Here is a 55,136-nt window from a genome sequence, read left to right as displayed (position 1 = left end):
CGGGCAGGGATTCCGGGCTTTCGTATACAACGGCGCCCGGATCGTATACGGAATCGACCGGAATTCCGTCGGTGGTGTGCAAGAACGTCCGGAAAGCTTCCTGTCTGCGTGTCTCGGGATTCGGACGAACGGTGGAATGCGCCACTTGACCTGCCGAACGGTTCCTCATGTGGGCTATTCTGCTGGGCAGAGGACTCGGGCAGCGAAGCCCCCGGGTCCTTTTGTGCTTTCGGAAGCGTTGTATACGAAACGGGAAACCCCAGGTGGCCCGTGGCCGTGTACGGGGCCTTCGGGATCGCAGAGCAGTGCCCGTCCGCACAGTCCTCGCGGGGACCCGAGGAGGAACCAGACGTATGAGTTCTCTGCTGCTCCTGACCAACGCCCTCCAGCCCTCGACGGAGGTGCTGCCCGCACTCGGCCTGCTGCTGCACAACGTGCGCGTGGCCCCGGCGGAGGGGCCCGCCCTGGTCGACACCCCGGGTGCCGACGTCATCCTCGTCGACGGCCGCCGCGACCTGCCGCAGGTGCGCAGCCTGTGCCAGCTGCTGCGGTCCACCGGCCCCGGCTGTCCGCTGATCCTCGTCGTCACCGAGGGCGGGCTCGCCGCCGTCACCGCCGACTGGGGCATCGACGACGTCCTCCTCGACACCGCCGGTCCCGCGGAGGTGGAGGCGCGGCTGCGGCTCGCGACGGGACGCCAGCAGATCGTGGGCGACGACTCCCCGATGGAGATCCGCAACGGCGATCTCTCGGTGGACGAGGCCACGTACTCCGCCAAGCTCAAGGGGCGGGTGCTCGACCTCACCTTCAAGGAGTTCGAGCTGCTGAAATACCTCGCCCAGCACCCGGGCCGCGTCTTCACCCGCGCCCAGCTCCTCCAGGAGGTCTGGGGCTACGACTACTTCGGCGGCACCCGCACGGTCGACGTGCACGTACGGCGGCTGCGGGCCAAGCTCGGCCCGGAGCACGAGTCGCTGATCGGCACCGTACGGAACGTCGGCTACCGGTTCGTCACCCCGGAGAAGGTCGAGCGCGCCGCCGAGAAGGCGGCCGAGGAGGCCAAGGCCAAGGCCGGACAGGCAAAGGCGGAGGATCCGGACAAGACGGCCGAGACGGCCGTCCGGGACGGCGCCGACGTCCACGCCGACGCGTAGTCCCCGCACAGTCCCCGCACCTCGGGGCACCATCCGAGCACTGATACGCCCTGCCCAGAGTGGGTCCATCCGCGTAGACTCCGCGCGTGGCCAAGGTGACTCGGGATGATGTGGCGCGGCTGGCGGGGACTTCCACCGCCGTGGTCAGCTATGTCATCAACAACGGACCCCGGCCGGTCGCCCCGGCCACGCGCGAGCGTGTCCTCGCGGCGATCAAGGAGCTGGGGTACCGGCCCGACCGGGTCGCCCAGGCCATGGCATCGCGCCGCACCGATCTCATAGGCCTGATCATCCCGGACGCCCGCCAGCCGTTCTTCGGCGAGATGGCGCACGCGGTCGAGCAGGCCGCCTCCGAGCGCGGAAAAATGGTCCTCGTCGGCAACACCGACTACATCGGCGAGCGCGAGGTCCACTATCTGCGCGCCTTCCTGGGCATGCGCGTGTCCGGCCTGATCCTGGTGAGCCACGCCCTGAACGACCTGGCCGCCGCCGAGATCGACGCCTGGGACGCCCGGGTGGTGCTGCTGCACGAGCGGCCCGAGGCCATCGACGACGTCGCCGTGGTCACCGACGACCTGGGCGGCGCCCAGCTCGCCGTACGCCATCTGCTGGAGCACGGGCACGACTACGTCGCCTGTCTGGGCGGGACGGCGGAGACGCCGGCCGTCGGCGACCCGGTCTCCGACCACGTCGAGGGGTGGAGGCGGGCCATGGCCGAGGCGGGCCTGAGCACCGAGGGCCGGCTGTTCGAGGCGCCGTACAACCGCTACGACGCCTACCGGGTGGGCCTGGAGGTCCTGTCCGGGCCCCACCGGCCGCCCGCGATCTTCTGCTCCACCGACGACCAGGCGATCGGCCTGCTGCGGGCCGCGCGCGAGCTGCGCATCGACGTGCCCGGCGAGCTGGCGGTGGCCGGGTTCGACGACATCAAGGAGGCCGCGCTCACCGACCCGCCGCTGACCACGGTCGCCTCGGACCGCTCGGCGATGGCCCGGGCGGCGGTCGACCTGGTCCTGGACGACGGGCTCCGGGTGGCGGGCTCGCGCCGGGAGCGGCTGAGGACGTTCCCGTCGCGGCTGGTGGTGCGCACGAGCTGCGGCTGCCAGGAGACGCCGGCCGCTTCCTGAAGCCCGTCTGAGAAGCCCGCGCGAGCTGCGAGAAGCTTCTTTATATCGGGCAAACGCGGTTCTGCCGGGCTTCTCAGCAAGCACTCAGGAAGCTCTCACGTTCGCGGGGGATTCTCTTTGCATGACCGAGAGCCAGGGCAATGAGACGCAGCAGCACCACTACTCCGCTCCTGTGAACCCCGAGTGGCCGCCCCCGCCGCCGTACCAGCCGGTGACGACGGCCGTGGCCGCTCCGGAGCCCGCGCCCCGCAGGCGGGGCCGTGGCCCGGTCGCCCTGCTCGCGGCGGTCGCGATCGTCGCGGCGGCCGTCGGCGGCGGCACCGCCTACGCCTTCCAGGAGCTGACCGGCAAGGACACGGTCTCCTCCAGCGCCACGGCGACCAACGTGGTGCCCTCGAGCAAGCGCGGCGACGTCGCCGCGATCGCCGCCGCGGTCAGCCCCAGCGTGGTCGAGATCAACGCGACCCTCGACAGCGGCTCCTCCACCGGCTCCGGCGTGGTCATCACGTCGAACGGCGAGATAGTCACCAACAACCACGTCATCTCCGGCGCGCAGTCCATCAAGGTGCGCACCAGCGACGGCAGCCGCTACACGGCCCAGGTCGTCGGCACCGACAGCTCCAAGGACCTGGCGCTGCTCAAGCTCCAGGGCGCCTCGGGCCTGAAGACGGCCGCGCTCGGCAACTCCAGCGGCATCCAGGTCGGCGACGCGGTCGTCGCGATCGGCTCCCCCGAGGGCCTGACCGGCACCGTGACCAGCGGCATCGTCTCCGCCCTGAACCGGAACGTCACCGTCTCCACCGAGGAGAACCAGGGCCAGAACCAGGGCGGCGACGGAAACTGGCCGTTCCAGTTCGGCGGCCGTCAGTTCAACGGCGACACCGGCTCGTCCACGACGACGTACAAGGCCATCCAGACCGACGCGTCCCTCAACCCCGGCAACTCCGGCGGTGCGCTGATCGACGCGAGCGGCAACATCATCGGCATCAACTCCGCGATGTACTCGTCGAGCCAGCAGTCCTCGTCGTCCTCCGACGCGGGCAGCATCGGCCTCGGCTTCGCGATCCCGATCAACACCGTCAAGTCCGACCTCGCCAAGCTGCGGTCGGGGTCCAACGGCTAACAGCTCCACCGGCACGTCAGCACGTCAGCACGTCAGCAGGGAGTACGTCATGATCACGCATGTCTCGCACGCGCACCAGATCACCGGCCGTCACGCCGCCGACATCACCCTGGCGCTCTCGATCGCCCGCGATCTGCACCTGCCGATCCCGAAGCCCCGCGCCCCGGAGGTCGTCGTGACACCGGTCCCCGAGCTGATGGGCCTGCGCACCCCCGCCGTCCGCACCCACCGCCGCAAGGTCCCGCTGAACCGCCTGACCGCGGTACGGGCCTGAACGTGGCACGCTGAGAGACAGTCCCCGTCCGAACAGGACCCGTACCCGAGGAATCGCGAGCGATGAGCCCCGCCGAAGGCGACCGTGACCCCCAGCGCATCCTGATCGTCGACGACGAGCCGGCGGTACGCGAGGCGCTGCAGCGCAGCCTCGCGTTCGACGGGTACGACACGGAGGTGGCCGTCGACGGCGCGGACGCGCTGGAGAAGGCCACCGCCTACAAGCCCGACCTGGTCGTCCTCGACATCCAGATGCCGCGCATGGACGGCCTGACCGCGGCCCGCCGCATCCGCGGCGCGGGCGACACCACCCCGATCCTCATGCTCACCGCCCGGGACACGGTCGGCGACCGGGTGACCGGGCTGGACGCCGGCGCCGACGACTACCTCGTCAAGCCCTTCGAGCTGGACGAGCTCTTCGCCCGCATCCGCGCCCTGCTGCGCCGCAGCTCGTACGCGGCCACGGTCTCGCCCGACGTCCAGGAGGACGAGGCGCTCACCTTCGGCGACCTGCGCATGGACCTCGCCACCCGCGAGGTCACCCGGGGCGGCCGGCAGGTGGAGCTGACCCGCACGGAGTTCACCCTGCTGGAGATGTTCATGGCGCACCCGCGCCAGGTCCTCACCCGCGAACAGATCCTGAAGGCGGTCTGGGGCTTCGACTTCGAGCCCTCGTCCAACTCCCTCGACGTCTACGTCATGTACCTGCGCCGCAAGACCGAGGCGGGCGGCGAGCCGCGCCTGGTGCACACGGTGCGGGGCGTGGGGTACGTGCTCCGCCAGGGCGGCGCCGAGTGAGGAGGCTGGTCCGCCGGTACCGGGCCCTGCCCATCCGGGCCCGGCTGGCGATGCTGGTCGCTGCGGCGGTGGCGTTCGCGGTGGCGGCGGTGTCGGTGACGTGCTGGTTCATCGTGCAGCGGAAGCTGTACGACCAGGTCGACGCCGATCTGGAGAAGTCCTTGCGGGGTCCCTCGCAGATCGGTCAGGTCGACGACGCCCTCGCCAACTGCATCGAGACACCCCAGCGCAACCCCCTCTTCCAGGACCGCTACGGCCAGGTGGTCACCGAGGACGGCAAGGTCTGCCTCTTCGCCGGCTCCTCCGGGAAGGTCAAGGTCACCCGGCACGACAAGGACGTGATCAAGGGCGGGAACGTCAACAGCCTCTACTTCCGCAACGGAACCGACGCGGACGGCAACGAGATGCGGGTGCTCACCCACCCCATGGGGGCCACCGCCTCCCGTGTCACCGGCCAGCCCGGGCCCAACGTCGGTCTCGTCACCGCCGTTCCCCTCAAGGGCACCCAGAGCACCCTCAACGACCTGGCCGTCGTCCTGCTCCTCGTCTCCGGCATAGGAGTACTCGGCGCGGGCGCCGCCGGACTGGCCGTCGCCCGGGCGGGCCTGCGCCCGGTCGACAAGCTGACCGAGGCCGTGGAGCACGTGGCCCGGACCGAGGACCTGACGATCCGCATCCCCGTGGAGGACGACAGCGAGGACGAGGTCGCCCGGCTGTCCCGCTCCTTCAACTCGATGACCGCCTCGCTGGCCAGCTCCCGCGACCTCCAGCAGCAGCTGATCGCCGACGCCGGCCACGAACTGCGCACCCCCCTGACCTCGTTGCGCACCAACATCGAACTGCTCACCCGCAGCGAGGAGACCGGCCGCCCGATCCCGCCGGCGGACCGCAGGGCCCTGCTCGCCTCGGTGAAGGCTCAGATGACCGAGCTGGCCGCGCTGATCGGCGACCTGCAGGAGCTGTCCCGCTCGGAGGGCCAGCGCGGCGAACGGCTCCAGGTGGTACCGCTGCTGGACACCGTCGAGGCGGCCCTGCGCCGGGCGCGGCTGCGCGGTCCGGAGCTGACGATCACGGCGGACCTGAAGCCCTGGTACGTCCGCGCCGAACCCTCCGCGCTGGAGCGGGCCGTCGTCAACATCCTGGACAACGCGGTGAAGTTCAGCCCCGAGGGCGGCACGGTCGAGGTGCGGCTGGCCGACGGCGAGCTGACCGTCCGCGACCACGGCCCCGGCATTCCCGAGGACGAACTCCCGCACGTCTTCGACCGCTTCTGGCGCAGCCCGAGCGCGCGTGCCCTCCCGGGCTCGGGCCTCGGCCTCTCCATCGTCGCCCGCACGGTCCGGCAGGCGGGCGGCCAGGTCGTCCTGGCCCGCGCGGAAGGCGGCGGCACGGTGGCGACGATACGCCTGCCGGGCGCACCGACACCGCCGCCGGAGGCCACGGAGATCTGACTGCTGGGCAATTGAGAGCGGGATGCTGGGTGCCGGGCGCGTCCGGAAGGAGGCGCCCGGCGGGGTGGTCAGTCCTCGACAGCTGGTTCGTACTCCAGCCAGAAGAGCTGTTCCACGGTGATCTGGGGGTCTTCGGTGCGGCGTACGAAGGTGTACTTCAGCCAGCCGTAGCCGTCATCGAAGAAGAAGACGTGGGCGCCCTTTGGCTCAGTGGATCGGACGGGCAGCACCCACATTCCATCGGGCAGGTAGTCGTCCGTCATGATGCCTCGAAAGTACGGATCCTTCGCCGTGACCAGTTCGGCACGTGCGGCGTAGACCATGTCCCGCGCATGCGCGGGCAGCGCTTCGAGGGCAGCGCGAGCATCAAGCCGCCAGTCCATCTGCCAAGGCGGCCCCATAAAGCCATCGGTCACTCGCCGGGTTCCAGCTTCTGGACCCGGTGACGAATCTTCGACGCCTCTTCGAGGAGAGCTCTCGCTTCTGCGCCGTCTGTGGATTCTGCAGCCCGAAGTTCAAGATCGTGCACGTGTGCGTCCAGCTCGGGGTCCCGTGCCATGGCGTACTCGCCCCACCAGAAGGCCACAAGCGCGGCGACAGGGCCTACGCCGTACGCATCGCCGACAATCCGCTTCCAGTGCCTGTCGAAGTCCGGCAGGAGTTCGGGCGTGTGCTGGGCGATGGCCCGGCGCAGCGCCTTCGGCGTCCGCTCGGGCATGGGGGGGACGACAGAACCGGGCTCCGCAGCGTGGGCACTCATGCTGGCTGTCCTCCTTCGACGCGCTGTATCCACGACCATAACCGCCTCGTACCTTCCGCATGAGTCGTTCGCACCCCGCCCATCCGTTCGGCCGGGAGATCAACCATGGGGGAGACGCGGCCTCGTCTGTCAGGGCTTCCGGCCCGCATCACCCGAACGTGCGCGCCCCGCCGTGTCCCTCGTCGTCGAGGTCGTCTCCCCCGGCGCCAGGCCATCACCGGGCCCGGGCGGAAGGAGCCGCACAGCGGCTCCGTAGGGTGGGGTCCATGCCGGAAGACTCCCCTCTGATACGCAGCCTGCGGGCGGCCGTCGCCGCCGCTCCGCGTGATGTGCCGCTCCGCCTGCACCTGGCCGAACTGCTCCTGGACGAGGGGCAGTCGGAGGCCGCCGTCGCCGAGGTGGCGGTCGCGCTCCAGAACGCGCCGGGGGACGAACAGGCGCGGCGGCTCATGGCGCGGGCCATGGGGGTTCCCCGGCAACAGCCGCAACAGCAGGCCCCCTCGGTCCGGGCCGGTTTCGACTGGCGGGCCGCCGAGGAGCAGGTCGGGGACGTCGTGCCGCCGCGGTTCGTCGAAGGGAAGCCGGAGCCGGAGGAGCCGTTGCGGGCGGACGGGGGAGGCGACCCGGGGGACGCCGAGGCCTGGGACGTCGAGCGTCCGGGGGGTGTGCGGCTCGCCGACGTCGGGGGGATGCGGGAGGTCAAGGAGCGGTTGGAGGCCGCCTTTCTGGCTCCCCTGCGCAATCCCGAGTTGCGGAAGCTGTACGGGAAGAGCCTGCGCGGCGGGCTGCTGCTGTACGGGCCGCCGGGGTGCGGGAAGACCTTCATCGCGCGGGCCGTCGCCGGGGAGCTGGGGGCGTCCTTCCTGTCGGTGTCGGTCAACGACGTGCTCGACATGTGGACCGGCAACTCCGAGCGAAACATGCACGAGATCTTCCAGACGGCCCGGCGGCAGGCGCCCTGTGTCGTCTTCCTCGACGAGCTGGACGCGCTCGGCGGCAAGCGCAGCCGTACCCTCCACGGCGGCATGCGCAACACCGTCAACCAGTTGCTGACCGAGCTGGACGGGATCGAATCCGCCGCCAACGAGGGCGTGTTCGTGCTCGCCGCCACCAACGTGCCCTGGGACGTCGACAACGCCCTGCGCCGGCCCGGGCGGCTCGACAGGACCCTGCTCGTGCTGCCGCCCGACGGGCCCGCCCGTGAGGCGATCCTCCACTACCACCTGCGGGAACGGCCGGTCGAGAACATCGACCTGGTCAAGCTCGCCAAGGTCACCGACGGGCTCTCCGGCGCCGATCTGGCCCATGTCTGCGAGGCGGCGTCCGAGCGCGCGCTGCTCGACTCCGCCCGGACCGGGACCGTGCGGATGATCGGGATGAAGGACCTGCTGGCTGCCGCGAAGGACGTCGTACCGTCCACCGAGCCGTGGTTCGCCGCCGCCCGGAACGTGGCCATGTTCGCCAACGAGGGCGGGATGTACGACGACCTCGTCACCTATCTGAAGAAGCGGCGGAAGCTGTGAGCGGCACCGGTCCGCATCCGGCCCTGGAGCGGGCCGACGCGCTGTACGAGCTGGGGCGCCACGACGAGGCAAAGGCACTGCTCGGGCGGCGGATCGCAGAGGATCCCGAGGACGCCGAGGCCTGGATCCGGCTCGCCCGCTGCGTGCGCGCGGGGGGCGAGCCGGCCGAGGCGCTGGAGGCGAGCGAGCGGGCGCTGGCCCTCGCCCCGGAGCACCCCGACGCGCTCCTCCAGCACGCGAACGCCCTCCAGACCAACGGCCGCATCGTGGACGCCGAGGCCCCGCTGCGCGAGGTCATCCGGCTGGCTCCCCAGTACTGGTACGGCTACGCGCTGCTCGGGCACTGGCTGTGGCGCATACGCTCCCTGACCCGCACGCCCTCCGGCGGCACGGTCACCCAGGAGGCCCTGACCGGCTACCTGCGCGAGTCGGACGAACTGGCCCTCACCGCCGTACGGTTGGCGCCCGAGGAGGTCTTCCCCTACGAGGTGCGCTGGAGCATCGCGGACATGGCCAAGGACCAGGCTCGCGTCGACGAGATGGTCCAGGAGATCCTGCGCCGCGACCCCCGGCACCCGCAGGCCCTCGCCCACCACACCAGACAGGCCGCCACCGCGCCGGGCGTCAAGGCCGCCGAGGCCGCCGCGCTCTACGCCGACGCGCTCGCCGTCGCCCCGGACTCCTCCGCCCTTCAACAGGGCCTGGACCACGCCACGTACCGGCTGCTGCGCGGGGTGCGCCTGATCGCCGTGCTCAGCCTGGGGTTCGCCGCCACCATGCTCGACCTGTGGACCAAGGAGGGGCAGGCCCCGCGCGAGCTGCCCGTCCCGCTCGGGCAACAGCTGTGGTACTTCGTGCCCGTCGGCGCCCTGTGGGCCGTCGGCGCCCTGCTGCGCTACCGACGGCTGCGCACGGGCGTGCGGTACAACCTCCGGTCCGTGCTCCGGCGCCGCCGCTGGCCCCGCATCGTGCTCGGCCAGGCCGCGTGGGCCATGCTGTGCGCGCTGCTGATCAGCCAGGTGCCGTGGGCCGAGCGGGGCGTGCCGCGGATCGTGTTCTGGGCGGGCCTGCTGCCGACGCTCGCGACCATCCCGTTCGACCGGCGGAAGACCACCTGAACCCCCTCACCGGGACGATCTTGTGGAAGCTCACGACCGCGACCTCTCTCTTCGTTGTCGTCTCGCTGCCGTCAGCGCCTTTCGCCACCCTCGCCCCGTACCCTCGTACCCATGAGCAGCGACGACACCGTACGAGCCTTCCCAGCCCGCTCCATCGAGACCTACTCCGCGCTCACCCCGGACCAGGCCGATGCCGTACTCGACCTGCTGGCCGAGGCCGTCCGGGCCGACGGACAGCAGCCGGTGTCCGAGCAGGGGCGACTGCAACTGCGAAACTTCACAGCGTCGCGTAGCGACTCCGTTGAGGGTGGCGGTGGGCGGCGGGCGGGAGCCCGGGAGGGCGTCTCGCACCTGTTGCTGACCGTCGACGGTGAACTCGTGGGCTACGCCCAGCTGGAGGACACCGACCCGGTGGAGGCGCCGGCCGCCGAACTCGTCGTCCACCCCGTGCACCGCGGGCACGGACACGGCCGGGCGCTCGGCTCCGCCCTGCTCGGCGCGTCCGGCAAGCGGCTGCGGGTGTGGGCGCACGGCGGACACCCCGCCGCCCGGCATCTGGCCCAGGTGCTCGGCCTGACCCTGTTCCGCGAACTGCGCCAGATGCGGCGGCCGTTGACCGGTCTGGAGCTGCCCGACCCGAAGCTGCCGGAGGGCGTGAGCGTGCGCGCCTTCGTGCCCGGCAAGGACGACACCGCGTGGCTCACGGTCAACGCGGCCGCCTTCGCCCACCACCCCGAGCAGGGCTCGCTGACCCAGCGGGACCTCGACGACCGCAAGGCCGAGTCATGGTTCGACCCGGCCGGCTTCTTCCTCGCCGAGCGGAGCGGCGAGTTGGTCGGCTTCCACTGGACCAAGGTGCACGCGGAGGAACAGCTCGGCGAGGTGTACGTCCTCGGCGTGCGCCCCGGCGAACAGGGCGGCGGCCTCGGCAGGTCCCTCACCACGATCGGCCTGCGGCACCTGGCCGCGCAGGGTCTGCCGACGGCGATGCTCTACGTCGACGCCGACAACCAGGCAGCCGTGTCGGTGTACGAACGCCTGGGCTTCACGACGTACGAGACGGACCTGATGTACCGCACGGAGACGTGACGGAGCGACTCTGACCGTGGGGGCCGCGTTCGTGGAGTGATGCCGCGCAGAGTGCCGCCGCGCCCGTCAGGAGCCGTGCCCAGCGTTCGTGGGCCGCGGTCCACCCGGGGTCGTTCGGTGGGACGAACAGCGCCCAGTGGCCGGGCAGCAGCAGGGGGGCGAGGACGGCGGTCCCGAGCAGCGCGGCGGCGACCGACCGGCCGGGCTCGGGGGCGTCGCCGTACCGTACGGCGACGGCGGCCCCGGCGAGGGCGAGGACCAGGGCGGTGCCGGTCTCCAGGGTGAGGTCCCCGGCCGGGGGCCGGACCGTGCCGGGCACGAGCAGCAGGACGGCCGCCCACCACAGTCCCGCGACGGGCGTCACGAGCGCGGCCCGCAGGAGCGTACGCACCGCCCGACGGACCGGTACCGGGGCCGTGGTGTGCCGGGCGGGGTCGTCCAGCAGGAACGCGACCCCGAGGGCGAGGGCGAGCCCGGCGCCCCGCAGACCGTACAGGGTCTCCACCGGCCCGGCCCCCACCGCCCGGCCGGCCCCGACCACCAGCAGCCCCACCGCCGCGGCCGCACCGAGCGTCCGCCACGGCAGGGTGCGCCAGACGGGGGCGACCAGGGCCGCGGCGACCCGCGCACCCGGCAGTGCCCGGCTCGGCCGCACCCCCGGGCGGGAGCCCCGGGCCGGGGTCACCGCGCGCACCTGTCCGCCCCCACCGACGCCCGCACGCCCAGCAGTTCGGCCGCCCGGACCGTCGTGACCCCCGGGGTCGTCAGCTCGGCCCAGTGGGCCTTGACCCTGGCGGCGACGCCGTAGAACGGGCGGTCGAACAGGGCGCGGACGACCTTGGTCTGGCCGGCCGTCATGAGCAGGGGCTCGGTGCGGGAGACCACGATCGCGGAGCCGGTGAGGCTGTCGTCCAGGCGGACGCCGCGCAGGGCGGACTCGGGGTCGGACTGCCAGGCGAGGGACAGCCACATCACCGTGACCATCCGGCCGTCGCACACCACGCTCGCCGCCTTCTCGTCGCCCGCGACCAGCACACCGGCCACGGCGGTGGAGAACTCCGGCACCCGGTTGCCGCCCCAGGACGTGCCGACGGTCACCTGGCCGGGGCGGGTGGAGGGGGCGAGCGCGGCGTCGTCAAGGAGACCGCCGCGGACGTCCACCCGCTGTCGTACGAGCAGGTCGCGCCCCCGGGCGGGGCCGCCCGCGAGGGCCTGCACCCGGTCCGCGACCCGCGCCCAGCCGGCGACGCGGGGCAGCCACTCGGAGAAGGCGCAGTACCGCACCTGCCCGCGCCGCACGCACCGCTGCTCCTTCTCCGGAGCGACCGAGGCTCGGACACGGGCCTCGACCGTCCGCGCCGGCACCCCGCCGGTCTGCACGACCCCGCCCAGCACGGCCAGGGTCAGCGCACCGGCGAAGGCCGCCTGCACGGCCCGGCTCCGGCGGCCGCCCGAGACCAGCACCGCGAGCAGCGCCGCGGTCAGGGCCAGCCCGGCGAGGTAGAGCGCGTGCCAGCCGGCGGGGCGGCCCAGCAGGTCGGAGGGGTACGGGTGGGCGCCGGCCGTGGTGACCACCGGGTCCAGCCACACGGCCCCGGTCTCCTGCCCGGAAGAGGGGAACGCGCCGCCGACGAAGAGCAGCAGGAACACCACGACGAGCAGCGGCGCCGCGACGGCCGAGGTCACCAGCCGGGCGAGCAGCACCCCGACCGCCCCGAACAGCAGCACCGCCAGCGGTCCGGTCAGCAGCTCGGCCACCGAACCCCGGCCGACCGCACCGGACTTGAGCGCCTCCCAGGTGAACTGGGCGGTCACGGCCACGGCGGTGAGCAGCGCGAGCGGGACGACGGACAGCGCGTGCGCGGCCGTACGGCGCCACACACCGAGCGTCAGCACGGCGAAGTGGCGTTCGGTGTCCCGGCGTGTGGAGCGCAGCACGGCCCGGTTGGCGCACAGCAGCACCGCGAGGCCGACCAGCAGCGGGCCGCCCTGGGTGGCGCGGTCGGCGTCCTGGAGGACGGGGTAGTCGTCCCGGGGCTGGAGTGTGCGCCACACGATCCAGGTGACGTGGAGGGCGAAGGCCAGCAGCACGGGCAGCCGCAGGAGCAGGCGCCGGGCCTCGAACGCGGCCAGGGCGAGAACGGCGGCCCAGGAGTTCCGGGGGCCGGAGCGTGCGACGGCGGGGGCCGCCTGCTGTGTGAGGGCGGTCGCGGTCACGCCGTCGCCTCCGCCCGGTCGCCATGGTCGCCGCGGTCGCCGCGGTCGCCGCGGTCGCCGCGGTCGCCGTCGAGGGTGAGCAGATAGCCGTCCTCCAGGGTGGGTTCGAGCAGGTCGGCGCCCTCGGGCGGGTCGCCGACGTTGCGGTAGCCGCCGGTGCCGGTGCGCCAGCCGGCCTTCGCGCCGGGGTCGCGGGCGGTACTGCGCCACACCCGGCCCGCGGCCCGCGCGGCCAGCTCGGCGGGGGTGCCGTCGAAGCGGACACGGCCGCCGGCCATGACCAGCACCCGGTGGCAGAGCATCGCCACGTCCTCGGTCTGGTGGGTGGACAGCAGCACGGTGCGGCCCTCTCCGGCCTGCGCGATCAACTCCCGGAAACGCATGCGCTGTTCGGGGTCGAGACCGACCGTCGGCTCGTCCAGCACCAGGAACCCGGGGTCGCCGACGAGCGCGGCCGCCAGCGCGACCCGCTGCCGCATCCCGCCCGACAGCTTCTTGATCCGCTTGCCGCGCACCTCGGCCAGGCCGACCTCGTCCAGCACCCGGCGCACCTCCCGGTGCCGGGCGGCGCGGTCGGTCAGCTCCTTGAGGATCGCGACGTAGTCCACGAACTCGAAGGGCGTGAAGTCGGGATGGAAGCCGGGCGTCTGCGGCAGATAGCCCAGCGCGCGCCGCACCTCCTGGCGGCCGTGCGCGCTGGCCGGGTCGTGCCCGAGCACCGTGAACGCGCCCGAAGCGGCCGGCACGGAGGTGGCGAGCACCCGCAACAGGGTCGTCTTTCCGGCCCCGTTGGGCCCGAGCAGCCCGGTCACACCGCGACCGAGCCGCAGCGACACGTCGTCGAGGGCACGGGTGGCGCCGTAGCGCAGGGTCAGCCCGGAGGCGGAGACGGTGACAGCGGCGGAGACGGTCGTCATGCGGCACTCCGGAAGGACTGGTGGGTCTGGCGGGTCTGGTGGGACTGGTCGAAGCGGTCGCGGGCGGCGAAGAGGAGGGCGGCGGCGAGGGCGGCGACCGCGGCCGCCACCGCCTGGCCGGCCGCGGTGAAGGGGACGAGCGCCCCGGCGCCGCCCCCCTGGTGCACACGGGCGGCCAGCAGCAGGACGACCCAGCCCCCGCCAACGGCGGACGGTGCCACGACCGGCCCGAGCCGGGGGGTGAGCGCGAGCCCGGCCGCGGTGAGCGCGAGCGCGGGCAGCAGCCAGCCGAGCGCACCGAGCCCGTACCCGGGCAGCGCGAGGGTGGCCAGGCCCGACAGGCCGAGCACGGCGGCGAGCACGGCGACCGTACGGATCATCAGCAGCCGGAAGCCGTGCACGGGGGCGACGACCGTCATCTCGTACGTCGGATCGAGCGCGGGCCCGTACGACAGCGCGACCCCGGCGAGCGGCAGCAGCGGGGCCACGGCCAGGAAGAACGTGTCCGAGTGGACGCCGTGGGCCGTCAGCACCGACAGCACCAGCAGCAGCGCCACCGCCGTCAGCCAGGAGCGGCGCAGCACCGGCGTGGCGGCCAGCAGCCGTGCCGTGTGGTCGGCCACCCCACAGCGGACCAGCAGCCGCTCGAACGGGCCCGGCCGCGGCGCGTCCAGTTCGGCGTCCAGCCGCTCCCAGGCCGCGTCCAGCGCGCCGGGGTCCCAGACCTCGGCGAGCCGCGCCCGGCAGACGGCGCATCCGGTCAGGTGCGTGTCGGCGGACCACAGCAGCGGGGGCGCCAGTTCCCCGCGCGCGTAGGCCCGCAGCTCGTCCTCGGCCACATGCCAGGTCATGCGCGCGCCTCCCGCCCGTCACGGCCCCGCGGCAGACCCCGCGAGCCCTCTGCGCCCGGGAACCCGGTCCCGGCCCTCCGCCCGGCCGTGCCGGCCCTCGTCTCCCGCCTGTCGCCGCCGGGCCGGCGGACGCACCGTGAGCCCTCGTCGATCGCTCGGTCCAGGGACCCGGTCATGCCAGTGCCTCCCGCAGTTGCTTCCGGGCCCGCATCGCCCGGGTCTTGACCGTGCCCGGCGGGATGCCGAGCAGGACGGCGGCCTCACGGGTGGACAGGCCGTCGACGACCGTCGCCTGGAGCACCGCCCGCAGCTCGGGCGAGAGCCGGACCAGCGCGCCCGCGAGGTCCCCGTGCTCCACTCCCGCGAGCACGCGTTCCTCGGCGGACGCCTCGTCCCGGTGCCGCAACCGGGCCAGTGCCTGCCGCAGCCGCCCGCGCGCCCCGTCGCCGCGCAGCGCGTCGATGAGCCGGCGCGAGCCGATCCGCCACAGCCACCCCGCCACATCGCCCTCTTCGCGGTAACGGGCCCCGCCCCGCCAGATCGCGAGGAACGTCTCCTGTACGACGTCGTCGACGACCCCGGCGTCCGCGCACCGCCCGCGCAGGCGCGCGGTCAGCCACGGCGCGTAGCGCCGGTACAGCTCCTCGAAGGCGCGCCGGTCCCGGTCCGCCGCGATGGCCCGCAGCAGCTCCCCGTCGCTTCTCTTCTCGCTCACGTCTCCTCATCGGACCGGGGCCCGCGATCGGTTCACGGATCCTCGATCGGTTCCACGGATCCTCGGTCGGTTCTACAGGTCCTCGCTTGACTTCCCGGCCGGGCTTGCACCACCCTTTCACTACTCAATTAGTGAAAGAGTGGTGAGGGCGTGGTCGAGTACCGCATCGACCGGCACAGCGGGGTCGCCACCTACGTCCAGATCGTCCAGCAGACCAAGCAGGCCCTGCGCATGGGCCTGCTGCGGCCGGGCGACCGGCTGCCCACGGCCCGTGAGGTCGTGGAGGCCACCGCGATCAACCCCAACACCGTCCTGAAGGCGTACCGGGAGCTGGAGCGCGAGGGACTGGTGGAGGCCCGGCGCGGGCTCGGCACCTTCGTCCGGCGCTCGCTCGGCGCCGCGACCGCCGACGCCGCGCTCCGCGCCGAGCTGGAGACCTGGACGGACCGGGCGCGTGAGGCGGGGCTGGACCGCGAGGACGTGGCCGCGCTCTTCACCGCCGTACTCGACCAGCGCTTCGCCGTACCCGACGCGCACGCGGCCGAACCCGGCACGCGCGTCACCGCGGACGGCACGCGACGCGACACCGAGCACACCCAGCACACCCAGCACACCCAGCACACCGCGAACTCGCAGGGAGACCCGTCATGACCGACACGGCGCTGAGGGCCGAGGCACTGGGGAAACGGTTCGGCCGGCGGGGACGCTGGGCGCTGCGGGAGTGCGGCTTCCGGCTGCCCGCCGGACGGGTGTGCGCCGTCGTCGGACCCAACGGCGCCGGCAAGTCGACGCTGCTCGCGCTCGCCGCCGGGCTGCTCCCGCCCACCGAGGGCCGGCTGACCGTGCTCGGCACCAGCCCGGCGCAGGCCCGCCCCCGGGTCGGCTTCGTCGCCCAGGACAAGCCGCTGCACCCCCAGCTCACCGTCGCCGAGACGCTGCGCATGGGCGCCGACCTCAACCCTGGGCGCTGGGACGCGGCCGTCGCCGAGCGGGTCGTCGCGGGCGGCGCCCTCGACCCCGAGGCACGTGTCCGCACGCTCTCCGGCGGCCAGCGCACCCGCGTCGCGCTCGCCCTCGCCCTCGGCAAGCGGCCCGAACTGCTGCTCCTGGACGAGCCGATGGCCGACCTCGACCCGCTCGCCCGGCACGAGCTGATGGGCACGCTGATGGCGGACGCCGCCCAGCACGGCACCACGATCGCGATGTCCTCGCACGTGGTCGCCGAGCTGGAGGACTCCTGCGACCATCTGCTGCTCGTCGGCGACGGCCGGGTCCGGCTGGCCGGCGACATCGACGACCTGCGCTCCGCCCACCGCCGGATCACTGCCGAGGCCGACGCCGACCTCGGCCCGCACACCGTGGTCGAGTCCCGCACCACCGGCCGCCAGCTCACCGCGCTGATCCGCCCGGCCGGACCGCTCGCCGGCGACTGGCGCACCTCGGTGCCCTCGCTGGAGGAGCTGGTCCTCGCCCACCTGCGCAGTCCCGGGGCCCCCGGGCTGGCCACGGCGGAAGCCGCCGAATCCACCGGAACCACCGAAGCCGTCACCGAGGAGAGTGCCGCGTGACTGTTCTGACCGGACCGGTCGACGCCGTAGCGACCGTCGGCAGGCCGCGCATGACCCGCTGGGTGGTGCGCCTGCACCGGCCCGCGCTGCTCGCGTGGGCGGGCCTGTTCGCCGTGGTCGCCGGCCTGCTGATCGCCCTGGCCGGCCCGTGGGCCGACGCGGCCGCCGAGGGCTGGCGGCACTACGACGCCTGCGACTTCAACCGGCCGTGCAGCTACGACCAGACCGCGATCCTGCGCTACAAGAGCTGGTACAACTACACGACCTACGCCCTGAACGTGCTGCCCTTCCTGGTGGCCGCCTGGGCCGGGGCCGCGCTGACCGGCCGCGAGCTGGAGTCCGGCACGGCCCGGCTGGCCTGGACCCAGGGCACCTCCCCGGCCCGCTGGCTCGCGGTGCGGCTGGCCGTCCCCGCCCTCGCCCTCACCGCCGGCACGAGCCTGCTGTTCTGGCTGCACCACCGGGCCTGGGCGGCGGGCCGGGGCCGTATCGACACGGCCAAGACCTGGTACGACACCGGGACCTTCCACGCCAACGGGCCCACCACCGCCGCCCTGGCCCTCGCCGGGCTCGCGGCCGGCGCCCTGGCGGGCCTGCTGCTCCGCCGTGCGCTGCCCGCGCTGGTCCTCGGCGCGGTGTTCATGTCGGGCATCTGGGGCACGACCCAGCAGCTGCTGCCCCACCTGTGGCCGGCGGTCACCCGGACGGCCGCCAAGCAGCAGCAGCTCGACCTCGGCGCGGGCCTCGGCGTCGACCACGGCATGCTGACCAGCACCGGCGGCCACCTGCCGCTGCCCGCTTGCGACTCCGAGGCGGCCTGCGACGCGGCCTACGCCAAGGCCGCCGGGTTCTACGACACCTACCACCCCTACTCCCACTACTGGCCCCTCCAGCTGACCACCAGCGCCCTGCTCCTGGCCGTCACGGGTCTGCTCGCCCTCGCGTGCTTCCGGGTACTGCGGCGGCAGGTGTCGTAGGGGGCCGCCCGGCGGGGCGCTCCCCCGGGAGCCGCCCCGCGATATCCCGCACGTCATGTCGCCGTAACCATTGATTCAGCCAGACTTGCGACGCTCGGCCAATGAAGCCCGCCGTGCCAGAGCCTTCGCCGCCCCCCGAGGGGGCCGCGCCGAACGGGGCCGTGACGCTCCCGCCCGCACGTTCCGACGCGCCCGTCACGCCGATGGCGCGGAAGAATGGGGTCATGAGTCAGCCAGACGCCCAGGCACCGGCCCACCCGTCTCCCACCGCCGCCCTCGGCGGAAGCCCCTCGGGCCGCACCTCATATCCGAAGACGCAGCCCCCCGTGGGCTCCATCGCCGCGCACCGCCCGCACACCGTCGCCGCCACGGTCTCCGACCTGGAGCCCGACCTCGATGCCGACCTCGACGACTACGAGGAGACGCCGGGGGACGGCACCCCCCTGCCCGCGGGCCGGTTCCTGGACCGCGAGCGCAGCTGGCTGGCCTTCAACGAGCGCGTCCTGGAGCTGGCCGAGGACCCGAACACGCCGCTGCTGGAGCGCGCCAACTTCCTCGCGATCTTCGCCAGCAACCTGGACGAGTTCTTCATGGTCCGGGTCGCCGGCCTGAAGCGCCGTATCGCCACCGGCGTCGCCACCCGTTCCGCGTCCGGGCTCCAACCCCGTGAGGTCCTGGAGATGATCTGGGCCCGCTCGCGCGAGCTGATGGCCCGGCACGCCGCCTGCTACCACGAGGACGTCGCCCCCGCACTCGCGGAGGAGGGCATACACCTCGTCCGCTGGCAGGAGCTGACCGAGAAGGAACAGGCCAGCCTGTTCACCCTCTTCCGGCACCGGATCTTCCCCGTCCTGACCCCGCTCGCCGTCGACCCCGCGCACCCCTTCCCGTACATCTCGGGTCTCTCGCTCAACCTCGCGGTCGTCGTGCGCAACCCGGTCAGCGGCCACAAGCACTTCGCGCGCGTGAAGGTGCCGCCGCTGCTGTCCCGCTTCCTGGAGAGCAGCCCCGGCCGCTACGTCCCGGTCGAGGACGTCATCGCCGCGCACCTGGAGGAGCTGTTCCCGGGCATGGAGGTGCTGGAGCACCACGCCTTCCGGCTCACCCGCAACGAGGACCTGGAGGTCGAGGAGGACGACGCCGAGAACCTGCTCCAGGCCCTGGAGAAGGAGCTCATGCGGCGCCGCTTCGGGCCGCCCGTGCGCCTGGAGGTCGAGGAGTCCATCGACCGCGAGGTGCTCGACCTGCTGGTCCGCGAGCTGAAGATCTCCGAGGCCGAGGTCTACCCGCTGCCGGGCCCGCTCGACCTCACCGGCCTGTTCCGCATCCACGGCCTGGACCGGCCCGAGCTGAAGTACCCGAAGTTCATCGCGGGCACCCACCGTGACCTCGCCGAGGTCGAGTCGGCGTCGGCGCCGGACATCTTCGCCGCCCTGCGCCAGCGGGACGTCCTGCTGCACCACCCGTACGACTCCTTCTCCACCTCCGTGCAGGCCTTCATCGAGCAGGCGGCCGAGGACCCGGACGTCCTCGCGATCAAGCAGACCCTGTACCGCACCTCCGGCGACTCCCCGATCGTCAACGCGCTCATCGACGCCGCCGAGGCCGGCAAGCAGGTCCTCGTCCTGGTCGAGATCAAGGCCCGCTTCGACGAGCACGCCAACATCAAGTGGGCGAAGAAGCTGGAGGAGGCCGGCTGCCACGTCGTCTACGGCCTGGTCGGCCTGAAGACGCACTGCAAGCTGTCCCTGGTGGTCCGCCAGGAGGGCGACACGCTGCGCCGCTACAGCCACGTCGGCACCGGCAACTACCACCCGAAGACCGCCCGCCTCTACGAGGACCTGGGGCTGCTCACGGCCGACCCGCAGGTCGGCGCGGACCTGTCCGACCTGTTCAACCGGCTGTCCGGCTACTCCCGCCGCGAGACCTACCGCCGCCTGCTGGTGGCCCCCAAGTCCCTGCGCGACGGCCTGGTCTCCCGGATCGACAAGGAGGTCGAGCACCACCGCGCGGGCCGCCCGGCCTTCGTCCGCGTCAAGGTCAACTCGATGGTCGACGAGGCCGTCATCGACGCCCTCTACCGGGCCTCCCAGGCCGGCGTGCCCGTCGACGTCTGGGTGCGCGGCATCAGCGCGATCCGCCCCGGCGTCCCGGGCCTGTCGGAGAACATAAGGGTGCGTTCCATACTCGGCCGGTTCCTCGAACACTCGCGGGTGTTCGCCTTCGGCAACGGCGGGGAGCCCGAGGTGTGGATCGGCAGCGCCGACATGATGCACCGCAACCTCGACCGCCGGATCGAGGCCCTGGTCCGTGTCGTCGACCCGGCACACCGGGCGGCCCTGAACCGGCTGCTCGACACCGGCATGTCCGACACCACGGCCTCCTGGCACCTCGGCCCCGACGGCGAGTGGACCCGGCACGCGACCGATGCGGACGGCCAGCCCCTGCGCAACGTCCAGGAGATGCTCATAGACGCCCGGAGGCGCCGGCGTGGCACAGCAACACCTTGACCCGACGGACCCCGCGGCGGACGTGGCGACAGGAGAGTCCCTCGCGGCCTACCTGCGCGCCCAGGCCACGGAGTTCCTCCGCGCGCTGCGCCTGCACCGGGAGACCGGCGGCGCCCATCAGGCGAACGGCACGGAGGAGTCGGTCGACGCGGCACAGCTGCTGCGCCGCTCGGCCCGCCGCATCAGCGGCAACCTGCACACCTTCCGGCCCCTCCTCGACCCCGACTGGTCCGAGGAGATGCGCCCCGAACTGGCCTGGCTGTCCGGCACGTTGGGCCTGGAGCACGCCTACGAGGCCCGGCTGGAGCGGCTGTTGCTGGCCCTGCACCGGCTGTCGGGGGCGACCGTGCTCCCGGCCCAGGCGGTGGACGCCGCCCTGGCCGCCGCGCCGCTCCCGGCCGGCGGTCCGGGCGGCGCGACGGCCACGCAGGAGCGCGGCAACCTCACCGTGGGCGCGGCCAAGGCGGGCGCCCTGCTGGAGCGCCAGCTGACCCTGGCCCGGACCCGCGCCCACTCGACCGCGCTCCAGGCACTGGGGTCCAGCCGCTTTCACGCCGTGGCCGACAAGGTCGCCGTACTCGCCAGCGAGGTGCCCCTCACCCTCACCGCCCCGACGACCGACCTGCGCCCGCCGGCAGCCGCTGCGGAGGAACGGCTGACGGCCGCCATCGGCGCCCTCCCCCTCGTCACCGCGGGCCACCCGTACAACGCGGAGGCCCTGGTCCACGGCCTGTCCCCGGACCCGTCCCCGCACCCCCAGGACGGCCCCTGGCACCAGGTCCGGCTGCTGCTGCGCCTGCACCGGTACGCCCAGGAGGTGCTCCACGGGGGCAACTCGCCGGTGGACGTGCGGCTGTTGTCGGCGGGGCAGGCGCTGAACCGGCACCGGGACGCCTCGGAGGCGGCGGCCGCGGCGGCGCAGGCGGCCCGCACCCCGCGCATCGCGCCGGCGACGGCGTACGCGCTCGGGGTGCTCCACGCCGACCAGCGGCACGAGGTGGAGGCGGCCCGGTTCGCCTTCCAGCAGGCCTGGCAGAAGCAGACCGTCAACGCGCCCTGACGTCCCGCTGGGAGGCGGTGTGAACGACACCTTGGTGCTGGCCGCCGGCTGTGTGCTCTGGCGCCGCTCGCCGGTCGCCGGGGACCTGGAGATCTGCCTGGTCCACCGACCCAAGTACGACGACTGGTCCCACCCCAAGGGCAAGCTCAAGCGGGGTGAGGACGCGCTCGCCGGGGCGCTGCGCGAGGTCGCCGAGGAGACCGGGTACACGGCCGAGCCCGGCGCCGAGCTGCCGGCCGTGCGCTATCTGGCCAACGGCCGCCCGAAACAGGTGCGTTACTGGGCGGCCCAGGCGGTGTCCGGCCGCTTCACGCCCAACGACGAAGTCGACCGCGTCCTGTGGCTCTCCCCCGCCGCCGCCCGCGGCCGGCTCACGCAGCCGCGGGACCGGGACCTGGTGGCGGACGCCCTTCACGCACTGGCCGTGTGAGTCTCCGCGTCCGTACGGGCCTGGCTGCGGGCTCTGCGGGCCGGGCCGCGCCAGCCGCAGACACAGCGGGCCACACAGAAGCGGCCCTGTTCCGTCGTAGAGGTGAGGTGCTCCCGCCGGACTCGCTCCGGCCCGTCCTGCTGCGCCACGCCGTCAACGGTACTCCTGCGCTTCCCTCGCGCCGTCCGTGCGCCCGCCCGCGCGCGTGACGGTGCCCCCCTACCCGTCGTTAACCGGAACGACTGGGGCCCGTGACGGACGTACCGGCTTGGGGGTAGGCAGGCGATGGATCGGCGGCAGCAACAGCACAGTCACCTGGGCGCAACGGTCGTCGCGGTGGGCGTCCTGCTCGGCCTCGCGGCGGGTGCCACGGGCTGTTCGGACAGCCGGGCCGCCGCCGACGACGTGAAGGGCGCGGGCGATCCGGTCGCCCTGCTGCGCCGGGCCGCCGACACCCTGGGCGGCGCGGGCACGTCGAAGGCCACCACCTCCATGGAGATGGCCGCCGGCGGCACCCGGGTCACCATCCGCGGCAAGGGCGTCTACGACTACCGGCACCGGCTGGGCCGGCTCACCGTCGTCCTGCCCGAGGATCCCGCCGGCGCCGCCGAGCACCGGCCCATCACCGAACTGCTCGCCCCCGGCGCCCTGTTCATGAAGAACCGGGGCGCGGGCGTGCCCGCCGACAAGTGGGTGCGGGTGGACACCGCCTCCGTCTCCGACGGCAACCTGGTGACCGGCGGCGCGACCGACCCGTACGCGGCGGCCGAGGTGCTGCGCGGGACCCGTACGGCGGCCTACGCGGGCCGCACCGAGGTCGGCGGCACCGCCGTACGGCACTACCGGGGCACCGCGAACCTGGCCGACGCGGCCCGCAGCGCCTCCGCCGCGAACCGGCCTGCACTGCGCGCGGCGGCCAAGGGGTTCGCCACGGCCGAGGTGCCGTTCGACGTCTATCTCGACGACCAGGGCCGGATCCGCAAGCTCCGGCAGCGCTTCAGCTTCGTCAACGGCCTGCAGAAGACCCCGGTGGCGGTCGCCTCGACGACGCTGCTGTACGACTTCGGCACCCCGGCCGACGTCCGGCTGCCGCACGCGCAGGACATCTACGCCGGCCGGATCGCGGAGGAGGCCGGCAGGGGCACCGACGAGAACAAGCCATCCCGGGAACCCGCGCGGGAACCCTCGAACTAGCCCGGTGGGCCATCCCTGGACTAGCCCGTCCGTGCCATGCGCGGTGTGTAGAGCGCTGCCTACTCTAGGAAGTCGGTAACGGCAGAGATGAGGTGAGGCGAGTGGCTCCGGTCGGCGGGACGGCGGTTCAGGACCACGTGGCCCTCGCCGAGATCGAGCTGTGCGGAGAGCTGATCATCGCGGCGTCGGCCGCCGAGGACCGGCTCAGCCTGGAGAGCATCGACGAGGTGCTGCGGGTGTACGAGGAGCGGGAGAACTAGCCGTTCACGTGCACTTTCACGTGAACTTCAGGTGCGTGCTCAGGTGCGCGCTCAGGTGCGCAGGAGGCGGCCGATCGCCTTCGTCGCCTCGTCCACCTTCGCGTCGATCTCGTCGCCGCCCTTGAGCGCCGCGTCGGCCACGCAGTGCCGCAGATGCTCCTCCAGCAGCTGGAGCGCGAAGGACTGGAGAGCCTTGGTGGAGGCCGAGACCTGGGTGAGTATGTCGATGCAGTACGTGTCCTCGTCCACCATCCGCTGCAGCCCGCGGATCTGCCCCTCGATCCGGCGCAGCCGCTTGAGGTGCTCGTCCTTCTGCTTGTGGTAGCCGTGCGTGGCGGGGGCGTCGTGGCAGGTGCCCTCGGCGGGGGCCGTGGCGCCGGCCTCGGTCGTCGTCATCGCTGGCCTCCGTCTAGGTCACGATCTTGGTAACAATTGCGTTCACATACCCCTACTGGGTATATGGTAACGAATTTTGCTGGGTATGGGGCCCTTGGTACGCCCCTGTGCTGATCACTGTGCCTGATGGGCGACACTGGGATACGGCCCGATAGCCGTGGCCGGATGATGCGCCTAGCATCAGCCTGACCGAAACCGAAGCACCCCGAGGACCCCACGTGCGCTTTCGTCTGACCCCCAGGGAGACGAGCTTCTACGACATGTTCGCCGCATCCGCGGACAACATCGTCACGGGCTCGAAACTCCTGATGGAACTGCTCGGGGCGGACGGACCTGCCCGAGCCGAGATCGCAGAGCGTATGCGGGCCGCGGAACACGCGGGTGACGACGCCACGCACGCGATCTTCCACCAGCTGAACTCCTCGTTCATCACGCCGTTCGACCGCGAGGACATCTACGCCCTCGCCGGATCCCTCGACGACATCATGGACTTCATGGAGGAAGCCGTCGACCTGGTCGTCCTCTACAACGTCGAGGAACTGCCGAAGGGCGTCGAGCAGCAGATCGAGGTGCTGGCCCGGGCGGCCGACCTGACGGCGGAGGCGATGCCGAACCTCCGCACGATGGACAACCTCACCGAGTACTGGATCGAGGTCAACCGGCTGGAGAACCAGGCGGACCAGATCCACCGCAAGCTGCTCGCCCACCTCTTCAACGGCAAGTACGACGCGATCGAGGTCCTCAAGCTGAAGCAGATCGTGGACGTCCTGGAAGAGGCGGCGGACGCGTTCGAGCACGTGGCGAACACGGTGGAGACCATCGCCGTCAAGGAGTCCTGAGGCGTCGATGGACACCTTCGCCCTCATCGTGACCATTCTGGTCGCGCTCTTCTTCACGTACACGAACGGCTTCCACGACTCCGCGAACGCCATCGCGACCTCGGTGTCGACGCGGGCCCTGACCCCGCGGGCGGCCCTCGCCATGGCCGCCGTGATGAACCTGGCCGGTGCCTTCCTCGGCTCCGGCGTCGCCAAGACGGTCTCCGAGGGCCTCATCGAGACGCCCAGCGGCGGGACCGGCATGGGCATCCTCTTCGCGGCCCTGATCGGCGCGATCGTCTGGAACCTCACCACCTGGTACTACGGCCTGCCGTCCTCCTCCTCCCACGCCCTGTTCGGCGGTCTGGTGGGCGCGGCGCTGGCGGGCGGTACCGGTGTGCACTGGAACGGCGTGGTGGACAAGATCATCATCCCGATGGTCCTGTCCCCGGTGGTCGGCCTCATCGTCGGCTACCTGGCCATGCTGGCGATCATGTGGATCTTCCGCCGGGCCAACCCGCACAAGGCCAAGCGCGGCTTCCGCATAGCGCAGACGGTCTCGGCCGCGGGCATGGCCCTCGGCCACGGCCTCCAGGACGCCCAGAAGACCATGGGTGTGGTGGTGATGGCCCTGGTGATCTCCGGCAACGAGACCTTCGGCGACCCGATCCCGGTCTGGGTGAAGATCGTCTCGGCGGTCATGCTGTCGCTCGGCACCTACGCCGGCGGCTGGCGCATCATGCGCACCCTGGGCCGCAAGATCATCGAGCTGGACCCCCCGCAGGGTTTCGCGGCGGAGGCCACCGGCGCGTCGATCATGTTCGGCACGGCGTTCCTCTTCAAGGCGCCCATCTCCACGACCCACGTCATCACCTCGGCGATCATGGGCGTCGGCGCGACGAAGCGTGTCAACGCGGTGCGCTGGGGCGTGGCCAAGAACATCGTCCTGGGCTGGTTCATCACGATGCCGGCCGCCGCACTGGTCGCCGCGCTGGCCTTCGGAGTGGTCAAGCTGGTGGCGCTGTAGTTCCTTTCTCGCCCACCCGCCCACCCGTCTCGGTCAGCTGAAAAGCCGACCAAGAGGGTGGGCGGTTCGCTGTCCGGGACGCGGCCGGATCAGTGCCGGTCAGCCGGCGGTTGGCCGATCTGGGCCAGTGGCGCCCGGCGAAGCCCCTGTCACGGCCGTCCGAGCTGGCCCAGACGTGCCAATCGCCGACATCGAAACCCGTCTTGGTCTGCGGCCGAGGGGTGCGCCCTGCGGATCGGGCGGGGCGTCAGTCGGCGTACTGCGGGTAGCAGGTGGGCTTCGGGGCGGTCTGCTCGTCGGTGAGCGCCGGCACCGTGAGATTGCCGGTGACCAGCACGTCCTGGTTGCACCAGGAGCCGCTCAGCTCCACGGACCAGCCGCCGGCCTCCATCTCCCAATCGGCGTCGGAGAGCTTCACCACGACACCGCTGCCGCAGATGAACGCCCGGGACGCCTGCGAGACGATCCACTCGGCCTTCCTGGTTTCCGTCGCCCCGTCGTTGTGGCACCTCTCCGCCATCCTCCAGAGCAGGCGCCACCCGACACCGGGGGTCAGTGGCCCCACGTAGGCGAGCTGCTGATCGTCCACGAGCGTGGTCGCGTAACCGAAGACGGGCCCGAAAAGGGAGAAGACAGTCACCCGACCCCGGCCTTTGATCCCTTCGGCAGTTGCCATGAAAACTCCCTGTTTGCCCCTAGAGTCCCCGACCGTGAGAACCGGGACTCTAGGGGCTGGCACTGACAGTGGCCGGTATCAGCAGCAGGGACCGTCGCCGCAGCACGTCGGTTCGTTGCAGTCGGCCTTGGTGCCCCACAGGGACTCGTCGACCTCGTAGCCGTGGGCGCGCATCCTGGCCACGACGTCCGCCATCGTGGCCCTGTCCCTGTATCGGGACTTCGGGGCGTGGTGGATGAACCGGCCGTACCGCGTCTCGCAGAACTCGGCATACTCCTCGGTGTGCAGCATGAACGTGTGCCACCCCGGATCCACGACCTTGGACGGCGACATGGCCTCACCAGTCACGCCCATGACGTCCACGAACGCCAGGGCCTCGGTCATGATCCGCGCGGCCATGGACCGCTCGTGCCCGTATTCCTCGGCGCAGAAGTCCGTCAGCCGCGCGAACAGCTCGGGGGACACGAGGTCCCGGCCTCGCCGCCACGTGACGGCCAACGCTTCAGGTGCCACGGTCATTCGGAAGTCCTCTCTCCCAGCTGATCCGACATGCCCGTCAGTGCGCCGCCATCTGGTGTCGCCGCAGCAGCACATTGGCGTCGGACACAGCGCTGTAGTTCCCACAGGAGCGGGCATTCGTCCGCTCGACGGACAGGGAAAGGCACGTGAAACAACTCGGCTTGGGCGACGGCTCACCGGACGCCCCCGGCCCGCGCTCTTCGCTCTCCATGGCCTCATCTTCGACAGGCCACGGGGCACTGCTCTAGTCGGTTTCCTGTTCCCGCAAGAAATCGTCGCGTATTTCCTCGACCAAGCCTCGCATGACGTCCCCGGAAACGGCCACTTTAGCAAATCGTTCGAATTTTTCGACGTACAAGGCGACGTCTCGCGGATCGGTCACTGTCAGCTCCGCATGAACGGTTTCTACCGTCACCATGCGATCATCCTTGATAGAGAACGAGTGGCTGGGAAAATCGGTCTGCCGCACCGACAGCGGCACGACACGGAAGTCGACGCCGGGAATCCGGGAAACGGAAATGAGCTTGTCGAGTTGCCCGGCCATCACCAGTGGCGGGACGATTCTCCATCGCAGTACGGGCTCCGTGACGATGAAGCGAAGCTGCCGCCCCGGCTCGTACAGGATGCCCTGTCTCGCAAGCCGGGCACCCACTGCTCGTGCAAGCTGTTCCGCAGTGAGATCCTTGCGGCCGAGGACTGCCTGGACATACTCCGGCGTCTGTAGAAGGCCCGGTACGAGCGCGGGTTGAAAGAGGCGCAGCAGAGTCGTACGAGATTCGATCGCCTGGATCTGCTGTTGCTTCCGGTGGTATCCGAGCCGCCGGTACAAGCGCCAGGCCGTCGCCTCGGTCGCCGCTGCCCGAGCCACCGACATGTACTCGGCCTTGATGTCTTCGGAAACCCCCACGGCGGTCAGGATCTGTTCGACGTCCACGACGCTCGGCATGACGGCGCCGTTCTCGATTTTGGACAGCTTGGAACTGGACATAGCCGCGCGGCGGGCGACGGTCTTGGCTTCCTTTCCGGATGCCTGCCGCAGCGCCCGCAGCGCGGACCCCAGCTCAGCCTTGTTCACTCCCCGTGCCGTGCCCACCATTCCGTGAACGGCACAGCATGCGCGAGTGCCGTATCCCGGTAGGCCCGGAAATCGGCCAGCCGCTCCTCCTCCGCGAATTCGCTCCCGAGGTACTTCCCGGCACCGTCGTACGCCATCACCGCAGCAGCCGCACTGTCGAACATCCAGAAGTCGGGCGAGTCGGGGATGGGGTTCGCCTGTTCGGTGGTGTCGATGATGAAGAACTCTTCGCCGACCGTCATGTTGCGCCGATACCCCCAGGACAGCTCGAACCGTAGATAGTCCGTGAGCGGGCGGGACAGAATGTGCACGCGATACACACGCTTACCGGCCTTGGTAGCGTCCCCGACTGTGGTCAGCCACTCTGCCGTCCGGTACGACTCGGGCTGCTCCCGCCCGGCCAGGAAGGCCTGGTAGGCGCCGACTCCTCCCGACTGGCTGTAGTCGTCCAACGTCTCCAGTCGGAACGCTTCGCGCTCGAACGCGGTGAACCACTCCCCCAACGTCAGACTAGATGAGGTCACCACGGACAGCCTTTCGGATCAGTTCTACAGGGATTTCGACGAGGGCTTCGTGCGCCGGGATCTCCCTACCGTGGTCGGCCAGAAGACCTCCCTGCACAACTAAAGTCCCCCGGTCGGTGGCGTACAGCGTCGGGCAATCGCCGTCGTCGCACTCACCCACCAGTCGAATCAGCTTCACCACCACGGGCTCCTCCCAGACGTGGACAGGTCGTCACTGATCGTCCCGACCGTGTCGTGCATTCGGCAAGAGTTCCTGGTTTCCGCTTCTGGAAACCGTCAACACGAAGCGAACGGGCCTCCGGCTTCCGCCGCGTGCGAGAGGAAGTCCGTCCAGGTGGAGGGGATTGACACGTGCCGTGCTTGCTTGACGCTGGATGAGGTGGCGCCGGAGATGGTGGATCAGGTCAGCTGGTAGTCCGCGTGCGGCACTGCTAGGGACCAGACGGAGTCGAACGCGCTCGCGCACAGCTTCACCACGGCCGGATCGTCAGTGAACTCCTCGTCTTCCAGAGCGAGTTCACCGTCTCCAGCGAAATGGTGGAACACCACTGAGCTGTCATCGAAGAGCCAGAAGTCGTTGCCCGGCAGAGCGAGCCCGGAGGCACGGCGGCGGGGCAACCAGCGAACCTGCTCACCTGCGGCGAGGGTGGGACCGGTCAGGTGGTGCTCGAAGCTGATGTAGTCCGACACCGGCTCCGACACGATCCGCGCCCTCCGCACCTCGACCCCCTGGCCCACCAGGTCGGCGATCAGTCGCAACCACGGCCGACGCTCAGGGTCACTGTCGGCCGGGTCGTTCCTGACGCCCTGCTGCCAGGCAACGAAACGGGGATCGGAACGCATGTAGCCGTCGCGCATCTCCAGGTGCACGGCAGCACGGGTACAGCGCCGAAGCCGCTCCTCAAGCGTCGGCATCGCCACCGCTGTTCACCTCCAGAAAGAACTGCACCATGCGTCGGGGGATCTCTACGACGTCTTCGTGACCGGGCAGATCCAACTGCGAGCGCCTGTCCTCATCGGTCACCTTCCAGCCCTGGACCAGGTAGGTGTCCTTCTCATCGTCGAGGTACACGGTCGGCGACTTGCCCTCAGGACTCTCGGGGTCCTTGCCCAGCTTGCGCAACGTCATGCCTGGCCTCCTTTGACCGTGATGGGCGATCACTGGAACGAGCTTGCAGGCCAGGACGCCGCCACCACCACGAACTTGCACGAACTTCTACGAGGCTCTGCCCCCTGCCGCGTAGCGGATGAACTCCGTCCAGGTGGAGGAGGTAATGGTGAGCTGGAGGCCACCGGTGTTCTTCGAGTCGCGGATGTGGATCGCCGAGGGGGTGGTGGCTATCTCGACGCAGTTCGAGCTGTCGCCGCTGTAAATGGATTTCTGCCAGTGAAGTGTCTGCACTGTCGCTCTCTCAGATGTCCCGGATGAGGCTCTGGATGAAGTCGCGCGACTTGGCGGCCCCGAGCGCGCAGGACTCCATGTGATCCAACACGTCACGGTACTTACTCAACTGTGCCTCCCCGTCGAGGAATCCGCACCCACCGTGATGGGTGTCGAGCTGGACCGTGTCGAGCTGCGGAACCGGGCCCTCGACGTAGTCGAAGGACTGACCCGTGCTCGGGTAGTACTCCGCTTCGAAGGGGATCACCTGGACGGTGACATGCGGCAACTCGCTCATGTCAAGGAGATGCTTGAGCTGACCGCACCTGACGTCAGGACCACCGAACCGCATCCGAAGAGCTGACTCGTGGATGATCGCCGCGTATGCGAGCGGCTCTTCCCGGTGCAGAATGCCCTGCCGTTTCATGCGGTGCGTGAGGCGGTGCTCGATCTCGTACTGCCGCATGGGCGGCACCACAGCCCGGAAGAGGGCGCGGGCATGGTCGGTGGTCTGTAGCAGTGCGGGAATGTGCAGCGCGAGGGCCACCCGCAATCCGGCCGCGTGGTGCTCCAGTTCGGCCAGGTCGACCAGTGCGGCCGGGAGGTGTTCCCGGTACTCCTCCCACCAGCCGCGCGTCCGGCGTCCGGTCATTGCCGCCAAGGCGTCGACCATGGCCCCGTCCGAGCAGTCGTACGCGGAGGCCAGCGACCGTACGCGGTCGGCGCTGAGGGAGCTGCGGCCCGTCTCGATCATGCTGACGCGCCCCTGGTTGACACCCAGGAGCGCTGCGGCCTGGGTGACCGTGAGCCCGGATCGCTCGCGAAGTTTGCGCAGCTCGGCACCAAGACGGCGTTGGCGCAGAGTGGGATTGTTGACCGGCGGCAAGGCACGTCCTTTCAGGCTGAGACGCGGCACTCTCGTAACCCACACGAGGCAAAAAGCGGATTCATCTTCCTGATTTGGAAGATGAATCTCCCCTCGGGTCCCACTGTAGTGCCCGTACCGCCCAACTCCCCACGCCCATAAGCCGGAAGCGCACCTACCTCAGGCAGAGCCACCGCCCTGAAGTGGTCAGTTGAGCGAACCCAAGTCCCTTCTCTCGACGGAGGTCTTCATGGGCACCGTATCCCTGCCCGACACCTGGGTGTACGCGCTTCGCCTGCCCTGCGATCCGCGTGCGGCACGCGTCGCACGTACGACCGTGCGAGCTGTGCTCAGCGGGCACGGCAGACACGAAGTCCTGGACTCCGTCGAGTTGTTGACGTCCGAACTGGTTGCCAACGCCTTCCGGCACACCGACGGCCCCGCATCCCTCCGGCTCACCGCCCTCGCGGACGGGCGGATCCGGGTCGGGGTGTGGGACCGGCATCCGCGGATCCCCGCCCCCTTCGGGGAGCCTCCCCGGGATCGGGTACCGCCCGCTCCGGTGAACGCGGAGCAGGGACGCGGGCTGCACCTCGTACAGGAATACGCCGATTCATGGGGCGGGCTCCCCCTCGGGGACAGCCCGCTGGATCGGGGCGGCAAACTGCTGTGGTTCGAGGTGGGCGCCTGACAGCACCCTTCCAGCCGACCGAGTCGGGTGGGCGGGTGGGCGAAGCAGGCGGCCGAGCCGGAACGCAGTGGGCCCGCCCCCGGGAGCCAGGGGCGGGCCCTTTTGCGTCCTCGCGGTGGCACCGCCATGCAGCACCGCGAGGGGATCAGGGGCGATCAGCCGAAGCGGCCCGAGATGTAGTCCTCGGTCGCCTGGACCGACGGGTTGGAGAAGATCCGCTCCGTGTCGTCGATCTCGATCAGCCGGCCCGGCTGCCCGACGGCGGCCAGGTTGAAGAAGGCCGTACGGTCCGAGACGCGTGCCGCCTGCTGCATGTTGTGCGTCACGATGACGATCGTGAAGCGCTCCTTCAGCTCGCCGATCAGGTCCTCGATGGCGAGGGTGGAGATCGGGTCCAGGGCGGAGCAGGGCTCGTCCATGAGGAGGACCTTGGGCTCCACGGCGATCGCCCGCGCGATGCACAGGCGCTGCTGCTGGCCGCCGGAGAGGCCGGAGCCCGGCTTGTTCAGGCGGTCCTTGACCTCGTTCCAGAGGTTGGCGCCCTTGAGCGACTTCTCGACGATGTCGTTCAGCTCGGACTTCTTGAAGCTGCCGTTGAGGCGCAGACCCGCCGCCACGTTGTCGAAGATCGACATCGTGGGGAAGGGGTTGGGGCGCTGGAAGACCATGCCGACCTCGCGGCGCACGGACACCGGGTCGACGCCCGTGCCGTACAGGTCCTCGTCGTCCAGCAGCACCTTGCCCTCGACACGGCCGCCGGGGGTGACCTCGTGCATACGGTTCAGGGTGCGCAGGAACGTCGACTTGCCGCAGCCGGAGGGGCCGATGAACGCCGTCACCGAGCGCGGCTCGACGGTCATCGAGATGTCCTCGATCGCCTTGTGGGAGCCGTAGTAGGCGGTCAGACCGCTTACGTCGATTCGCTTGGCCATTGCTACTTCACTTCCAAAGTCTGGGGGTCGCTGTGGGCCCCGCGCGGCGGTAGCCGCATATTGATGCTCAGCGACCGGTCTTCGGGGCCTTCCAGCGGGCGATGCCGCGGGCCACCAGGTTGAGGATCATCACGAAGGCGATCAGCGTGAGCGAAGCCGCCCAGGCGCGGTCGTAGGCCGCGGTCGAACCGGAGCTGTTCGCGTACTGCTGGTAGATGTACAGCGGCAGCGCCTGCTGGGCACCCGAGAACGGGTTGTTGTTGATGAAGGAGTTGCCCCACACCAGCAGCAGGATCGGCGCCGTCTCGCCCGCGATACGGGCGATCGCCAGCATGATGCCCGTGGTGATGCCGCCGATCGAGGTCGGCAGGACCACCTTCAGGATGGTGCGCCACTTGGGCACGCCGAGCGCCAGGGACGCCTCGCGCAGCTCGTTCGGTACGAGCTTGAGCATCTCCTCCGTCGAGCGGACCACGACCGGCATCATCAGGATGGCCAGGGCCAGCGAGCCGGCGAAGCCGAAGGGCTGCATGTCGAACATCAGCATCAGGCTGAGGATGAACAGACCCGCGACGATCGACGGGATACCGGTCATCACGTCGACGAAGAAGGTGACCGCCTTGGCGAGACCGCCACGGCCGTACTCCACCAGGTATACGGCGGTGAGCACACCGATCGGGGCACCGATCAGGGTGGCGAGGCCGACCTGCTCCAGGCTGCCGATGATGGCGTGGTAGATACCGCCGCCCGGCTCGGAGTCGGCGACGACGCCCATGGAGTGCGTCAGGAAGTAGGGGTCGAGGACCTTCACACCGCGCTTGACGGTGGTCCAGATCAGCGAGACCAGCGGGATGACGGCGAGCAGGAAGGCCACCCAGACCAGGGAGGTGGCAAGGCGGTCCTTGGCCTGCCGCTTGCCCTCGACCTTGGTCGCGATGGCGAACGTGGCGAAGAGGAACAGCAGCGCGGCGATCAGGCCCCACTCGACCTTGTTGCTCAGCCCCGCGCCCGCGCCGATGCCCACGGCGACCACGACGGAGCCGGCGGCGATCGCCCAGGGCGACCACTTCGGCAGACGTGCGCTGCGCAGGCTGCTCGGCAGCTTGTCGGTGACGGCTGCGGTGCTCATGCGTTGGCCCCCGAGTACTCCTTGCGGCGGGCGATGATCGCGCGGGCCGCGCCGTTGACCAGCAGGGTGATGACGAACAGGACGAGACCGGAGGCGATGAGCGCGTCACGGCCGTCCTGCGTGGCCTCGCCGAACTTGCTGGCGATGTTCTGGGCGAAGGTGCCGCCGCCCGGGTCGAGCAGGCTGGACTGGATGTCGAAGGTCGGCGAGAGCACGGTGGCGACGGCCATCGTCTCGCCGAGGGCGCGGCCGAGGCCGAGCATGGAGGCGGAGATCACGCCGGAGCGGCCGAAGGGGAGGACCGCCATGCGGATCACCTCCCAGCGCGTGGCGCCGAGGGCGAGCGCTGCTTCCTCGTGCATCTGCGGGACCTGGCGGAAGACCTCGCGGCTCACGTTGGTGATGATCGGCAGGATCATGATCGCGAGCAGGATGCCGACGGTGAGCATCGAGCGGGGGGCACCGCCCTGCCAGGAGAAGATCCCGGTCCAGCCGAGGTAGTCGTTGAGCCAGCCGAACAGGCCGTTCATGTGCGGTACGAGGATCAGGGCGCCCCACAGGCCGTAGACGATGGACGGCACGGCGGCGAGCAGGTCGATCACGTAGGCGACGGGACCGCTCAGCCTGCGCGGGGCGTAGTGGGTGAGGAACAGCGCGATCGCGACCGCCACCGGCACGGCCAGGACCATGGCGACCACCGAGGAGACCACGGTGCCGAAGGCCAGGACGGCGATGCCGAACGACGGCGGGATGAGGTTGGTGTTCCACTCGAAGGTGGTCAGGAAGTTCCCGTGGTCCTTGCTGATCGCGAGGGACGCGCGGTAGGTGAGGAAGGCCGCGATCGCGGCCATGATCACCAGCAGCAGGATGCCCGAGCCGCGGGACAGGCCGAGGAAGATGCGGTCACCGGCACGGGTCGCGCCGCGCGGCTTGCTCTTCTGCCCGGTCGTGGCCGGCTGGGGGGCGGGGGGAGATGCGTCGGTTGTCTTCGTCGATATGTCCATCGGGTTCTCCGGTCTGCGGAGCCCTGCACCGGGTGGGGTGCGTGGCTCGTGGCGGCGGTGCACCGGACGGTGCGGCCCGGTCCCGCGGGGAGGCGGGAGAGACCGGGCCGCACTCTCGGATCAGGTCAGCTCAGGCCCGCGATGGTGGTGCGAACCTTGCCGATGATCTCGTCGGGCATCGGCGCGTAGCTGATGCCGCTGAGGATCTTCTGGCCGTCCTCGGACGCGATGTAGTTGAGGAAGGACTTGACGGTGGGCAGGGTGTCGGCCTTGTTGCCCTTGTCGCAGGCGATCTCGTACGTCACCAGGGTGATCGGGTAGGCGCCGTCGGCCTTGGTGTTGTAGTCGAGCTTCAGCGACAGGTCCTGGCCGGTGCCGACGACCTTGGCGGCGGCGATGGCCTTGGTGGCGCTGTCGGTGCTCGGGGCGACCGGCTGGGCGGCACCCGTGGCGATGCTGGCGGCCTTGACGCCGTCACCGACGTAGGAGAGCTCGAAGTAGCCGATGGCGCCGTTGGTCTGCTTGACCTGCTGGGCCACACCGGAGGACTGGGCGGCGGACTGACCGCCGGAGGCCTGCCAGGTCTTGCCGCCCGAGTACTTCCAGTTGTCGGGGGTGGAGGCCTTCAGGTACTTGGTGAAGTTGTCCGTGGTGCCGGAGTCGTCCGAGCGGTGGAAGGCCTGGATCTTCAGGTCGGGGAGCTTCGCCTTCGGGTTCAGCTTCGCGATCGCCGGGTCGTTCCAGTTGTTGATCTTGCCGTCGAAGATCTTGGCGAGGGTCGGGGCGTCGAGGACGAGGTTGTCCACGCCGTTCAGGTTGTAGCCGATGGCGATGGCGCCGCCGACCATCGGGAGGTCGATGCCCTGGCCGCCGGAGCAGACCTTCTTGGAGGCGGCGACCTCCGCGGGCTTCAGCGCGGAGTCCGAGCCGGCCCACGGGATCTGGCCCTGGGTGAACGCCGTGACACCGGCGCCGGAGCCGCCGGCCTTGTAGTTGATCTGCACGCTGCAGGCCTGGGAGAAGTTCTTCACCCAGGCGTCGATCGCGTTCTTCTGCGCGGAAGAGCCGTCCGACAGCAGCTGCCCCTTGGCGCCGTCACACTTGATCGCGGACGCGTTGGCGGCCGACGACGGGTTGCCCGACGCGTTCGAACCGCCACCGGTGTTGTCGGAGCCGCACGCCGTCAGGGCCAGGGCGCCGGAGACGGCGATCGCGCCGAGGGAGATGGCGCGGAGCCGGTTCGTGCGCTGAAGCTTCACTTTCGGGAGTTCCTTCCAGGAGCCGCCGCGGACGGCGGCGTGCGAAGTTGTCTGACGCGGGAGCTCAGCGCATCCATGGCCGCACTCCCCATCGGGTACGGCCGAAATTAGGCAGAACAGGTGAAGCCGCCGATGGCCAGAAGTGAACGGGGGGTGAACCCCTGCCATCGGCCTGGTTAGGTCACGGAATGCTTACGGGGAGGGCACGCGCCGGTCCCGACGGCAGGGTTACGCGCACACGTCTTCGGCGTTCGATTCCCTGTGTGCGAACTGTTACGAACTTTCCCGTCCACCATGCCGTCTCACCCCAGGAAGGACCAAGGGGGTCCGGGGGGACTGGGGAAAGGCAAGAGACGACGATGGGCATGGAACGCCGTACGTTCATCGCGGGCGGCGCGGCCGCACTGACCGCGACCGCACTGACCGGGTGCAGCACGGGCTCGGGTACGACCGCGACCGCGGGATACACGAGCTCATCGTCGCGCACGGCGCTGATGACCACCAGCCAGAGCGCCGCCGCGAACTGGTCGGCCCTCGCCCACGACCTGGACGGCACCCTGGTCCGCCCCGGCGACGCGGCCTGGAAGACGGCGCACCAGCTCTACAACACCCGCTTCGACACCCTGAAGCCCGCCGCCGTCGCCTACGTCGCGCACGCCGACGACATACGCACCACTCTCGCCTACGCCCACTCCCACGGCATCCGGGTCTCCATACGCAACGGCGGCCACTCCTACGCGGGCTACTCCTCCGGTGACAACCGCCTCGTCCTCGACGTCTCCAGGCTGAACCGCATCCGGGTCAGCGGCGGCCAGGCGGTCGTCGGCGCCGGCTCCAAGCTGATCGACGTCTACCGGGCGCTCGCGGCCAAGGGCGTGACCATACCCGCGGGCTCCTGCCCGTCGGTCGGCGTCTCCGGCCTGGTCCTCGGCGGCGGCCACGGCGTCGCCTCCCGTGCCTACGGCCTGACCTGCGACAGCCTGACCCAGGCGACCGTGATCACGGCGGACGGCACCCAGGTCACGGCGAACGCGTCGTCGCACTCCGACCTCTTCTGGGCGCTGCGCGGCGCGGGCAACGGCAACTTCGGCGTCGTCACCGAGCTCCAGTTCAGGACGCACGCGGCGCCGCAGGCGGTCACGGCGTACATGACCTGGCCCTGGTCGAAGGCGGCGGCCGTCCTGAAGGCCTGGCAGGAGTGGGGCCCGACCCAGCCCGACGAGATCTGGTCCTCCCTCCACCTGGAGTGCTCCCCGGGCCGCACGCCCGGCATCTCCGTGGCCTGCTTCTCCATGGGAACGTACGGCGAGCTCCAGAACGCCGTGGACCGCCTCGCCCACCTGGCCGGCGCGAACGCCTCCTCGGTCACCCTGCGCCGCAAGGGCTACGAGGAGGCGATGGAGGCCTACGCCGGCTGCACCTCCTTCTCCTCCGACGCCCAGTGCCACCTGCCGGGCTCGACCCCGGGCCGCTCCCCGCAGGGCGCGCTCGCCCGGGAGACGTACGCGGCCCGCTCCGACTTCTTCGACCGCTCGCTGTCCGCGGCGGGCATCCAGACGGTGCTGCGGCAGATCGCCGCGGTCCGCGGCGGCGCGGGCAGCATCGCCTTCACGGCCCTCGGCGGCGCGGTCAACCGCGTCAGCCCCACGGCGACGGCCTTCGTCCACCGCCGCTCGCGCATGCTGACGCAGTACATCGCGTCCTGGGGCGCCGGTGCCTCCGGCAGCACGGCCCAGTCCTGGCTGGCGTCGGCGCACGGCGCCATGCAGCCGTACGCCTCCGGCGCCGCGTACCAGAACTACACGGACCCGACCCTGGGCAACTGGCGCAAGGCCTACTACGGGGACGCGGCGAGCCGCCTGGGCAAGGTGAAGCAGAGCTACGACCCGCAGCGCTTCTTCTCCTACGCGCAGGGCGTCTGAGGAAGCCCGAGCGGGAGCGGGATCCGGCCGACTACGCCGCCAGATCCCGCTCCTCGTTCTCCAGGGACGGACGGGCGCCCGGCATCAACGCCCGGTCCTGCCCGCGCCCTTGCGCGGCCCGGCTCCGCACGATCCACCCCGCGCGCGGCGACCGCTCCACCGCGCGCGTCAGCGGGGTGAGCAGGGCCATGGCCGCCGGGTACAGCAGCAGGGTGACGGCCGTGCCGAGGGCGAAGCCGCCGACGACGTCCGTCGGATAGTGCACGCCCATGTACACCCGGCAGAAGCCTTCCAGCAGCGCGAGCCCTATCCCCGCGACGCCGAAGCGGCGGTTGGCGACGAACAGCCCCACACCGAGGGCCATGGTGATGGTGGCGTGGTCGCTGACGAAGGAGAAGTCCGTCTTGCCGGGGACGAGGACGTCGAGCCCCTGGTGATCGACGAAGGGCCGGGGCCGTCCCACGAACCCCCGGATGGGGATGTTGACGAGTACGGCCAGGCCGGCGGCGAGCGGTGCCCACACCAGCGCGGCGACGGAGGACACGGCGTCCTCCCCGCCCCGGCGCCGCACGGACCACCAGCACCACAGCACCAGCAGCACCATGGCGAGCAGCAGCCCGTACTCCCCGACGAACGCCGTCGCCCGGTCGAACCAGTGCGGGGCGTCCCTGGCCAGGCCGTTGATGTCGTAGAGCAGGCCGACGTCGGGGTTCGATCCGGATTCGGCGAGTACAGCCATGGTGCTGTGGCCCCTTCGTCGTCTACCGGACGCACCTCATGTGCGCCGCTTCTGCCCCCCGTGGTGCGTAGATCCGCTTCCGCTGCACGTCGTCCGCTCGGCTACGTCAACAGGAACGCACAGCCCTCCTCCATACGTTCCACTCTCCACTGAAAGATCACCCAGACGTTACCGAAGAGAGACTCGTCTTCGCAGCTCAGGGGGTGGTTTCACGCTCCGTTTCACACCGCCGTGGGGAGCGCTTTTGCGCCATCCGCGGTGACGCGGGTGGCGCCGAAGTAGTCGCGCGTGTCGATGGGATCGAACCGGATCACCGCACCTGTCCGCGGTGCGTCGATCATGTATCCGCCGCCGACGTAGATCCCCACGTGATGGATGGCCCGCGAGTCACTGGGATCGGTGGAGAAGAACACCAGGTCGCCCGGGAGCAGTTGATCCCGCGACGGATGCGGCCCGGCGTTGTACTGGTCGTTGGCGACGCGCGGCAACGTGATCCCGACCTTGGCGTACGCGGCCTGCGTCAGCCCCGAGCAGTCGAACCGCCCACCCTGCTCGGCAGTCCCCTCCCCACCCCACAGATACGGCGTCCCGAGCTTGCTCTGCGCGAACGTGATGGCTCCGGCGGCCTGTTGACTGGGGTCGATGCGGGTGACGGGGGCGGCGAAGCTCTGCGAGAGGCTGCGGATGCTCTTGACGTAGTCCTGCGTCTCGCTGATGGCCGGCACCCCGCCGGCCTTTATCACCCGGTACGCACCGGCGTTGTAGGCCGCGAGCATGTTGTCGGAGACGTCGCCCGGCACGCCCTTCACGTCCTTGGCCAACTGGCAGTCGTACGAAGCCGCCGAAGGGATCGCGTCACCCGGGTCCCAGACGTCGCGCTTGCCGTCGCCGTTGGCGTCGATGCCGTAGATGGCCCACGTGCCGGGGATGAACTGCGCGATGCCCTGCGCGTTGGCCGGGCTGACGGCGGTCGGATTCCAGCCACTCTCCTGGTACAGCTGGGCGGCGAGCAGCGCCGGGGTGAGCTGCGGGCAGAGGTTGCCCCACTTCTGCACGAGCCCCTGGTACGCGGCCGGTACGGCGCCCTTGGCCAGCGCCCGGCCTGCCGAGGCCATCCCTCCCGCGAGGTTCCCGGCGACGACGTAGACCCCGACCACGAGCAGCGCGACGAAGCTCATGCCGAGCCCGACGGCCGCCCCACCGAACACCCATACCTTCCGCACGGGTCAACTTTCCCCCATGCCCGAGCGGTTCAAGGCTCTTTTTGCGTGATGTGGCGTCATTTCGCGGTGCGGCGCCGACACATGATGCCGGTGCGGCGGTAGCCGGTTCCGTCGGTGTCGCCCGAGCCGAAGGGGGCACGTCGATCAGGTTCGCCGTGCGGGTGCCATGAAGATCAATCAGCTGTGGCGTCCTTGTACAGCTCCGCCGCCTCGCGCCCCAGGACCACGCTGTACGACACGTCGTCGGTCAGGCCGCCCTGTTCGTGGCCGCCGAGGATGCCGACGACCTGGTTGTCGCCGTTGACCCAGGGGCTGCCGCTGGTGCCGGCGGTGAAGGAGGGACAGTCGATGCGCTGCTGGGTCCTGCTGTGCGGGGTCGGCTTGTTGGTGCAGCTGATCGGCACCTCGCGGGAGTCCGGGTAACCGACGACGGTCACGGCGGTGGCGCCGGTGGCCGTACCGGACGTGAAGCGGTTGGCCCCGACCACGTCCTCCAGGTGCCGGCCGTTCGCGTTCTCGACGGTGGCGAAGGCGAGGTCGCTGTCCTCGTCCTGGTCCTTGGACCACCCGTCCGGCAGGTAGCGCTTGCCCACCTTCCACACCCCGTACGGTGCGTGTCCGTCCCGGTAGCCGGGCACGAAGAGCAGGTCGTTGTCAGCGCTGCTCACGCAGTGCGCCGCCGTGGCGATGAGGTCGCCGCCGGGGCTGTGCACGACCGAGGCCGTGCAGTAGTGGCCGCCCTTGAGATCATTGGCGTGATCCGCGCCGACGAGCACGCCGATCCGTGCGGTGTGCCGGTTCGCCGAGGCGTCGGCGGTGACCCCGAGGGGCCCCGACGCCTCATCCGCGGCCGCAACGGACGCCGAAGTCAGGGCGAGCATCACCACCGCGCCGAGCAGAGCGGGGCGCGAGGTGAGCGTGATGCGTGAGATGCGCTTCATCAGCCTCCACTCTGCCCCGCGATCATGAGAATCCCGCTGAGACTTAACTGAGATTTTCCTGTGAACCCTCCGGTTGGGCCCAGAGCCTCACCCATAGACGGGGAAATCACCCGTCGCGACATCGCCGTGCAGCGGCTCGGGCAACGGCACCGGCTCCCCGAACTTACCCGGCAGTACGTCCTGGTAGGCGCCGTTGTCAGGCCGGGTGTGCAGGGTCCAGGTGGCTGTGCGCGGGTCGATGACGAGCAGCACGGGTACGCGCGCGACGGCGTACCAGTCGGCCGTGTCGCGGATGTGGCGGGATTTCTCCGACTGGGAGATGACTTCGACGGCCAGCGCCGTGTCCCGGGGGTCGGCCAGCCACTCGTCGTCGTCCATCCACTCCCTGGGCAGGACGATCAGGTCGGGGGTCACGTAATCGTCGGGGTCTCCCGGCATGGCGATCGAGGAGACCTCGAAAGCGGCCAATGATTCCGGTAGCAGCCCATCGATCTGTCGACGGAGCAACCACACCACACCCGCGTGCTTGCCACGCGGAGTCGGGGACATCACGAGCTTTCCTCCCAGGACCTGCACCCGCAGACCCGTCGCTTCCTCGATCTTCTCCGCGACCTCGCGCAGGTTCCCCGGCCGGGGACGGGGGCCGTTCCACGTTCCGGACGACACGGACATGGCTCGCTGCCTCCGTCCTTCCGCCTTGCTGGCGTCTTCGGCCGCGCGAGCGGGTTCGGTGGGAGGTCCGACGTCCCGCTCGGCTTTGGAACCACGGTACTGGGCGGCCTCCTGTCCCGCCTCCACGTCACGCACAGTCACCGTCACCATGAGCACACACCTCCTCACGTTCCGATCGGGCACGATTACAGTAAGCCACGGCTCTGACAGTCCGCCCACAGCAGCTTCCCGCCCCTGGACGCACCCAGCTCCCGCAGCACGGAGACGCCCCAGGAGTCGGCACAGGCGCGTACGAGGTGCAGACCGCGCCCGTCTTCCGCGTCATCGTCCGGTACGGGCTCGGGTACGGCGTCGGCGGCGAAGCCAGGCGGGACCCGGGGATCGGTGTCCCAGACGGCCACCGTCACCCGACCTGGCTCCCTGCCGAGGAGCCGAAGCGCGTAGGGCCCCACGGTGTGCAGATGCGCGTTGGCGAGCAGCTCGGCGGCCACGAGTTCGGCCGTCGGGGTGAGCGGGGAGAGATCGTGCGCGGCGAGGACGGTACGGAGGGTTGCGCGGGCGATCCCCGGTGCGCGTGGATCGTGCGGGAGATGGAGGGTGTAGGTCCAGGGCTTGGATACGGTGGACATCGAAGTCTCCGTCCGGGCAAGGGGGTTGAGGTGCGGATGTTCGATTGCCCAGTGACCGTCGCCGCTCCGTCGAGCGGGGCACTTCTGGGCGGGGCCCGAGAGACAAGGTAGCGCCGCGCGTTAAAGTTCTTAGACGGTTCTCGTGAAAGAGCTGATTTGCCATCCATGTGGGTGACAAGGAGAGTGGGGCACCGGTGAGGAGCAACCCGACGGGGCGCCAACTCCGTTTGGGCGCCGAGCTGCGCAAACTCCGCGAGCGAGCCGGCCTGACGTCCACCCAGGCGAGTCAACTGCTCGGCGTGCAGCAGAACCAGATCAGCAACGTCGAGGCAGCCCGCGCGGGAGTGAGCCCGGAGCGCGTGCGCACACTGGCCTGCCACTACGACTGCTCCGACCACGACCTCGTCCAAGCCCTGTGCGACATGGCCGGTGACCGGTCACGCGGCTGGTGGGAGGAGTACCGCGCGGTCCTGCCCGCCGCGCTGCTGGACCTCGCCGAGCTGGAACACCACGCCACCCGCCTGCGCACCGCCGTGGTGATCCACGTGCCGGGGTTGTTCCAGACAGCCGAGTACGCCCGCGAGATCTTCCGCCAGGCGGTGCCCGAACTTCCGGCGCCCGACGTCGAGCACAGGGTGTCGTTCCGGGTGAAGCGGCAGACCGTGCTCTTCCGGGACCCGCCCACACCGCACCAGGTGATCGTCCACGAGGCCGCGCTCCGCATGAAGTTCGGCGGCTCCCAGGTGGCACGCGGTCAGCTCCGGTACCTCCTGGAGATGAGCGAGCGAACCGGCATCACGCTCCAGGTGCTGCCGTTCGGCTCGCTGGTCTTCCCGGGTTCCGGACAGGCGATCTACTACGCCGAAGGCGCGGTGCCCGAGCTGGACACGGTGAACCTCGACCAGTCGCACGGCCCCGTGTTCCTCGACGCCGAGGCCCAGTTGGCCAAGTACCGCGTACTGCTCGACCGGATGGAGGCGGCAGCCCTCGCCCCCGAAGAGTCACGGTCGTTCATCCACACCATGCTCAAAGACCTGTGAAGGAGCGCCCGGTGCCCGGACTCGCCTGGCAGAAGTCGTCGTACTGCCCGGAAGGCAATTCCTGCATCCACATAGCCGCCACCCCCGACACCATCCACCTCACCGAATCCGCCGACCCCACCGGAGCGGTCCTCACCACCACCCCGGCCGCCTTCGGCACCCTCATAGCCGCCCTCAAGAAGAAGCCGGTGCCCGTCGGTGAGGGCGCCCACGACGACGCCCCCTTCCGCCTCCGCTCCGCGGACACCGTCGTCACGACCACCCGCCACAAGTGGAACGCCTTCGTACTCGGGGTCCAGGCAGGCGAGTTCGACCACTTCGCGGTCACGCGCTGAGCGCCTGTCACCGCCGCTGAGCCTGTGCGCCGTCAGGCCACCGGCTTCAGCCCCCACGCCACCCCCGTCATCTCCTCCGACAGCGTCCACAGCCGCCGCGCCGCCGCCGGGTCGCTCGCCGCCGCGCTGCGGCCGACCAGGGTCGGGGCGCCGCGCATCTCGCCGAGGCCGTCCGGGCCGACGTACGCCGCGCCGGGCAGGTCCTGGCTCGCGGCGAACAACGTGGGCAGGGCGCCGGCCCGGTCGCTCTGAGCGAACACCTTGTTGCCGACCGCCATGACTCCCCTCATGAGGGCACTCCCGTGGTGGCTCTGCAGGTTGGTGGCGGCGTAGCCGGGGTGGGCGGACAGGGCCCGCACCGGGGAGCCGGCCTCGGTGAGGCGGCGCTGGAGTTCCAGGGTGAACAGGAGGTTCGCGAGCTTGGACTGGGCGTAGGCGCGGGTCGGGGTGTAGCGGCCGCGCAGGTTCACGTCCTCGAAGCTGATCACCCCGTCACCCCCGCGGTGCAGACCGGAGGAGACCGTGACCACGCGGTCGGTCACGTACGGCAGCAGCAGATTGGTCAGCGCGAAGTGCCCGAGGTGGTTCGTGCCGAACTGCATCTCGAAGCCCTGCTCGGTGCGCTGCTCGGGCAGCATCATCACGCCCGCGTTGTTGATCAGCAGGTCCAGCGGGCGGTCCCACCCGGCCGCGAACTCGCGCACCGAGTCCAGGTCGGCCAGGTCCAGCCGGCGCACCTCCGTGCTGCCGCTCACCTGCGCCGCGGCGGCGCCGCCGCGCTGGAGGTCGCGGACGGCGAACACCACATGCGCACCGGCGCGGGCGAGCGCCGTGGCGGTGGCGAGGCCGAGGCCGCTGTTGGCACCGGTGATCACGGCCGTACGGCCGCTGAAGTCGGGGAGGTCGGTCACGTTCCACTTCTGAGTAGCCATACCCCGAATGTAGGCATCAGCAACAAAGCTGTCAATGACAACATCCCGTTACCATGGTGGGCATGCCGCGCCTGTCCTCCTCGCCCTCCCACCGCCCCTACCACCACGGAGACCTGCGCGCCGCCCTGCTCAAGAGCGCCGAGCGCACCCTGCGCGAGAAGGGCGTCGGCGCGCTCTCGCTGCGCGAGCTGGCCCGTGACATCGGCGTGAGTCACGCCGCCCCGGGCCGGCACTTCAAGGACAAGCAGGCTCTGCTCGACGCCCTCGCGCTGGACGGGTACGAGCGGCTGAACCGGGCCCTGGACTCCGCCGTCGAGGGCCCCGGTCTCGCCTTCGAGGAGCGGATGACGGCGCTCGCCCGCGCCTACCTCGGCTTCGCCGTCGAGAACCCCGAACTGCTGGAGCTGATGTTCGCCCGCAAGCACGACCCGGCGAGCCCCGACCGGCTCGCCACTGCCGTCGACCACTCCCTCGGCTCCATCACGCGGATGATCGCGGAGGCCCAGGAGCAAGGGGAGATCGTCGCGGGCGACCCCGAGCGGATCACCATGATCGCCGCCGCGAACCTGCATGGCCTGGCCGCCCTCATCGCCGCGTGCGCGCTCGACGCCGAGGAGGCCATGACGGGCCTGGACGAACACGTCCATCTGCTGCTGAACGGACTCCGGCCGCGGTAACCCGCGCCTGCGGCCCGTCGGTTACGCGCGTAGCCGCACCTTTCGGCCAACGGCTGCGCCCGCCCTGTGCCCCGGGTCAAGCCACACCCAGCACAGAGCCAGCACACGGCCATTGATCAGTAAGCCTCCGCCCGACTTCAGTAACGCGGAAGTCAGAAATCCCAGACCCGCCTTGTTGTCGCGTACTCAACAAGCAAGGGTCGACCCTGGGCCGCCGCCCCCATCGGTCACCCACCGGTGGACCCCCACACCCGCAGGCCTCTGTCACCCACTAGCAGGAGGCTGTACCTTGCGTACGTCCACCCTCAACTCCCCACACATACGTGGTAGATGGCGCCGCCTCGGCACCGCGGCCGCGGCCACCGCCGCGCTCGCCCTCGCCGGCTTCGGCACCGCGGCCCACGCGAGCGCCGCCACCGCCGCCGCCCACACGGCGGGCACCAAGGTGAGCGCCCAGGCCGTCGCCAGGCAGGTCGCCAAGGCCCACGTGCGCTACGAGAAGGCCTGCGCCGCGACCCCGAAGAAGGGCTTCGCCGCCTGCAACGCGCTCCGCGTCACCGGCGGCACCACCGCCTTCATGGAGAAGCAGGCGGCCCTGAAGGGCATCGCGCCCAAGACCATCAAGCCGAGCGCCTCCTCCGACTCCCCCACCGGATACGGCCCCTCGGACCTCCAGTCGGCCTACGGCCTGACCTCCGCCGCCTCCGCCAACGGCTCCGGCGAGACCGTCGCCATCGTCGACGCCTACGACGACCCGAACGCGGCGGCCGACCTCGCCACGTACCGCTCGTACTACGGCCTGCCGTCCTGCACCACGTCCAACGGCTGCTTCAAGAAGGTCAGCCAGACCGGCTCCACCACCTCGCTCCCCACCGCCGACAGCGGCTGGGCCGGTGAGGAGTCCCTCGACCTCGACATGGTCAGCGCGGTCTGCCCGAACTGCAACATCCTGCTCGTCGAGGCCAAGTCGGCATCCGACGCCAACCTCGGCACCGCGGTGAACGAGGCCGTCAAGCTCGGCGCCAAGTTCGTCTCCAACAGCTACGGCGGCGCGGAGTCCTCCTCCGACACGACGTACGACTCCTCGTACTACAACCACCCGGGCGTCGCCATCACCGCGAGCGCGGGCGACAGCGCCTACGGCGCCGAGTACCCGGCCGCCTCCCAGTACGTCACCGCCGTCGGCGGCACCGCCCTGTCGGCGGACTCCAGCAGCCGCGGCTGGAGCGAGTCCGTCTGGAGCACCTCCAGCACCGAGGGCACCGGCTCCGGCTGCTCGGCCAACGACCCCAAGCCCAGCTGGCAGACCGACAGCGGCTGCTCCACCCGCATGATCGCCGACGTGTCCGCCGTGGCCGACCCCGCCACCGGCGTCTCGGTCTACGACACCTACCAGGCGAGCGGCTGGAACACCTACGGCGGCACCAGCGCCTCCTCGCCGATCATCGCCTCCGTCTACGCGCTGGCCGGCACCCCGGGCAGCGGCGACTACCCGGCCCAGTACCCGTACAACGCGGCCGGCACCTCCGCCCTCAACGACGTGACGAGCGGCAGCAACGGCACCTGCGACACGGACTACTTCTGCACCGCCGGGCCCGGCTACGACGGTCCGACCGGCTGGGGCACCCCCGAGGGCACCAGCGCCTTCAGCGCGGGCTGAGCACCACCCGCAGGAGTTGACCACCCCGTCGGGTCACGGGGAGCCGCCAGTTTGAGGGGGACGTGGGGTCCCTTCGGCGGCACGGAAAGGAAAACGGGTCACGGCAGCCGGCCGCGGCCCGTTTTCCCTGTCCAGCGCCGGCTCGCCCGTCATCGCCTCCGTGTACGCCCCGAGGCTGGGCACTCCCGAGGGCACGGCCGCCTTCACCGGCTGACCGCACCACCGCTTCGCACGTCACAGGTCCCGACGGCACCCGGCCGCCGGGACCTTGGCCATTTCCCGCCCGTCCCTCATGAGAACATCGTCCCGAAGCCTCACCCGACCGGCCGTCAGAAACCGTGCCAGGTCGTGAAGAGGGACAACGACAGAACCACACGACAGGTTCCGGTCGGACCTCGTTGCCCGGGGTGACCTGCCGTGATACACAGAGTGACCGTACGCGCGATGCGTACGAAACCCGCCAGTCAATGACGTCAAGTCGACATACGTGGGCGCCGATGTCGGCGACAATGAGGTCTGACCTCTGCACCCCGCAGGGGGCCAACGGAACTACCCAACAGGGGCGGTGACTTACATGCTTCTCGCGGCCGGCAAGGGTGACATCAACACCATCATCGGCGGGATCGCTCCGGACTGGGGCCCCTTCGGCAGCCTGGGCAACGAGGCGAAGGTGATGATCGAGGTGGTGATGGCGGTGGCCATCCTCCTGTGCCTCGGCATCGCGGTCTGGGGCGCGGCCAAACAGCGCATCGGCGCCACGGCCCTGCGCGACACCTTCAGCGCGGAACAGGGCAAGGGCCTCATCATCGCCGGCCTCACCGGAGTCTTCATCATCGGCTCCCTCGGCACCCTGTTCACGATCGTGTACGGCATGGCGGTCTAGCCCCACGGCCCGCCGTCGCTCCGTCCCCGCCGTCTCCACCCGTCCGTCGTGCCCACCGGCTGAGGTTGCGTTTCCCTGATGTCGAGTCACCACACCGCGCCCGCGCGGGAACCAGCACGGCTACCGTCGTATGTCTACGAGGGTGAGGGGGCGTACACGGCATGAGTCCCGGAGACGAAGGGTCCTACCCGGACTACGACGGCCCCACGGGCCAAACCCGCACCCGCCTCCCCGAGAACGACCCCTACGGCGGCGCCCCCCGCCGCCCCACCCGCTCCTCCTCCCGCAGCCTGGTGACCGTCGTGGGCGTGGTGGTCCTGCTGATCGCAGCGATCGCGTTCGCCAACCGGGGGGACCATTCGTCTGCCGACAGCGCGTCCGGAAAGGGCGGCAAGCCGGCGACGTCTCCGACTGCGGCCAGCGGAACGGAACCGGTGCAGACCAAGTCCAGCGGAGTCCCCACGGGATTCGCCCACACCGAGCAGGGCGCCCAGTCGGCGGCCTCGAACTACGCCGTGGCGCTGGGCTCGACAGGCATGTTCAACAGGGACAGCCGCCACAGACTGCTCAGCCTGCTCTACACCTCCCAGGCGGTCGACCGGCTCCAGAACGCGATGGACCAGGCCTATTCGGCCGACTTCCTCGCCAAGATGGGCCTCGACGCGGCGGGCAACCCGCCCCGGGGCAGCACGTTCGTCTCCCGGATCGTCCCGGTCGGCGCGACGGTGCTGAACTACACGGACAACGGCGCCCGGGTCGCGATCTGGTACGTGGGACTCATCGGCATGGCCGGCAGCTCATCGACCGACCCCGTCACCTCGTCCTGGAAGACGTGGACGTTCGACCTGCAATGGACCGGCGGCGACTGGAAGATCGCCTCCGACAGCCAGAAGGACGGTCCGGCCCCGGTCCCCGGTGACGACAAGGCCGCCACCTCCGACGAGATCAGCAAGGCCATCGAACAGTACGGAGGGTTCACGTATGCCCGGTAGCCCGCAACGTGCGCTGAAACTCGCCGGCATCGTGGCAGCCGTGCAGACCACGGCAGTGCTGCTGGCCACGCGCGCCGTCGCCGCACCGTCGCCCACGCCGTCGGGCAGCCCGTCGCCCTCGCCGTCGGGCAAGTACAACTGCGGCGTCATCTCCGGCGAGGCCAAAAAGTACTGCGAACGCGGCAACACCTCCAGCGGATCCGGTGGTCCCGTCACCCCCGACACCTCCACCCAGGACCCCCTCTCCTCCCTCGCCAAGGGCTGTGCCGAAGCCGCCTCCTGGACCATCGACAAGCTCAGCAAGGCCGTCAAGAACACCGCCAACGTCGACTTCACCAACGAGAAGTTCCTTCAGCAGTACGCCGTCGTCTTCGCCGCCTCCACGATCCTCACGCTCCTGCTGTGGCTCCTGGCCGTCGCCAAGCGCGCCGTCCGCGGCGTCGCGCTGACCACCGCCATCTCCGAGGCCGTCGGCTTCCTCTGGCTCACCGTCCTCGCCTCCGCCTTCACCCCCCTGATCCTCTACACCGTCGTCTCCGCGACCGACGGCGTCAGCGCCGTCCTCGCGAAGACCACCGGCAACCAGGCCGACGTCTTCTTCGGCACCTTCTCCGGCGCCCTCGGCAAGGGCACCGACATCGGCGGCGGACCGATCATGCTGATCGTCGTCTCCCTGGTCAGCATCCTCGCCGCCGGCGTCCTCTGGCTGGAGCTCGTCATCCGCGCCGCCCTCCTCTACGTCGGCGCCCTCCTCGGCACCGTCGTCTACGCCGGACTGGTCGACAAGAACCTGTGGGGGCACGTCCGGCGCTGGGCGGGGATCATGATCGCGGTCATCCTCGTCAAACCGGTGATCGTGATCGTCCTCGGGCTCGCCGGGGCCCTGTCCTCCGGCAACGGCCCCGACTCCTTCTCCGCCGTCGTCTCCGGCCTCGCCATCATCCTGCTCGCCATCTTCGCCAGCGCGATGATCTACCGCTTCGTCCCCGGCTTCGGCGACGAGATCGCGAACGGCCGCAACAACCGCATCATGCAGGGCGCCGAGAGCAAGGCCGCCGCCGTCATCAGCTCCCCCGCCACCCTCGTCGCCCAGGGCATCAAGACGCACAGCTCCCGCGCCGACAACAACGGCGGCGCGGGCGGCACCGGCAGCAGCACCCCCCGCCCGGCCAACCCCGCCACCGGCGGCGTCGCCGCGCACAGCAGCCGTACCCCCTCCTCAGGCGGCGGAGCAGTCCCCTCCGCCACGCCCGCGCCCCGCGCGCCCAGCCCGGCCAGCACCCCGCACGCCAGCAACGCCCGCAACAACCGTTCAGGAGGTGAAGGGCGTTGACGACCGAGTCCCACCTGTCCCATCCGGTCACGCCCCGCCGTACGTATCTCATCGGCCGCGCCCGGCCCAACGCGATCGTCGGCAAGAACCGTGAGTCCGGCGAGATCGCGCTCATCGTCGCGGGCGCGTTCCTCGGCATGATGTGCGGCCTCCTCGTCCCGGTCCTCTCCCTGCGGATCGTGCTGCTCACGGGCTTCCCGCTGATCGCGCTCGCCGCGGTCTACGTGCCGTACAAGCGCCGCACGTTCTACAAGTGGTTCGAGATCAACCGCAGCTACAAACGCACCGTCAAGAACGGCGCCGTCTACCGCTCCACCGCCATGGAGGCCGGCACCACCATCGGCGGACGCGAGGTGGAGGTCGGGCCGCCCCCCGGCATCGGGCGGATCACCTGGCTGGCCGCGCCCTTCGGCCCCGACGAGATCGCCGTACTGCTGCACGCCGACCGCAAGACCGTCACCGCCGCCATCGAGATCGAGGGCCCCGGCGTCGGCCTGCGCGACTCGGAGGACCAGGAGGCCCTGGTCGACCGCTTCGGCACCCTGCTGAAGCATGTCGCCAACGGCGACGGCTTCGTGACCCGGCTGCAGATGCTCGCCCGGACCCTGCCCGCCGACCCCGACGCCCACGCCAAGGACGTCGCCCTGCGCGGCGACGACCGCGCCCCGGACTGGCTCTCGCGCTCCTACGACCAGCTCCAGTCCATGGTGTCCACCAGCAGCGAGCAGCACCGCGCCTACCTCGTCGCCTGCATGCACTTCACCCGCGAACTGGCCGCCGAGGCCCAGGCCATGGCCAAGGCCGCCCGCCCGCAGTCCGGCCGCAGGCTCGACCGCGACGCCGGACTCGCCGTCGTCATGGCCCGCGAGCTGACCGACATCTGCTCGCGCCTCCAGGAGGCCGACATCCGCGTCCGCCAGCCGCTCGGTCAGGGGCGGCTGGCCTCCCTCATCCACTCCATGTACGACCCCGACCACCCCATCGACCACATCCAGGCGATGACCCAGCGCAACGCCTGGCCGGCCGAGCTGGACGCCATGGAGCCCACCTACCTCCAGGCCAAGACCCGCGAGTCCAACACCCGCGCCCCCTGGTGCCACGCCACCGCCTGGGTGAAGGAGTGGCCGATGACCCCGGTGGGCGTGAACTTCCTCGCCCCCCTCCTCGTCCACACCCCCGACGTCATCCGCACCGTCGCCGTCACGATGGACCTCGAACCCACCGAGATCGCCATCGAGCGCATGCTGACCGAGAAGACCAACGACGAGGCCGAGGCGTCCCGCGCCGCCAAGATGAACCGGACCGTCGACCCCCGGGACATCGCCGCCCACAACCGCCTCGACCAGCGCGGCGAGGACCTCGCCAGCGGCGCCGCCGGCGTCAACCTGGTCGGCTACATCACCGTCTCCGCCCGCACCCCCGACTCCCTCGCCCGCGACAAGCGCACGATAAGGGCCTCCGCCGGCAAGTCGTACCTCAAGCTGGAGTGGTGCGACCGAGAGCACCACCGCGCCTTCGTGAACACACTTCCCTTCGCCACCGGCATCCGACGGTAGGGGCTGATTCACCGATGCGGGATCCGCTGTCCGTCCTCACCGACGCCTTCACGTCCTTCCTCTTCGGAAAGGTCGAGACGACCCGTCTCCCGGTCCGCACCTCCACGGGCCAGGCCCAGGCCGTCTACCTGCCCACGGCCGCCCCCGGCCTCGGCGACTCCGGCGTCATCATCGGCCGCGAGGTCTACTCCGGGAAGGGCTACATCTACGACCCCTTCCAGCTCTACGGCCAGCAGCTCCCGGCCCCCCACTGGCTCGTCCTCGGCGAGTCCGGCAACGGCAAGTCGGCCCTGGAGAAGACGTACGTCCTACGGCAGCTACGCTTCAAGGACCGCCAGGTCGTCGTCCTGGACGCCCAGGGCGAGGACGGCGTCGGCGAATGGAACCTCATCGCGGAAGAGCTGGGGATAACCCCCATCCGGCTCGACCCGACGGCGGCCCTGGACCACGGAATCCGCCTGAATCCGCTGGACCCCTCGATCACGACGACGGGCCAGCTGGCCCTGCTCCGCACGATCATCGAGGTCGCGATGGGCCACGGCCTGGACGAACGCTCCGGCTTCGCCCTGAAGGTCGCGCACTCCTACGTCAACGAGTCGATCGTGGACCGCCAGCCGGTCCTCACCGACATCGTGGAGCAGCTACGGCACCCCGAGCCGGAGTCGGCCGAGGCGATGAACGTCGCCATAGACGACGTACGCGCCTGGGGCCTGGACGTCGCCCTGGTGCTGGACCGCCTGGTCGACGGCGACCTGCGCGGCATGTTCGACGGCCCGACCACGGTCGGCATCGACCTCGACGCGCCCCTCATCGTCTTCGACCTGTCCCACATCGACCGCAACTCCATCGCCATGCCCATCCTCATGGCGATCGTCGGCGTGTGGCTGGAGCACACCTGGATCCGCCCCGACCGGAAGAAGCGCATCTTCCTGGTCGAAGAGGCCTGGCACATCATCAACAGCCCCTTCGTGGCCCAGCTGTTCCAGCGCCTGCTGAAGTTCGGCCGGCGTCTCGGCCTGTCGTTCGTCGCCGTCGTCCACCACCTGTCCGACGTGGTCGACGGAGCGGCGGCGAAGGAAGCGGCCGCCATCCTGAAGATGGCGTCGACGAGGACGATCTACGCCCAGAAGGCCGACGAGGCGAGGGCGACGGGCCGCGTCCTCGGCCTGCCCCGCTGGGCGGTGGAGATCATCCCCACCCTCACACCCGGCATCGCGGTCTGGGACGTCAACGGCAACGTCCAGGTGGTCAAACACCTCGTCACCGAGACGGAACGCCCGCTGGTCTTCACCGACCGCGCGATGACCGAGTCCTCCAGCGACCTCGCCGCCGACGAGGCGCTGCGCGCCGCCGAACTGGAGGCCGAACAGCGGGCGGCGGCCTTCGTGGAACAGCACCTGGGCGACTCCGAGTCGACGGTGGCGTAGCGGCACGTACGGTGGCGCAGAGACGCGTAGAGGAAGGGCACAGGCGTTGAGACCGGACGACCGCCGCACCGACCGGCGGGAGGGCCAGGGCGGCATCCCCGACGGCCTCCTGATCGGCATCCTCGCGTTCCTCCTCGGCATGACCCTGCTGGTGTGGACGGCCACCGGCCTGGCCGCGCTCTTCACCAGGGGCGCCTGGCCCACAGGCGTCACCTTCACCCACACCCCCCTGGCCATGCGCCACCTCATCGGTCGACCCCACGACCTCACCGGCGCCTGGCCGGACACCCCGGCGAGCCAGCTGTCCGGCTGGGGCCTGTTCTGGGGCCTGTTCATAGGCCAGCTGATGGCCCTGTTCGTCGCCACGGTGTTCGTCATGGGGACGGTGGCGAGATGGCGGGCGGGAAGGGCGCGGCGGAAGGCGGAAGCACACCAGGAACCGCGCCACGAGGAACCGCGCCGCGAGGTGCATGAGGTGCATGAGGTGCAGGCGGTTCACGAGGTGCAGGCGATTCACGAGGTACCGGAGCCACGCAGGGAACCCCAGCCGCAGCCCCAGCCGCAGCCGACGGAAACCCGGCAGGAGCCGGTGCCTGAAGCGCCGCTGCCCAGCCGCACCGCGGGCGCGGTGCTCTGCGCACCACCCGCGTCCCGCCGTACGGCCGCGGTCGACGCCGTACGCGAAGCGGAAGGCGCCGCCCTCGTCGTCACCTCGAACCCCGCCCTGTGGACGGAGACCAAGGACGCGAGGGCCAAACTGGGCCCCACCCTCCTCTACGACCCCGCGCACCTCTGCGACACCCCGGCCCGCCTCCACTGGTCCCCCACGGCCGGCTGCGAGGACAAGCCGACGGCGCTGAGCAGGGCGACGGCGCTCCTCGCCCCGGTCCAGCCCACGGCCAAGATCGACCAAACGGTCACGGACACGGCGACCACGCTCCTGCGCAGCTACCTCCACGCCGCCGCCCTGGAATCCCGCACCGTCCGCCACGTCCACCGCTGGGCCCAGGGCACCCAGATCCAGGACGCCGTGCGCACGCTCCGCACCCACCCCAAGGCCGCGGCCGGCGCCGCCGGCGAACTCGAGGCCGCCCTCACCGCACACCCCGAACGCCGGGACATCGCCCAGGAGTTGGTCACCCGCGCCCTCGCCGCCCTCTCCACGGTCAACATCCGCGAGGCCTGCACTCCCAACCGAACTGATGCGCTCGCCTTGGATTCCTTTGTCCACGAAGGGGGCACGCTTTATGTGGTCGGTGAATCCATCGAGGACCCCAGAAGCAACCCCGGCGCGATGCCGCTCCTGACGGCCCTCGTCTCAAGCGTGGTCGAGCACGGCCGGCGCATGGCCGAACGGTCATCCTCCGGTCGGCTCGACCCACCACTCACCCTGGTCCTGGAGGACATCGCGGCCGTCGCGCCGCTGCCCCAACTCCCGGACCTGCTCACCACCGGCACCAACCGGGGCATGCCCACCCTCGCCCTGCTCCGCTCCCGTGAGCAGGTCCGCTCCCGCTGGCCACACCAGGAACTGCCGGTCCAGGAACTGCCGGTCTAGTACGGCCGCCCCAGCACGAATTCCAGCTCGTCCTGTTCCTCGTCCTTGCCCAACGGCACGGTCACCCCGCTCGGTACGAACCCCGCCTTGCGGTACGCCCCTTGCGCCCGCGCGTTCTTCTCGTGCACCAGCAGCCGCACCCGCTCGGCACCACGCTCCCACGCCCACGCCGCACCGGCGTCGAGCAAGGCCTTGATCAGCCCGTTCCCACGGTGCTCGGGCCGGACGTACACCCCGACGACATGCCCCTGACGCCGCTCGACCGGCATCCCGGCCCAGTCCTTCGTCCCGGCCTCCTCGATGAGCACGGTCACCGAGCCGGCCCACACCCCGTCGGGCGCCTCGGCCACGAACTGCCGGGCCGCCGCGGACCCCTCACCCGATCCCTCGGCCCGGTCCTGCCAGAAGGCGTCCGCCCTGGCCACGGCCTCCTCGTACGTCTCCAGAAAGGCGAGCCCCGCCATCGGATCCCGCAACGCATCAAGCCGCAGCCGCTTCACGAGGGGCCAGTCGTCGGGTCGTATCGCACGGATGACGTAGTCATGGTTGCCGCTCATGGAGTCACCGTAGTTCGGCCCACTGTCAGTGGCATCTCATATTGTGGCCACCATGACAACACTCCCTGAACGCCCGCGCACCGCCCTGCTGGTCATCGATGTGCAGAACGGCGTGATGGCCGGCTCCCCCCGCCGCGACGACGTCATCGCCAACATCAACACCCTCATCGGCAAGGCCCGCGCGGCCGACGTTCCGGTGATCTGGGTGCAGCACTCCGACGACGAACTGAAGGAGGGCAGCGAGAACTGGCAGTACGTCACGGAGCTCGTCCGGCAGGACAGCGAACCCCTCGTGGCCAAGAACTGGATGGACTCCTTCGAGGACACCGAGCTGGAGGCCGTGCTGGCGGAGCGCAAGGTGGGCCGGCTCGTCGTCACGGGCGCACAGACCGACGCGTGCATCCGCTCCACCCTGCACGGCGCCATCGTCCGTGGCTACGACGCGACACTGGTCGCCGACGCCCACACCACGAAGGACTTCTCCCCGTACGGCGCCCCCGCCCCGGAGCAGGTCATCGCCCACACCAACCTCTATTGGAAGTGGCACAGCGCCCCCGGCCGCGCAGGCGGCACGGTGAACACAGCCGAAGTGACCTTCTGAAAGGCTTCCGGGCAAATATCTCCGGAAATGCAGAAAGGCCCACACCTT

Annotated in this window: 61 protein-coding genes (1 of these 61 running past the window's edge); 32 read left to right on the top strand and 29 right to left on the bottom strand. The window is 70.6% G+C overall.

Annotated features, from left to right (window positions below):
- Positions 1-169: the 5' end (the start) of an alpha/beta hydrolase gene (locus BIV23_RS11895; protein WP_079173099.1), read on the bottom strand. It extends 692 nt beyond the left edge of the window; only the first 169 of its 861 coding nucleotides appear in the window; it begins with the start codon at positions 167-169; the stop codon falls past the left edge of the window.
- Between the two features lie 184 nt (positions 170-353).
- Between BIV23_RS11895 and BIV23_RS11890 the strand changes: the two genes are divergently transcribed.
- The 6 genes from BIV23_RS11890 to BIV23_RS11865 all read left to right on the top strand — a co-directional run bounded on the left by BIV23_RS11890 (position 354) and on the right by BIV23_RS11865 (position 5,926).
- Complete coding sequence (locus tag BIV23_RS11890; RefSeq protein ID WP_071380764.1) at positions 354-1,154, top strand: winged helix-turn-helix transcriptional regulator; 801 nt, start codon at positions 354-356, stop codon at positions 1,152-1,154.
- Positions 1,155-1,240: 86 nt separating this feature from the next.
- Positions 1,241-2,281 carry a LacI family DNA-binding transcriptional regulator gene (locus BIV23_RS11885; protein ID WP_079173098.1) on the top strand — a complete coding sequence of 347 codons (1,041 nt, stop codon included), beginning with the start codon at positions 1,241-1,243 and terminating at the stop codon, positions 2,279-2,281.
- 121 nt (positions 2,282-2,402) lie between these two features.
- Positions 2,403-3,404 carry a S1C family serine protease gene (locus tag BIV23_RS11880; RefSeq protein WP_071380762.1) on the top strand — a complete coding sequence of 334 codons (1,002 nt, stop codon included), beginning with the start codon at positions 2,403-2,405 and terminating at the stop codon, positions 3,402-3,404.
- Between the two features lie 49 nt (positions 3,405-3,453).
- Positions 3,454-3,678, top strand: a complete 225-nt coding sequence (locus BIV23_RS11875; RefSeq protein ID WP_071380761.1) for a hypothetical protein — start codon at positions 3,454-3,456, stop codon at positions 3,676-3,678.
- 62 nt (positions 3,679-3,740) lie between these two features.
- Positions 3,741-4,475 carry a response regulator transcription factor gene (locus tag BIV23_RS11870; protein WP_071380760.1) on the top strand — a complete coding sequence of 245 codons (735 nt, stop codon included), beginning with the start codon at positions 3,741-3,743 and terminating at the stop codon, positions 4,473-4,475.
- Complete coding sequence (locus tag BIV23_RS11865; protein ID WP_071380759.1) at positions 4,472-5,926, top strand: sensor histidine kinase; 1,455 nt, start codon at positions 4,472-4,474, stop codon at positions 5,924-5,926. The genes BIV23_RS11870 and BIV23_RS11865 overlap by 4 nt, the downstream gene beginning before the upstream one ends.
- Before the next feature lie 68 nt (positions 5,927-5,994).
- On the opposite strand, the gene BIV23_RS11860 is transcribed toward BIV23_RS11865, so the two are convergent.
- Together BIV23_RS11860 and BIV23_RS11855 are read right to left on the bottom strand one after the other, a co-directional pair.
- A complete protein-coding gene (locus tag BIV23_RS11860) occupies positions 5,995-6,342 on the bottom strand; it encodes a hypothetical protein (protein WP_071380758.1) in 348 nt (115 codons plus the stop codon).
- Positions 6,339-6,644: a hypothetical protein gene (locus tag BIV23_RS11855; RefSeq protein ID WP_245790497.1), complete on the bottom strand. Its 306-nt coding sequence runs from the start codon at positions 6,642-6,644 to the stop codon at positions 6,339-6,341. Before BIV23_RS11855 ends, BIV23_RS11860 begins: the two co-directional genes overlap by 4 nt.
- Before the next feature lie 308 nt (positions 6,645-6,952).
- On the opposite strand from BIV23_RS11855, the gene BIV23_RS11850 reads away from it, so the two are divergent.
- The 3 genes from BIV23_RS11850 to mshD all read left to right on the top strand — a co-directional run bounded on the left by BIV23_RS11850 (position 6,953) and on the right by mshD (position 10,416).
- Entirely contained in the window at positions 6,953-8,209 is a 1,257-nt protein-coding gene (locus BIV23_RS11850) for an ATP-binding protein (RefSeq protein WP_071380756.1), read from the top strand.
- Entirely contained in the window at positions 8,206-9,327 is a 1,122-nt protein-coding gene (locus BIV23_RS11845; RefSeq protein ID WP_071380755.1) for a tetratricopeptide repeat protein, read from the top strand. The genes BIV23_RS11850 and BIV23_RS11845 overlap by 4 nt, the downstream gene beginning before the upstream one ends.
- A gap of 111 nt (positions 9,328-9,438) precedes the next feature.
- The gene (gene mshD, locus BIV23_RS11840; RefSeq protein WP_071380754.1) at positions 9,439-10,416 is read left to right on the top strand and encodes a mycothiol synthase; all 978 of its coding nucleotides are present in this window, start codon (positions 9,439-9,441) and stop codon (positions 10,414-10,416) included.
- Here mshD and BIV23_RS11835 read toward each other — a convergent pair.
- From BIV23_RS11835 to BIV23_RS11815, 5 genes are all read right to left on the bottom strand, one after another.
- Entirely contained in the window at positions 10,373-11,101 is a 729-nt protein-coding gene (locus BIV23_RS11835; protein WP_245790496.1) for an ABC transporter, read from the bottom strand. The two genes, mshD and BIV23_RS11835, sit on opposite strands and share 44 nt — an antisense overlap.
- Complete coding sequence (locus BIV23_RS11830) at positions 11,098-12,633, bottom strand: ABC transporter permease (protein ID WP_071380753.1); 1,536 nt, start codon at positions 12,631-12,633, stop codon at positions 11,098-11,100. Before BIV23_RS11830 ends, BIV23_RS11835 begins: the two co-directional genes overlap by 4 nt.
- On the bottom strand, positions 12,630-13,550 hold the full coding sequence (locus tag BIV23_RS11825; protein ID WP_245790495.1) for an ABC transporter ATP-binding protein: 921 nt from the start codon (positions 13,548-13,550) through the stop codon (positions 12,630-12,632). Before BIV23_RS11825 ends, BIV23_RS11830 begins: the two co-directional genes overlap by 4 nt.
- Entirely contained in the window at positions 13,547-14,401 is an 855-nt protein-coding gene (locus tag BIV23_RS11820) for a cupin domain-containing protein (RefSeq protein ID WP_071380752.1), read from the bottom strand. Before BIV23_RS11820 ends, BIV23_RS11825 begins: the two co-directional genes overlap by 4 nt.
- A 172-nt stretch (positions 14,402-14,573) precedes the next feature.
- Complete coding sequence (locus tag BIV23_RS11815; protein WP_071380751.1) at positions 14,574-15,116, bottom strand: RNA polymerase sigma factor; 543 nt, start codon at positions 15,114-15,116, stop codon at positions 14,574-14,576.
- Positions 15,117-15,266: 150 nt separating this feature from the next.
- On the opposite strand from BIV23_RS11815, the gene BIV23_RS11810 reads away from it, so the two are divergent.
- From BIV23_RS11810 to BIV23_RS50255, 8 genes are all read left to right on the top strand, one after another.
- A complete protein-coding gene (locus BIV23_RS11810) occupies positions 15,267-15,767 on the top strand; it encodes a GntR family transcriptional regulator (protein WP_079173096.1) in 501 nt (166 codons plus the stop codon).
- Positions 15,764-16,684, top strand: coding sequence for an ABC transporter ATP-binding protein (locus tag BIV23_RS11805; protein ID WP_071380750.1), 921 nt, complete (start codon positions 15,764-15,766; stop codon positions 16,682-16,684). Before BIV23_RS11810 ends, BIV23_RS11805 begins: the two co-directional genes overlap by 4 nt.
- Positions 16,681-17,661, top strand: a complete 981-nt coding sequence (locus tag BIV23_RS11800; protein WP_245790494.1) for an ABC transporter permease — start codon at positions 16,681-16,683, stop codon at positions 17,659-17,661. The genes BIV23_RS11805 and BIV23_RS11800 overlap by 4 nt, the downstream gene beginning before the upstream one ends.
- A gap of 101 nt (positions 17,662-17,762) precedes the next feature.
- Complete coding sequence (locus tag BIV23_RS11795; protein WP_079173095.1) at positions 17,763-20,171, top strand: RNA degradosome polyphosphate kinase; 2,409 nt, start codon at positions 17,763-17,765, stop codon at positions 20,169-20,171.
- A complete protein-coding gene (locus BIV23_RS11790; RefSeq protein WP_071380748.1) occupies positions 20,152-21,231 on the top strand; it encodes a CHAD domain-containing protein in 1,080 nt (359 codons plus the stop codon). Before BIV23_RS11795 ends, BIV23_RS11790 begins: the two co-directional genes overlap by 20 nt.
- Positions 21,232-21,250: 19 nt before the next feature.
- Entirely contained in the window at positions 21,251-21,661 is a 411-nt protein-coding gene (locus BIV23_RS11785; protein WP_071380747.1) for an NUDIX hydrolase, read from the top strand.
- Between the two features lie 285 nt (positions 21,662-21,946).
- The gene (locus BIV23_RS11780) at positions 21,947-22,855 is read left to right on the top strand and encodes an SCO4651 family lipoprotein (RefSeq protein ID WP_071380746.1); all 909 of its coding nucleotides are present in this window, start codon (positions 21,947-21,949) and stop codon (positions 22,853-22,855) included.
- 101 nt (positions 22,856-22,956) lie between these two features.
- A complete protein-coding gene (locus BIV23_RS50255; RefSeq protein ID WP_177235600.1) occupies positions 22,957-23,115 on the top strand; it encodes a hypothetical protein in 159 nt (52 codons plus the stop codon).
- Positions 23,116-23,166: 51 nt separating this feature from the next.
- On the opposite strand, the gene BIV23_RS11775 is transcribed toward BIV23_RS50255, so the two are convergent.
- Positions 23,167-23,511 (bottom strand): metal-sensitive transcriptional regulator, encoded by a 345-nt coding sequence (locus BIV23_RS11775; protein WP_071380745.1) that lies wholly within the window; start codon positions 23,509-23,511, stop codon positions 23,167-23,169.
- Positions 23,512-23,729: 218 nt separating this feature from the next.
- Between BIV23_RS11775 and BIV23_RS11770 the strand changes: the two genes are divergently transcribed.
- Complete coding sequence (locus BIV23_RS11770; RefSeq protein WP_071380744.1) at positions 23,730-24,350, top strand: DUF47 domain-containing protein; 621 nt, start codon at positions 23,730-23,732, stop codon at positions 24,348-24,350.
- A gap of 7 nt (positions 24,351-24,357) precedes the next feature.
- Positions 24,358-25,356 (top strand): inorganic phosphate transporter, encoded by a 999-nt coding sequence (locus BIV23_RS11765; protein WP_071380743.1) that lies wholly within the window; start codon positions 24,358-24,360, stop codon positions 25,354-25,356.
- 247 nt (positions 25,357-25,603) lie between these two features.
- Here BIV23_RS11765 and BIV23_RS11760 read toward each other — a convergent pair whose 3' ends face one another.
- From BIV23_RS11760 to BIV23_RS11725, 9 genes are all read right to left on the bottom strand, one after another.
- Positions 25,604-26,032, bottom strand: a complete 429-nt coding sequence (locus BIV23_RS11760) for a hypothetical protein (protein ID WP_071380742.1) — start codon at positions 26,030-26,032, stop codon at positions 25,604-25,606.
- Between the two features lie 78 nt (positions 26,033-26,110).
- Positions 26,111-26,551, bottom strand: a complete 441-nt coding sequence (locus tag BIV23_RS11755; RefSeq protein ID WP_071380741.1) for a glycine-rich domain-containing protein — start codon at positions 26,549-26,551, stop codon at positions 26,111-26,113.
- Positions 26,552-26,795: 244 nt separating this feature from the next.
- Positions 26,796-27,626 carry a helix-turn-helix domain-containing protein gene (locus BIV23_RS11750; protein WP_071380740.1) on the bottom strand — a complete coding sequence of 277 codons (831 nt, stop codon included), beginning with the start codon at positions 27,624-27,626 and terminating at the stop codon, positions 26,796-26,798.
- Positions 27,623-28,150, bottom strand: coding sequence for a DUF6879 family protein (locus tag BIV23_RS11745; RefSeq protein WP_071380814.1), 528 nt, complete (start codon positions 28,148-28,150; stop codon positions 27,623-27,625). Before BIV23_RS11745 ends, BIV23_RS11750 begins: the two co-directional genes overlap by 4 nt.
- A complete protein-coding gene (locus BIV23_RS11740) occupies positions 28,137-28,328 on the bottom strand; it encodes a hypothetical protein (RefSeq protein WP_071380813.1) in 192 nt (63 codons plus the stop codon). The genes BIV23_RS11745 and BIV23_RS11740 overlap by 14 nt, the downstream gene beginning before the upstream one ends.
- Positions 28,329-28,549: 221 nt before the next feature.
- Positions 28,550-29,065, bottom strand: coding sequence for a DUF6879 family protein (locus BIV23_RS11735; RefSeq protein WP_071380812.1), 516 nt, complete (start codon positions 29,063-29,065; stop codon positions 28,550-28,552).
- Positions 29,052-29,279 (bottom strand): hypothetical protein, encoded by a 228-nt coding sequence (locus BIV23_RS11730; RefSeq protein ID WP_071377625.1) that lies wholly within the window; start codon positions 29,277-29,279, stop codon positions 29,052-29,054. The genes BIV23_RS11735 and BIV23_RS11730 overlap by 14 nt, the downstream gene beginning before the upstream one ends.
- An 87-nt stretch (positions 29,280-29,366) precedes the next feature.
- Positions 29,367-29,552, bottom strand: coding sequence for a DUF397 domain-containing protein (locus BIV23_RS46080; RefSeq protein ID WP_079173094.1), 186 nt, complete (start codon positions 29,550-29,552; stop codon positions 29,367-29,369).
- Between the two features lie 10 nt (positions 29,553-29,562).
- On the bottom strand, positions 29,563-30,417 hold the full coding sequence (locus BIV23_RS11725; protein WP_071380739.1) for a helix-turn-helix domain-containing protein: 855 nt from the start codon (positions 30,415-30,417) through the stop codon (positions 29,563-29,565).
- Between the two features lie 229 nt (positions 30,418-30,646).
- Here BIV23_RS11725 and BIV23_RS11720 point away from each other — a divergent pair, with 229 nt between their 5' ends.
- The gene (locus tag BIV23_RS11720) at positions 30,647-31,087 is read left to right on the top strand and encodes an ATP-binding protein (protein WP_071380738.1); all 441 of its coding nucleotides are present in this window, start codon (positions 30,647-30,649) and stop codon (positions 31,085-31,087) included.
- 155 nt (positions 31,088-31,242) lie between these two features.
- On the opposite strand, the gene pstB is transcribed toward BIV23_RS11720, so the two are convergent.
- The 4 genes from pstB to pstS all read right to left on the bottom strand — a co-directional run bounded on the left by pstB (position 31,243) and on the right by pstS (position 35,411).
- Positions 31,243-32,019: a phosphate ABC transporter ATP-binding protein PstB gene (gene pstB, locus BIV23_RS11715; protein ID WP_071380737.1), complete on the bottom strand. Its 777-nt coding sequence runs from the start codon at positions 32,017-32,019 to the stop codon at positions 31,243-31,245.
- Between the two features lie 67 nt (positions 32,020-32,086).
- Entirely contained in the window at positions 32,087-33,148 is a 1,062-nt protein-coding gene (pstA, locus tag BIV23_RS11710) for a phosphate ABC transporter permease PstA (RefSeq protein WP_071380736.1), read from the bottom strand.
- Entirely contained in the window at positions 33,145-34,152 is a 1,008-nt protein-coding gene (pstC, locus tag BIV23_RS11705) for a phosphate ABC transporter permease subunit PstC (RefSeq protein WP_071380735.1), read from the bottom strand. Before pstC ends, pstA begins: the two co-directional genes overlap by 4 nt.
- A 125-nt stretch (positions 34,153-34,277) precedes the next feature.
- Positions 34,278-35,411, bottom strand: a complete 1,134-nt coding sequence (gene pstS / locus BIV23_RS11700; RefSeq protein WP_071380734.1) for a phosphate ABC transporter substrate-binding protein PstS — start codon at positions 35,409-35,411, stop codon at positions 34,278-34,280.
- A gap of 365 nt (positions 35,412-35,776) precedes the next feature.
- Between pstS and BIV23_RS11695 the strand changes: the two genes are divergently transcribed.
- A complete protein-coding gene (locus tag BIV23_RS11695) occupies positions 35,777-37,333 on the top strand; it encodes an FAD-binding oxidoreductase (protein WP_071380811.1) in 1,557 nt (518 codons plus the stop codon).
- A 31-nt stretch (positions 37,334-37,364) separates the two neighbouring features.
- Here the strand turns inward: BIV23_RS11695 and BIV23_RS11690 are convergent, their stop codons facing one another.
- From BIV23_RS11690 to BIV23_RS11670, 5 genes are all read right to left on the bottom strand, one after another.
- Positions 37,365-38,072, bottom strand: coding sequence for a phosphatase PAP2 family protein (locus BIV23_RS11690; protein WP_071380733.1), 708 nt, complete (start codon positions 38,070-38,072; stop codon positions 37,365-37,367).
- Positions 38,073-38,293: 221 nt separating this feature from the next.
- Entirely contained in the window at positions 38,294-39,250 is a 957-nt protein-coding gene (locus BIV23_RS11685) for a C40 family peptidase (RefSeq protein ID WP_079173104.1), read from the bottom strand.
- A 218-nt stretch (positions 39,251-39,468) separates the two neighbouring features.
- Positions 39,469-40,236 carry a trypsin-like serine peptidase gene (locus BIV23_RS11680; RefSeq protein WP_071380731.1) on the bottom strand — a complete coding sequence of 256 codons (768 nt, stop codon included), beginning with the start codon at positions 40,234-40,236 and terminating at the stop codon, positions 39,469-39,471.
- 87 nt (positions 40,237-40,323) lie between these two features.
- Positions 40,324-40,908: a Uma2 family endonuclease gene (locus BIV23_RS11675; protein ID WP_071380810.1), complete on the bottom strand. Its 585-nt coding sequence runs from the start codon at positions 40,906-40,908 to the stop codon at positions 40,324-40,326.
- A gap of 185 nt (positions 40,909-41,093) precedes the next feature.
- Positions 41,094-41,537, bottom strand: a complete 444-nt coding sequence (locus BIV23_RS11670; RefSeq protein ID WP_071380730.1) for an ATP-binding protein — start codon at positions 41,535-41,537, stop codon at positions 41,094-41,096.
- Positions 41,538-41,731: 194 nt separating this feature from the next.
- On the opposite strand from BIV23_RS11670, the gene BIV23_RS11665 reads away from it, so the two are divergent.
- Together BIV23_RS11665 and BIV23_RS11660 are read left to right on the top strand one after the other, a co-directional pair.
- Positions 41,732-42,577, top strand: coding sequence for a helix-turn-helix domain-containing protein (locus BIV23_RS11665; RefSeq protein WP_071380729.1), 846 nt, complete (start codon positions 41,732-41,734; stop codon positions 42,575-42,577).
- Between the two features lie 11 nt (positions 42,578-42,588).
- Positions 42,589-42,912: a DUF397 domain-containing protein gene (locus BIV23_RS11660; protein WP_071380728.1), complete on the top strand. Its 324-nt coding sequence runs from the start codon at positions 42,589-42,591 to the stop codon at positions 42,910-42,912.
- Between the two features lie 32 nt (positions 42,913-42,944).
- Here the strand turns inward: BIV23_RS11660 and BIV23_RS11655 are convergent, their stop codons facing one another.
- Complete coding sequence (locus BIV23_RS11655; protein ID WP_071380727.1) at positions 42,945-43,844, bottom strand: oxidoreductase; 900 nt, start codon at positions 43,842-43,844, stop codon at positions 42,945-42,947.
- A 53-nt stretch (positions 43,845-43,897) separates the two neighbouring features.
- Between BIV23_RS11655 and BIV23_RS11650 the strand changes: the two genes are divergently transcribed.
- From BIV23_RS11650 to BIV23_RS11615, 8 genes are all read left to right on the top strand, one after another.
- Positions 43,898-44,521, top strand: a complete 624-nt coding sequence (locus BIV23_RS11650; protein ID WP_425443478.1) for a TetR/AcrR family transcriptional regulator — start codon at positions 43,898-43,900, stop codon at positions 44,519-44,521.
- Positions 44,522-44,810: 289 nt separating this feature from the next.
- Positions 44,811-46,181, top strand: coding sequence for a S53 family peptidase (locus tag BIV23_RS11645; RefSeq protein WP_071380726.1), 1,371 nt, complete (start codon positions 44,811-44,813; stop codon positions 46,179-46,181).
- 574 nt (positions 46,182-46,755) lie between these two features.
- The gene (locus BIV23_RS11640) at positions 46,756-47,064 is read left to right on the top strand and encodes a hypothetical protein (protein ID WP_071380725.1); all 309 of its coding nucleotides are present in this window, start codon (positions 46,756-46,758) and stop codon (positions 47,062-47,064) included.
- Between the two features lie 161 nt (positions 47,065-47,225).
- Positions 47,226-48,056 carry a DUF8175 domain-containg protein gene (locus BIV23_RS11635; protein WP_071380724.1) on the top strand — a complete coding sequence of 277 codons (831 nt, stop codon included), beginning with the start codon at positions 47,226-47,228 and terminating at the stop codon, positions 48,054-48,056.
- On the top strand, positions 48,046-49,389 hold the full coding sequence (locus BIV23_RS11630; RefSeq protein WP_071380723.1) for a hypothetical protein: 1,344 nt from the start codon (positions 48,046-48,048) through the stop codon (positions 49,387-49,389). The genes BIV23_RS11635 and BIV23_RS11630 overlap by 11 nt, the downstream gene beginning before the upstream one ends.
- Complete coding sequence (locus BIV23_RS11625) at positions 49,386-50,945, top strand: SCO6880 family protein (RefSeq protein ID WP_071380722.1); 1,560 nt, start codon at positions 49,386-49,388, stop codon at positions 50,943-50,945. The genes BIV23_RS11630 and BIV23_RS11625 overlap by 4 nt, the downstream gene beginning before the upstream one ends.
- A 14-nt stretch (positions 50,946-50,959) precedes the next feature.
- Positions 50,960-52,372: an ATP-binding protein gene (locus BIV23_RS11620; protein WP_071380721.1), complete on the top strand. Its 1,413-nt coding sequence runs from the start codon at positions 50,960-50,962 to the stop codon at positions 52,370-52,372.
- A gap of 46 nt (positions 52,373-52,418) precedes the next feature.
- Complete coding sequence (locus tag BIV23_RS11615) at positions 52,419-53,930, top strand: type IV secretory system conjugative DNA transfer family protein (protein WP_071380720.1); 1,512 nt, start codon at positions 52,419-52,421, stop codon at positions 53,928-53,930.
- Here the strand turns inward: BIV23_RS11615 and BIV23_RS11610 are convergent.
- Complete coding sequence (locus BIV23_RS11610; protein WP_079173092.1) at positions 53,927-54,487, bottom strand: GNAT family N-acetyltransferase; 561 nt, start codon at positions 54,485-54,487, stop codon at positions 53,927-53,929. The genes BIV23_RS11615 and BIV23_RS11610 overlap by 4 nt on opposite strands.
- A 52-nt stretch (positions 54,488-54,539) precedes the next feature.
- On the opposite strand from BIV23_RS11610, the gene BIV23_RS11605 reads away from it, so the two are divergent.
- A complete protein-coding gene (locus BIV23_RS11605; RefSeq protein ID WP_071380719.1) occupies positions 54,540-55,088 on the top strand; it encodes a cysteine hydrolase family protein in 549 nt (182 codons plus the stop codon).
- Positions 55,089-55,136 lie beyond the last annotated feature (48 nt).

The sequence above is a fragment of the Streptomyces monashensis genome (genome assembly GCF_001866665.1).
Classification (GTDB): Bacteria; Actinomycetota; Actinomycetes; order Streptomycetales; family Streptomycetaceae; genus Streptomyces; species Streptomyces monashensis.
Note: the sequence above shows the minus strand (reverse complement) of the source record. Positions and strands in the feature narration are given on the sequence as shown.

Coding starts and splice junctions, on each gene's coding strand:
- BIV23_RS11890 (WP_071380764.1), top strand. CDS start 354: ATGAGTTCTCTGCTGCTCCTGACCAACGCCCTCCAGCCCTCGACGGAG.
- BIV23_RS11880 (WP_071380762.1), top strand. CDS start 2,403: ATGACCGAGAGCCAGGGCAATGAGACGCAGCAGCACCACTACTCCGCT.
- BIV23_RS11875 (WP_071380761.1), top strand. CDS start 3,454: ATGATCACGCATGTCTCGCACGCGCACCAGATCACCGGCCGTCACGCC.
- BIV23_RS11870 (WP_071380760.1), top strand. CDS start 3,741: ATGAGCCCCGCCGAAGGCGACCGTGACCCCCAGCGCATCCTGATCGTC.
- BIV23_RS11855 (WP_245790497.1), bottom strand. CDS start 6,644: ATGCCCGAGCGGACGCCGAAGGCGCTGCGCCGGGCCATCGCCCAGCAC.
- BIV23_RS11850 (WP_071380756.1), top strand. CDS start 6,953: ATGCCGGAAGACTCCCCTCTGATACGCAGCCTGCGGGCGGCCGTCGCC.
- mshD (WP_071380754.1), top strand. CDS start 9,439: ATGAGCAGCGACGACACCGTACGAGCCTTCCCAGCCCGCTCCATCGAG.
- BIV23_RS11825 (WP_245790495.1), bottom strand. CDS start 13,550: ATGACGACCGTCTCCGCCGCTGTCACCGTCTCCGCCTCCGGGCTGACC.
- BIV23_RS11820 (WP_071380752.1), bottom strand. CDS start 14,401: ATGACCTGGCATGTGGCCGAGGACGAGCTGCGGGCCTACGCGCGCGGG.
- BIV23_RS11805 (WP_071380750.1), top strand. CDS start 15,764: ATGACCGACACGGCGCTGAGGGCCGAGGCACTGGGGAAACGGTTCGGC.
- BIV23_RS11795 (WP_079173095.1), top strand. CDS start 17,763: ATGAAGCCCGCCGTGCCAGAGCCTTCGCCGCCCCCCGAGGGGGCCGCG.
- BIV23_RS11780 (WP_071380746.1), top strand. CDS start 21,947: ATGGATCGGCGGCAGCAACAGCACAGTCACCTGGGCGCAACGGTCGTC.
- BIV23_RS11775 (WP_071380745.1), bottom strand. CDS start 23,511: ATGACGACGACCGAGGCCGGCGCCACGGCCCCCGCCGAGGGCACCTGC.
- BIV23_RS11765 (WP_071380743.1), top strand. CDS start 24,358: ATGGACACCTTCGCCCTCATCGTGACCATTCTGGTCGCGCTCTTCTTC.
- BIV23_RS11760 (WP_071380742.1), bottom strand. CDS start 26,032: ATGGCAACTGCCGAAGGGATCAAAGGCCGGGGTCGGGTGACTGTCTTC.
- BIV23_RS11755 (WP_071380741.1), bottom strand. CDS start 26,551: ATGACCGTGGCACCTGAAGCGTTGGCCGTCACGTGGCGGCGAGGCCGG.
- BIV23_RS11735 (WP_071380812.1), bottom strand. CDS start 29,065: ATGCCGACGCTTGAGGAGCGGCTTCGGCGCTGTACCCGTGCTGCCGTG.
- BIV23_RS11730 (WP_071377625.1), bottom strand. CDS start 29,279: ATGACGTTGCGCAAGCTGGGCAAGGACCCCGAGAGTCCTGAGGGCAAG.
- BIV23_RS11720 (WP_071380738.1), top strand. CDS start 30,647: ATGGGCACCGTATCCCTGCCCGACACCTGGGTGTACGCGCTTCGCCTG.
- pstB (WP_071380737.1), bottom strand. CDS start 32,019: ATGGCCAAGCGAATCGACGTAAGCGGTCTGACCGCCTACTACGGCTCC.
- pstA (WP_071380736.1), bottom strand. CDS start 33,148: ATGAGCACCGCAGCCGTCACCGACAAGCTGCCGAGCAGCCTGCGCAGC.
- pstC (WP_071380735.1), bottom strand. CDS start 34,152: ATGGACATATCGACGAAGACAACCGACGCATCTCCCCCCGCCCCCCAG.
- BIV23_RS11695 (WP_071380811.1), top strand. CDS start 35,777: ATGGAACGCCGTACGTTCATCGCGGGCGGCGCGGCCGCACTGACCGCG.
- BIV23_RS11690 (WP_071380733.1), bottom strand. CDS start 38,072: ATGGCTGTACTCGCCGAATCCGGATCGAACCCCGACGTCGGCCTGCTC.
- BIV23_RS11685 (WP_079173104.1), bottom strand. CDS start 39,250: ATGAGCTTCGTCGCGCTGCTCGTGGTCGGGGTCTACGTCGTCGCCGGG.
- BIV23_RS11680 (WP_071380731.1), bottom strand. CDS start 40,236: ATGAAGCGCATCTCACGCATCACGCTCACCTCGCGCCCCGCTCTGCTC.
- BIV23_RS11675 (WP_071380810.1), bottom strand. CDS start 40,908: ATGTCCGTGTCGTCCGGAACGTGGAACGGCCCCCGTCCCCGGCCGGGG.
- BIV23_RS11670 (WP_071380730.1), bottom strand. CDS start 41,537: ATGTCCACCGTATCCAAGCCCTGGACCTACACCCTCCATCTCCCGCAC.
- BIV23_RS11655 (WP_071380727.1), bottom strand. CDS start 43,844: ATGGCTACTCAGAAGTGGAACGTGACCGACCTCCCCGACTTCAGCGGC.
- BIV23_RS11650 (WP_425443478.1), top strand. CDS start 43,898: ATGGTGGGCATGCCGCGCCTGTCCTCCTCGCCCTCCCACCGCCCCTAC.
- BIV23_RS11640 (WP_071380725.1), top strand. CDS start 46,756: ATGCTTCTCGCGGCCGGCAAGGGTGACATCAACACCATCATCGGCGGG.
- BIV23_RS11635 (WP_071380724.1), top strand. CDS start 47,226: ATGAGTCCCGGAGACGAAGGGTCCTACCCGGACTACGACGGCCCCACG.
- BIV23_RS11630 (WP_071380723.1), top strand. CDS start 48,046: ATGCCCGGTAGCCCGCAACGTGCGCTGAAACTCGCCGGCATCGTGGCA.
- BIV23_RS11620 (WP_071380721.1), top strand. CDS start 50,960: ATGCGGGATCCGCTGTCCGTCCTCACCGACGCCTTCACGTCCTTCCTC.
- BIV23_RS11610 (WP_079173092.1), bottom strand. CDS start 54,487: ATGAGCGGCAACCATGACTACGTCATCCGTGCGATACGACCCGACGAC.
- BIV23_RS11605 (WP_071380719.1), top strand. CDS start 54,540: ATGACAACACTCCCTGAACGCCCGCGCACCGCCCTGCTGGTCATCGAT.